Genomic DNA, 46,313 nt, shown 5'->3' with positions numbered 1-46,313 from the left:
TGTGGGAGATTCTATGTTGCAGGGAAACCCTGCAACCTTAAATTCGGCTGATATTCGCTCTGGTTTTTCATCAGCGCGAATGCCACCCGGCAGAGCTTGCGGGCGAGGATCACCAGGGCTTGGGTCTTTGCCAATCCTCGGGCCAGGTAGGACTCGTAATAGGGTTTCCAGGTCGGCGATCGGCTAGCGGCCATTGCTGCGTTGTGAGCAAGGCGCCGTAACTCCGAATCGCCCTTTTTACTCAGGTGCCGAGGACCGGCCTTCTTTCCGGAGTCTTTTGGTCTCAGATCCATCCCCAAGAAAGCGATGAATGCATCGCCACTGGCGAAATGGCCACGCATGAAGGCTGTCGCTAGACCCGTAGCCGTAAGATCACCAACCCCTTCAATGGCTTTGCAGCGCTTGATGTTTTCGGTGATGCCTGCCTCTTTGCTGACTTTGTGCAGCAACTTCTGAATGACCAGCTCAGCTTGTTTGAAGGACTTTAACTGCTGGGCCAATTCGTCCTTCAAAAGCGGTTCGCCCGACCAACTCAGCGTTAGGCTCACGCGCAAGTTGATAAGCTCTGCACGTCGGTGCAGTAAGCTTTTCAATAGCTTATAAGCCTGCGGAGGTGGGCTCCAGAGCCGCAGCCGTTCCTGCTCGCTGCTCAGGTAGCGCGCCAGCAAACGCGCATCGCAAGGGTCTGTTTTCGCCCGTTGGCCAATGCTTTCGCGGTAATGGCTCAACCGATAAGCGTCTACAACGTAAACCCGATGTCCCATTTCATGGGCGAGTTCAGCTGTGTCCAAGTGGTAAGTGCTGGTGGCTTCCAGGGCAATTGAGCTGTTGGCAGGTAGCGTTTTGAGCCAGCGGCCAAGAGCATCGCGGTCGTTGGTAATGGTTTGAATGGCTTTGAGGTCTTCGCGGTAGGCGACGACGTCGGCCTTGGCCACATCGATACCCAGAACCGTTGGTGAAGTAAGGATTGTCATAACAAATCCTCGGAGCTAGTGTTTAAGGGCTTGTCGGGGTCTACCCCAGCGCTGGCTTGCCTCTATCGTCGGTTTTCCCGATGAATTCCTTATCGGCGCTTGGGGTAGAAAGGGCGGGACGAGAAGTCTCCCACGGTCCGTACTGGCTAGAGTCGGAATCGGGCTTTTAGTCACCGCCCACCCCTTCAAGTTTAAACATACAAGCGGGCTTGCTCGCGAAAGCGGTGTATCAGTCTCTATTTCGCTAACTGATACACCGCTTTCGCGAGCAAGCCCGCTCCCACATTTGCTTGCGGCACACCATCATTATGTACACATAAACGTAACCATCCGTGCCATTTTTGTGTGCACTTTAATAATTACGCACCGAAAAGTTACACCCCTTCTCAGCCAACTTCCTACATAACCTATTCCTACATTCCCGCATAAAAATAAATACCTGTTCAAATGGTCAACTTATAACTGTTTAAATTCAGCCATTTATTAATCGAGTATGCAAAAACGAAATAAACCAAACTTTTGATAGATAAAAACCTGGCACACAAGTGGCTAAGAGAGTTGAAGTCTTTGTATACAACTTCAACAACAACCCTCATACACTTTGTGTCCGCATGCCAGGCGTCCGCGCCTGCTGCAGATGCCAGGAGCCTGCCGGAATGCGTACAAGTCTCTCCAACAACCTCGCACTGGATCTGCCCTCCTCCACGTCAATACCCACGGCCACCACGCCTGGCCCGCTGGTACTGAGCCCGCGCCTGCATAACAAGGACCTGGCACCCACCAAGGTCGAAGGCCGGCGCTGGGGCGGCTACAGCATCTTTGCCCTATGGACCAACGATGTGCACAACATCGCCAACTATTCCTTTGCCATCGGCTTGTACGCCCTGGGCCTGGGCGGCTGGCAGATTCTGTTGTCCCTGGGGATCGGCGCGGCGCTGGTGTATTTCTTCATGAACTTGTCGGGTTACATGGGCCAGAAAACCGGCGTGCCGTTTCCGGTAATCAGCCGGATAAGTTTCGGCATACATGGTGCGCAAATTCCCGCACTGATCAGGGCCGTGATCGCCATCGCCTGGTTCGGGATTCAAACCTACCTCGCATCAGTGGTATTCCGTGTGCTGTTGGTGGCGATTCATCCAGGATTTGCCGACTACGACCACAACGCGATCCTCGGCCTCTCAACCTTGGGCTGGGCGTGCTTTGTGATCATCTGGTTCGTGCAACTGGTGATCCTGGCCTACGGCATGGAAATGGTCCGCCGCTACGAAGGTTTTGCCGGCCCGGTGATTCTACTGACCGTTGCGGCGCTGGCCGGTTGGATGTACTTCCAGGCCAGCGGCAATATCGCCTGGTCAATCCGCGAACCTCTGAGCGGCGGCGAAATGTGGCGCAATATCTTTGCCGGCGGCGCCTTGTGGCTGGCGATCTACGGCACGCTGATCCTCAATTTCTGCGACTTCGCCCGCTCCTCGCCGTGCCGCAAGACCATCAAGGTCGGTAACTTCTGGGGCCTGCCGGTGAACATCCTGGTGTTCGCGATCATCACCGTGCTGCTGTGTGGCGGGCAGTTCCAACTCAATGGACAGGTAATCGAAAGCCCTACCCAGATCATCGCAGCCATCCCCAATACCTTCTTCCTGGTGCTCGGTTGCCTGGCGTTCCTGATCGTCACCGTGGCGGTGAACATCATGGCCAACTTCGTTGCCCCGGCCTTTGTGCTGAGCAACCTGGCGCCCAAGTACCTGAACTTCCGCCGCGCCGGGCTGATCAGCGCCTTCCTCGCGGTACTGATTCTGCCGTGGAACCTCTACAACAGCCCACTGGTGATCGTGTACTTCCTCTCCGGCCTGGGCGCGCTGCTGGGCCCGCTGTATGGCGTAATCATGGTGGACTACTGGCTGATCCGTAAGGGCCAGATCGACGTGCCGCAACTGTATAGCGAAGACCCCAATGGCGCTTATTACTACAGCCGCGGGGTCAACCTGCGAGCGGTGGCAGCGTTTGTCCCGGCGGCGGTGATCGCCATTGTGCTGGCGCTGCTGCCGGGGTTTGCCAGCGTCTCGCCATTCTCCTGGTTGTTTGGGGCCGGCATTGCCGGGGTGCTGTACCTGCTGATCGCCAAGCGCCAGCCGTTCTATGCCGACATCAGTGGCGAAGCCATCGCTGTCGACAATGTCAGCCATTGATCAAGGACATTCCATGCGCATTCTTGTCATCAACGTCAACACCACCGAATCCATCACCCAAGCCATCGCCCAGCAGGCCCGCAGCGTGGCGGCAGCGGGCACCGAAATTGTCGGGTTGACCCCGTTTTTTGGCGCCGAATCGGTGGAAGGCAATTTCGAAAGCTACCTGGCGGCCATTGCGGTGATGGACCGGGTAATGGCCTACGACCAGCCATTCGACGCCGTGATCCAGGCCGGTTATGGCGAGCATGGCCGTGAAGGTTTGCAGGAGTTGCTGAACGTGCCGGTGGTGGACATCACCGACGCTGCGGCCAGCACCGCGATGTTCCTTGGCCATGCTTACTCAGTGGTCACGACTCTGGACCGCACGGTGCCGCTGATCGAAGACCGACTCAAGCTCTCCGGGCTGTATGAGCGCTGCGCCTCGGTACGGGCCAGTGGCATGGCGGTGCTGGAGTTGGAAGAGCACCCGTTGCGGGCCATGGAAGCGATTGTGCGCCAGGCCGAACTGGCCATCAGCGAAGACAAGGCCGAAGTGATCTGCCTGGGTTGCGGCGGCATGGCCGGGCTAGATGAACAGATCCGTCAACGCACCGGCGTGCCGGTGGTGGATGGTGTGACCGCCGCCGTGACCCTGGCCGAATCACTGGTCAGGCTGGGCTTGTCGACCTCGAAGGTGCGGACCTATGCGACACCCCGGCCAAAGAAAGTCATCGGTTGGCCGGGGAAGTTCGGACGCTGAGTGACCGGTTTCGATCAGTTCAGCACATCGTTGAGCACTTCATAAATGATCCCGGTGGCGATCGTCACCAGGATCAGGTCGGTGCCCGCCTGCTGCCATTCGTAACCGTCGTAATGGGGCAGGCGCCCCAACAGGCGGCCATCGAGTTTCTTGGCAATCCCCGGTGGCAGGGGTTTGCCCCGGGCGAGGTTTTTCTGGATACCCGGCGGCAGGGACGAACCGCCGCGCCAGTAGTCGCGGTTATCACCAAGGATGACCCGCACGCCACCGATATCAATCTGCGGCGCACTGTAATTGCCGCCACCCCCGCCTTTCTTGCCGCCGCCCTGGCCCTGATTGCCCGAGCCGCCCTGCCCGCCTTTATTGCCATGGGCACTGCCTTTGTCCTTGCCATTGCCGGGATCGGCCAGCAGCGCCGGGGACCCTGCGATCAACGCCAGGCTGGTGAACACAATCAACACGCGTGATTTGGACATGATTGATCTCGACAGTCGCAAGCCCCATTGGCTCGTATCAGCTTAGAACAGATACCGCTCACAAGTTCCGCCCCTACACCGCGCGGAACCGCTGCGCCAGCTGTTGCTGGGCAAACTGTTCGATGATGAAGTCGACAAATACCCGAGTCTTGCCCGGTAGCAACTTATGCTCGGCGTAATACAGGGAGATGTTGCCGTCATCGACGTACCAGTCGGGCAGCACCCGTTGCAACTGTTTGCTTTCGAGGAACGGCACGGCCATCGGCATGCTCACCAGCGCAATGCCCAAGCCTTGGCTACAAGCGCAACATGCCGCTTCAGAGTCGCCCATGGTCATGCGCGGCTTGAGCATCAACGGCCGCTGCTCACGGGCGCGGTTGGTCAATTGCCAGGTGCGCACGCGCCCGGTTTGCGGCGAACGAATCAGGATGCCATTGCACAGCGCCAGGTCTTCAGGGGCCCGCACGGGCAGGCGTTGCGCCAGGTAATCGGCCGAAGCCACCAAAATCCGGTGGGCCGGGGTCAACTTGCGCGCAACCACTCCCTGGGGCAGTTCGAACCCGCCGCCAATGGCCGCATCGAAGCCTTGGCCGACCAGGTCGACCTGACGGTTATCAAAGTGCCAATCGGGGCTGATATCAGGAAATCGCCGCAAAAACTCCGCCAGCAAGGGCACCACGTAGCGATTGCCGAATACGGTGCCCATGCTCACCTTGAGCGTGCCCACCGGCCGGCCTTCGGCACTGGCCAGGTTTGCCACGGCATTCTGGATAGTCGTGAGGCTGGCGCCGACTTGCTCCAGGAACAACTGGCCGGCTTCGGTCAATGTCAGGCGCCGCGTACTGCGCTGAAACAGTCGCACGCCCAGGCGCGCCTCCAGCTTGGCGACGCTTTTGCCGACGGCCGCCGGGGTCAGGCTCAGGTGCCGGGCCGCCTCGGCAAAGCTGCCACCTTCGGCACTGCGCACAAAGCATTCGATACTGCCAAAGCTTTCCATCTCGCCACACTCTAAACTTTTGGTTTACACAGACTATAGCAATCACGGTCTACCGAGACCGGCCAACGAGGTCGATACTCAATTCCAACAACAAGGCAGCCTCGCCTTGAATGATCTGGAGATCGACATGACCACGCAAAACCTCAACGGTAAAGTTGCCTTGATCCAGGGCGGTTCCCGCGGCATCGGTGCCGCCATCGTCCAGCGCCTGGCGGCACAAGGTGCAGCCGTTGCCTTCACTTATGTCAGCTCCGCCGCCAAGGCCGAGGCCCTGCAGAACAGCGTTATCAGCGCTGGCGGCCAAGCCTTGGCGATTCACGCCGACAGCGCCGATGCGAACGCCATCCGCAATGCGGTGAACGCCACCGTCGAGGCGTTCGGGCGCCTGGATATCCTGGTGAACAATGCAGGTGTGCTGGCGGTCGGCCCGCTGGAAGATTTCACCCTGGAAGATTTTGACCAGACCCTGGCCATCAACGTACGCAGCGTATTTATCGCCACTCAGGAAGCCACCCGGCACATGGGCGAAGGCGGACGCATCATCAATATCGGCAGCACCAACGCTGAACGCATGCCATTCGCCGGCGGCGGCCCCTATGCCATGAGCAAGGCGGCACTGGTGGGCTTGACCAAAGGCCTGGCGCGCGACCTGGGGCCACGGGGCATCACCATCAACAACGTGCAACCGGGCCCGGTGGACACCGATATGAACCCGGCCAACAGTGAGTTTGCCGAGAGCCTGATCGGGTTTATGGCGGTTGGCCGTTATGGCCATGTCGAGGAAGTGGCCAGCTTTGTCGCTTATCTGGTGGGACCGGAAGCCGGCTACATCACCGGCGCCAGCTTGACCATTGATGGCGGTTTCAGCGCCTAAATACCTTCTGCCGTTCCTACAGATTCAGCGCAGGGGCGGCAGGCCGTAGGCAGCCAGGTCGAAGTCCGCGAGTTTGCGGATGATCTGGTCGGCATGCGCGTACTTGCTGTCGGCCATGGCTTCATCAGGCACAGCGATAGCGGTCATGTGCGCAGCCTTGGCCGCCGTCACGCCAAACGGTGAGTCTTCAAACACCAGGCAATCCTCGGGCGCAACGCCCAGGCGGCGGGCGGCGGTGAGGAAGATGTCCGGCGCCGGCTTGGCAGCACCGACCTCCGGGTCGTCGGCGGTGACGATAGTGCCGAACAGGCTAAACCACTCACGGTGCAGCGTGGTCTTGTGCTCGAACGAGTTACGCGACGAACTGGTGCCCACGGCTATCGGGATATTGTGCGCACTTAAATGCCGCACCAACACCTCGGCACCCGGCATGCCCAGCGCCTTGGGAAAGCGCTCGCTCATCAACGGCTCACGGATACGCAGGAACTCTTCAGGGCTGATCGGCAAATCCAGCGCCTTGACCACGTATTCAGCCAGGTCCTGAGCACCCCGGCCAATGATGTGCTGCTTGATGCCCCAGTCGTAGGTGCGGCCATAGCGCTCGGCGATGATCTGCGTGACTTCGGTGTAGATGCCTTCGGTATCCAGCAACAACCCGTCCATATCGAAAATCACGGCCTTGATCGGGCCGACAGCAGTACGCGATGCGCTCATCACAAAAGATCCGTGGCAAAGGACTAAAAGGATTCAGCACAATAACGGCCCTGTCGGCCTGCAAGCAACTGATTATCCCTTAGACTGGCCTCCCATCCGTTCAAGCGACCCCGACATGCTTTTGCGCATTGCTGCCGACAGCCTGGTGCTGTTTCACCTGTGTTTTATCCTGTTTGTACTGTTCGGTGGCCTGCTCGCCCTGCGCTGGCGCCGAGTCATCTGGCTGCACCTGCCCGCCGCAGCCTGGGGCATGGCGGTCGAATTCTTCCACCTGCCCTGCCCCCTGACCCGCTGGGAAAACCTGCTGCGCCAACTGGCCGGGCAGGAAGGGTATGGCGGGGGGTTTATCGAGCACTATGTACTGACACTGATTTACCCCGCCGGGCTGACGCCACAGATCCAGTTGGGCCTGGGCGCACTGGTGTTGCTGGTCAACCTGGCGGTGTACGGGTGGATCATCCGGCACTGGCAGCAGCGCTAGTGCTCGATCAAGCGTGCAGACGTGGTCTCTCCATCCACCAGGCGCGCAATCCCCAGCGGATTGGCATTTTTCAGCGGCGCCGGCAACAACGCGTCCGGGTAGTTCTGGTAACACACCGGGCGCAGGAAACGATCGATGGCCAACGTGCCCACCGAGGTACCCCGGGCATCGGAGGTTGCCGGATAAGGCCCGCCATGTACCATCGCATCGCACACTTCGACGCCGGTCGGGTAACCGTTAAGCAGCAAGCGGCCGGCCTTTTGCTCCAATTGCGAAATCAGCGGCGCGCACTGCCCCAGATCCGCTTCATCGGCGATCAGGGTGAAGGTCAACTGACCGTTCAAGGCACTGATGATGTGCTGCAGTTGCGCGTCATCCGCCGCCTCCACAACCACGGTCGCGGGACCGAACACTTCCTCTTGCAGCACCTTGTCGGCATCAAGCAGCAACTGCGCCGAGGCCTGGAACAACTGAGGCCATGCCTGATTCCCCTGCTGTGGTGCGCCCGCGATGTGGCGAACCCCCGAGTGTTCATGCAGGCGTTGCACTCCCTGCTCATAACTGCGCAACGTCCCGGCATTGAGCATGGACTGCGCTGGCAAGGCGGCCAGGCTGGTGCCGAGCTTTTCGACCAGCGCCGTAAAGTCGGCTGAGCGCACCCCCATCAACAATCCCGGTTTGGTGCAGAACTGGCCGCAACCCTGGGTCACCGACGCACTCAACTGCGCCGCCAATGCCTCACCACGAGACGCCAATGCCGCCGGCATCAGGAGCACCGGGTTGATGCTCGACATCTCGGCAAACACCGGGATTGGCTGCGCCCGTGCCGCGGCCATATCACACAGTGCCCGGCCGCCTTTCAACGACCCGGTAAACCCCACTGCCTGGATCGCCGGGTGCTTGACCAGCCATTCACCGACACCGCCGCCATAGATCAGATTGAACACGCCGTCAGGCATTGCGGTTTTCTCCACCGCCCGACCAATCGCGGCCGCCACCCAGGCGCTGGTGAGCATGTGCCCGCTGTGCGCTTTGAACACCACCGGGCAGCCGGCCGCCAGTGCCGCTGCGGTGTCGCCACCGGCAGTGGAAAACGCCAGGGGGAAATTGCTGGCACCAAACACGGCCACCGGCCCGACACCGATGCGGCACTGACGCAGGTCGGCCCGTGGCAAGGGTTGGCGCTGGGGCAAGGCGCGGTCGATTCGCGCGCCATAGAAGTCACCGCGACGCAGCACTTGGGCAAACAGGCGCAACTGGTTGCTGGTACGGCTGCGTTCACCTTCGATGCGTGCAGCGGGTAATGCGGTTTCGCGGCAAACGATGTCAATGAAGGTTCTGTCCAGAGCATCGAGTTCTGCGGCAATCGCCTCAAGAAACCCGGCACGGCGCGCCGCCGCCATACCGCGGTACGCCGGATACGCCGCGCTCGCCGCCAAGGCAGCAGCATCGACCTCTTCACGGGTCGCCTGGATGAACTGGCCGTCCAGCGCCGCCCCGGTCACCGCATCGAAGCTCTGAAGTACGGTATCGCCAGCCGCGCTGTAGGCGCCGCCGATGTAGTTATGACCACTGATTTGAGACATGGATGACTCCTGGAAAAACATGGGGTGGCTCACAACGCCTTGATCGCGCCAATCGCCAGTACGTCATCGGTCAGCCTGATGCCATTGCGCAGCGGCGCACCGAAGGCGTCGAGACTGACCTCGAAACGGTCCCCCGGCTGTACACGAATCCCGTCGGCAAACGACAGGGTGGCAGTGCCAAAAAAATGGATATGCACATCCCCCGGCCGCAGGAACTGGGCGTATTTGAAGTGGTGATATTCCAGGTTTGCCAGGCTGTGGCACATGTTGCTTTCACCCGACAGGAACGGCTTCTCCCACAGCACTTGGCCCTCACGGAAAATCCGGCTCATGCCACTCAGGTCTGCCGGCAACTCACCGACCCGCAGCTCCGGGCCGAAACAGCAGAAACGCAGTTTGGAGTGGGCCAGGTACAGATAATTACGGCGCTCCATCACATGGTCGGAGAACTCGTTGCCCAAGGCATAACCCAGGCGCCAGGGCTGCCCGTCATCGCCAATCACATACAGGCCGGTCAACTCCGGCTCCTCGCCGGCATCCTCGGCGAACGGCGGCACCGGGAAGTCCGCGCCGGGGCGTACCACAATGCTGCCGTCCCCCTTGTAGAACCACTCTGGCTGCGCACCAGGCTGGCCAGCCGGCGGTTTCCCACCTTCCAGGCCCCATTTGAAGATGCGCATGGTGTCGGTCATCGCCGCCGTACCCTGGTCCGCCTGCTGGTGCATCTGGTCACGGGTCGCGGCACTGCCCAGATGGGTCAGGCCGGTGCCGCTGACCAGGCAGTGGGCCGGGTCTTCATGGTCCAGTGGTGGCAGGACCCGTGCCGTATCCTGCAGCTCGGCATACAACGGCCCCGCGTCGGTGCCGCGCCTGGCCACCTCATCCCGCAGGCTGATGCCATTGCGGATCGCACTCAGTGCCAGTTCACGGGTAGAGCGGGTATCGCGCACCACCTGGATCTGCGCACCGTCGACACAGCCAACCTGCCGTTGCCCTTGCGGGTCTTCAAATTGAATCAATCGCATCGCCAGGCCCGCCTTATTCGATGATGTTGAAGTCGTGCAAATACTCATCGGAAATTTCCAGGCCCAGGCCCGGGGTGTGGTCATCCAGCTGGATATAGCCATTGACCGGTTGCGGTTCGCCCTTGAACACGTAGTAGAACAATTCGTTGCCCACTTCGACGTCAAACACCGGGAAGAACTCGGCCATCGGCGAGGCCGTGGTGGACATGGTCAGGTGGTAGTTGTGCATCTGCCCGGCATGGGGAATGACCGGCACCGACCAAGCCTCGGCCATGGCGTTGATCTTGCGCGCAGCGGTGATCCCGCCGACGCGGTTGGTGTCGTACTGGATCACGTCCACGGCACGGCGTTCCAGCAGGTCTTTGAAACCGTAGGAGGTGAACTCATGCTCGCCACCGGAGATGGGCATGATGCCCATCTTCTTCAGCTCGATATAACCTTCGATATCGTCAGCGATCACCGGCTCTTCCAGCCAGCGCGGTTCGAACTCGGCCAGCTTGGGCAACATCCGCCGCGCATACTCCAGGGTCCAGCCCATGTAGCACTCCAGCATGATGTCCACGTCCGGCCCGGCCAGCTCGCGCAGGGCCCGCACTTGTTCAATGTTCTTGCGCATGCCCGCCGGGCCATCCTTGGGACCGTAGCCAAAGCGCATCTTCAGCGCGGTGAAACCCTGGTTCAAATAACCCTGGGCCTCTTCCAGGAACAGGTCGAGGTTGTCATTGGCGTAAAGCTTGGACGCGTAGGTCCAGATCTTCTCCTTGGTACGCCCGCCCAGCAGCTTGAACACCGGCTTGTTGACGGCCTTGCCCATGATGTCCCAGATGGCGATGTCGATTGCCGAAATGGCCGCCATGCCAATGCCCTTGCGACCCCAGGCGTGGCTCTGGCGGTACATTTTCTGCCAGATGTATTCGTTGTCGAACGGGTCTTCGCCAATGGCAATCGGCGCCAGGTAGGTGTCGATGATTTCCTTGGCCACACGCGGCGCCAGTGCACAGTTGCCGATGCCCACCAGGCCGGTATCGGTTTCTACCTCTACCACCAGCCAGCCATGGAAACGGAACGAGCCCATGGCGTCACCGCGTTCGAACAGGATGTCGCTGGCATTGGTGCAAAAGTGCGCCTGGGGCGGCACGACCTTGCCCTTCCATTCGAAGACACGGGTACGGATGGATTTTATTTTCATTATTCAACTCCTTCGGGTGAGCAGAGCGCCGACACCGCAGCGCTTCAAGTCCGCAAACTCTAGCCACGGGGTCGGGTGCTGGATAATCACTTGTGTGCATCCAGTGATAGCCTGGGGTAATACGTTTTAAGAAAAAAATCAGGCTTGAGTTATCTCTAGTGGGAGAGCCGGCTTGAAAAAAACAGACCGGCTATCTGGCCACCAGAAGCGTTAAAACAGATTCAGGTTGTAGGCCACCACCAACCGGTTCTCGTCGTAATCCTCGCCATAGCTTTTGCGCACGCTGGAGTTGCGCCAACTCAGGTTGACGTCTTTGAACGGGCCGCTTTGCACCGTGTAGGCCAATTCGAAATCGCGCTCCCATGACGTGCCATCACGCACCAGGCCGACATTCGCATCAGAGCCGTGGATGTAGCGCACCAGGCTGGTCAAGCCGGGCAGGCCCAGGGCGACGAAGTTGAAGTCGTAACGCAGTTGCCAGGAGCGCTCATCGGAATTGGAGAAGTTGTTGTTGTAGGAATCGTTGGCCATGGTCTTGCCGCTGGTGCCGGCCAGGGCCAGCCAGCCGGTGCCCTCGCTGACCCGTTGCAACCCGACAAACATCGTGTGCGGCCCGGTGCTGGCGGAGAACAACCCGCCCCAGGCCTTGCTGTCGAGGTTGCCCGCCTTGGCACTGCCCTGCTCCTGATCGACGAAGTAGCCAAGCTTGGCCGCCAGGGTCCAGTCGCCAACAGGCTGGCGATGGGTCAGGTTGTAATAGCGCTGCTGGTAGATGTCTTTGAGCTGCGCCTGCCATACACCCACCTGGGTGCGCTCCTGGTTGAAGCGATACTCGGCCCCGACATAGTTGAAACGATCCGAGGTAACCCCCGGAAAACGGTTGGCCCACATGTCCTGGTCATCGGTGGAGTTGCGTTGCGCCACCTTGCGGATCTGCCCGCCGCTCAGGGTCAGGCCTTCAAATTCGCGGGAGGTCAGTGCCAGCCCCTCAAAGGTCTGCGGCAACAGGCGTCCGTCATCGGCGCGCAGCACCGGGATATCCGGGCGCAACTCACCGACCTTCAACTCGGTGGCCGACAGCTTGGCCTTGAACGTCACCCCCGCCCGTCCATAGCTGTCCGGCGCGCGACCATCATCGTGACGTGGCAGCAACTCGGTGCCCGTGCGATCCGGGCTGCTGTCGAGCTTGAAACCGCTCATGGCGCTGACATCCAGGCCAAATCCCACCAGCCCCTGGGTGTAGCCGGAACGGAAGTCGAGGATAAAACCCTGGGCCCATTCTTCGGCCTTGTTGCGGGTTGCGCTCGCCCCCTGGAAATCGCGGTTGAAGTAGTAATTGCGCATCAGCAGGTTGGCGCTCGAATCCTCAATAAAGCCGTGTTCCTGGGCCATCAACGGACTGATCGGTGTGACCAGTGCCAGCCCTATTGCCGTGGGTGTGATTACTGCAAGTTTCATGGCTGCTCTCTTTTCTTATAGGCACAAGGAAGCCTTCCAGGCCGACAAGACCCAGAGGCGGGGGGAACCGTCAGTGTTGGGTTAAAGGGCTATTCGGAAGGCGTCGGGAACGGGCCGAAACGCGCACGCTGATAACCTGTCGGGTCATCGGGAAAGTGTTCAGGAACGGCAAAACCCGCCGGGCGCCACGCGGGGTCCGGGTAGGCATCGCCCCGTTGCGGCGCATGCCGGCGAGGTAATTCGCTGTTGACGTAGGCGGCGATGTCATAGGCCTGTTCGACACTCAACAATGGTGTGTCGGCGGTGCTGCCCAACGGCATGTTGGCGTGAATGAATTGAGTCAGCAGCGGCACCATGTACATATGCCCACCGTCGTCGTAGGTATCGTCGCCCGCAATCGGCGGGAACACATAACCGCCGCCAGTGGCAAAGTCCGGCGCCTTCAGCCCCAGGCCCTGGGCGCCATGGCATTGCACACAGTATTGACCGAACAAGGCCTGGCCCCGACCAGGGTCGGCGGCTCGCTCAGGCAAGGTAATACGCGCCAGCCCCGTGCCTTGCATGCTCATCCCCGGCTGCGCCTCACTGCCCAGCCAGCTCAAGTAGGCCAGGATCGCCTTCATCTCGGGCGTGTCCGCGCCCATGCTCGCCTCGCCCTTGCCGAACATACCGGCGACCCGCTGTTCCAGGGTGATCACGCGCATGCTCTTGATATCGAGCCTGGGGTAGTCGTGGATCGCATTGACCAGTGCCAACCCATACGGTTTGCTGCCCGGCAGCCCCGACGGGCCGGCTTCGTGGCAATTGATGCAGTTGAGGTTGTTGCGCGAAAAACGCTTGCCGGGATCCGCCACCAAGGGGCCGGCCAGGCGCGTGGTGTTCTGCAGCAAGGCCATGCCCTGGCGGATCAGCACGGCGTTGGGCTGACGTTCGATATCAACTGCGTTTGGCACACGCCACGGCTGCACCGCACGGGCCTGCTGCGCCTGCAGCAACTGTGCGGCCTGCTGGCGGTCAAGCTCCGGCTCAGCAAGAACCGCGGTGGTGGTGAGCACCCCACACAGGAGCGCTCCGTGGATCAACCACGAAGGTAGGGTCATAAACATGTCTGGCTCGCTTATTGTTGTTATGGCGCGGCGTTGATGTTCAAGCGGCTGCGAATTGACAGCCCCGGGTGTTCAAGTCGATGGCATACAGCGATGTCGAGGCGCTGATAAACAAGCGCTCGCCACGCAGCCCGCCAAAGGTGCAATTGGAAATTTTCTCCGGTACATGGATCTTGCCCAGGCAGGTGCCGTCGGGCGCATATACCTGAATGCTGTCCAGGGAGCTGATGTACAACCAACCCTGATGATCGACCCGAAAGCCATCCGGCAGCCCCGGTTCGATCACCGCAAACACCCGGCCATTGACCAGCCTGCGGCCCGCCTCGACATCAAACACGCGCACGTGATGGCAGCCTGCTGGATCATGGGAGGCCGAGGTATCGGAGATGTACAGCAAGGATTCGTCCGGCGAAAACGCCAGGCCATTAGGCTTCTGGAAATCATCGGCGACCCGTTCCAGGACGTTGGCGAGCGGGTCGAAACGGTACACATGGCAGCCATCCTGTTCGCTGTCGGCCTTGTAGCCTTCGACGTCACTCATGATTCCGTAGGCCGGATCGCTGAACCAGAGGCTGCCATCGGACTTGACCACCAGGTCGTTGGGCGAGTTGAGCCGTCGTCCTTGATAACGGTCCACCAGCAGCCGCACCTCACCGTCCGACTCAGTACGGGAAATGCCCCGGCGACCGTGCTCGCAACTGACCAGCCGGCCCTCGCGATCCAGGCTGTTACCGTTGCTGAAATGCGACGGCTGGCGGAACACACTCACGCCCTGCCCTTCATGCCAACGCAGCATGCGGTTGTTGGGAATATCACTCCACACCAGGGCCTGTTCGGCGGGTAGCCATACCGGGCCTTCTCCCCAGATGGCGCCGCCGCCAAGGCGCTGCAACACGCTGCCAGGCTTGAGAATGTTGTGCAGCCGCGGGTCAAAAATCTCGATACCGGTCATGAGCCTCGCCCTCAGCGTTGCCAGATTTTGCGATAGGCCGCGGCATAACCGTTGTCCGGATCGAAGGTATTACGCGGGCCGCCGTCCACCTGGATATTGTTGGCCGTGATCAAGTGCACCGCCGTCACATAGTTGCTTGGCCCAACCCCGGCAAAGGCGCGGTTCAGTTCGTCGATCAACTGCCAGCCGTGCAAGGTCACCGGCTCCGGTACGGTGGCGGCCTGGTAGCTGGATTTGCGGATGCGCTGGTACGCCGATTCGCTGCCGTCACCCGCCGACAGGCTCAGCGGTGGCTGGTCGGGCTTGCGCCCCAGGCGACTGAGGGACGAACCGATAAAGTCGAAATACAGGTCATTGATGCCCAGGGTGTAGTTCCACTTGTCGCCAAACCGCTGCAACAACGATGTGGTCAACTGCGGCATGCGCGACGAGGTTTCAGCCAGCGGCGAATCTTCCAGCGCCAACAGGCTGCACCCGCTGCATTGCTTGATGACCTCGGCCATAGCGTCGGATTTGGCGGTGGCCACCGCGTACAGCGAATCGGTGAGGATCACCACGCCGGCCTTGCCGTCCGATTGCGCCACAGCGTAGTAGGCGGCGATTTTCGCCACATCACCGGGGTCGGTGGTGACATTGACGAACAAGCCTTCCTCGGCCATCGGCCCGGCGCTTGGTCCGGCGTGCCAGCCCACCACGGGGATCTTGGCCGCCTGGACTTTCTTCAGGGTGCTGAGCTGTTCCCGGGCGTCGAAGCCACCCAGAATGATCCCGTCCGGCTTGAGCACGATGCCTTGGTTCAACGCCGCCGTGCGCCCGGACACACTGCCCTGGCCATCAAGGATACGCAGCTTCCAGCCCATGACTTGCGCTGCGGCCTTGACCCCTTCACTGACCCCTAGCACACCGCTGTTGCGCAGGTCCGAGGCGATAAACAGCACCTGTTTGCCCGCTTGCGCCACGGGCCCGCTGTCCGGGCCTTGCCAAGTGGTCCAGGGCTGGGTGGCCGCCTCCACCCGTTGCCGGGCCTGTTCGACAAACTCGTCTGCCGCAGCCTGGGCAATACTGGCGAGCGAGATCAAGGCAACACACACGAGCAAGCGGGTACGACGAAACACTTCAAGGCTCATAAGGTTCTCCCAAAAAAATGATGGTTCAGGGTTTGGCCGGTGTATTGCGCACCCGCACCCGGCGCCGGCCCGCATAACCGGCAATGCCGATGGCCAGCAGCAAGGTCACACCGTTGAACAGTGGCTCGACAAAAAACGCCCCGCCCAGTTGCTGGATACCGGCGATGCCCACCGCCAATACCGCCACGCCAATCAGCGTGCCCCACACATTGACTCGGCCCGGCTTGATCGTGGTCGAACCGAGAAACGCCCCGACCAGGGCCGGCAACAGGAACTCAAGGCCCACGCTGGCCTGGCCGATCTGCAAACGCGAGGCCAATAACACCCCGGCAAACGCCGTCAACACGCCCGAGCCCATAAAGGCCCCGACCACATAACGCCGGCAGGGAATACCATTCAACTCGGCCGCTTTCGGGTTGGCACCAATCGCATAGAGAAAACGCCCGATCGGCAGATACTCGGTCACCACCCACAGCAACAGCGCCAGGCCCAGCACGTAGAACGCGGCGATCGGCAAACCGAACAGGCTGGCACCGTTAAGCAACAGAAAGCCTTCTGGCAAATCCCCAAACACCTGGCGGCCACCGCTGTGCCACAACGCCAGGGCGTAGACCACGGTGCCGGTGCCGAGGGTGGCGATAAACGAGTCGATCCTGGCCATTTCCACCAGCAAGCCGTTGATCAGGCCGAACAACAACCCGGCCGCCAGCACGATCAGCACCGAGGCTTGCCAGGAAAAGCCATAACGGGTCTGCAGGCTGATCGCCAGGATGTGCCACAGCACAATGCCGTAGCCCACGGTCAGGTCGATCTTGTTGGTGAGCATCGGCACCATCGCCGCCAGGGCCAGGATCGCGATGATCACCTTGTCGCCCAGGATCGAGTTGAGGTTGAGCAGCGTAGGGAACGAGTCCGGCAGCAGCACCGAGAAAAACACGATCAGCCCCAGCAACAAGACCGGCATGCCGTACACCGGCAGCAGGCGCGAAAAGTCGCGGGTCAGGATCCTCGGGCTAACCGCCGAGGCAGGATTATCAGCGTTCATGGCAGGCCTTCTTGTTATCGATAAAGTTCAATGGAATAGAGGGGTTCAGGCAGCATCGCTGGCCGAAGCGCGGTGTAACAGGCTGCTGAGCGACAGGTCCTCCTTGCCCAGGGTCGCCACCACAGTCGAGCGGCTGAACACCAGGGCACGGTGGGCGATGTTGGCCACCTCCTCGAAATCGGTGGAGATCAACAACACCGCCAGGCCGCGCTCCAAGGCGCGTTGCACCAGCCGGTAGATATCGGCCTTGGCTCCCACGTCGACACCGGCGGTGGGCTCTTCGAGGATCAGCAGGCGCCCGGTGATCTCCAACCAACGGGCCATCACCACTTTTTGCTGATTGCCACCGCTCAGGGTTTCCACCGCACATTCAGTGGCATTGGGCCGTACATCGAATTGCCGGACCAACGCCTCGGCCTGGCGCCGCTCAGCCTGCGGCGAGATCCAGCCCAGCAGCCCTTTGCCGCTGGCCAATGGGTTGAGAAACAGGTTCTCGCGCACCGACAACGGCATTGGCAGCGACTCACCACAACGGTCCCCCGCCACCAACCCCAAGCCTTGGCGCATGGCCTGGGCCGCCGAATGCGTGCGCAACCGCGCACCGTCGAGCAGCACCTCGCCAGCGTCTATCGCCAGCAAACCGAACAAGGCCCGGCCGACGCGCTCCTGCCCAGCGCCACGCAGCCCGGCCAGGGCCAGGATTTCCCCGGCGTGCAGGTCAAAGGACAGACCGCTGACCCCGCCGCACGCCATATCACGCACCTGCAACAGCAACGGGCCGTGACTGCAGGGTGCCGCCTGGTAGAGTTGTTCGGGTTCACGCCCGACAATCTGGCGCACCAGATCCTGGGGGTCGGTTTGGGCGATGGCCTTGCGGCACACCAGCCGACCATCGCGCATCACCGCCACCTGATCGGCCACCCGGAAAATCTCATCCAGGCGATGGGACACATAGATCATGCCCACGCCTTGCGCCTGCAAGCGCTTGAGCACCACAAACAGCCGCTCGGCGTCGTCGGCGGGCAGGCTCGCGGTGGGCTCATCCAGCACCAGCAGGCGCGCGTCCACCGCCAGCGCACGGGCAATGGCGACCAGGGATTTCTGGGTGCGCTCCAGCTCACCCACCGGGGTATCCGGGTCAATGCTGTCGTCAACCAGGGCCAGGGCTTCACGGGCCTTGCGCCGTACTTGCCGCCAGTCGATCAGGCCGCCGCGACGGGCAAAACCACAGGTAAAGGCAATGTTTTCGGCAGCACTCAGAGAGTCGATCAACCCCAAATCCTGATGGATAAAGGCGATGCCCTTGCGGTCGGCCTCGGTTTCGATGGGGTGGCCGTCAAATAGAATCCGCCCGCTGTCGAGACGATGCACACCGGCCAGGAGCTTGATCAATGTCGACTTGCCCGCGCCGTTTTCCCCCAGCAGCGCCAGCACGCTGCCGGCCTCGACTTCAAGGCTTACGTGATTGACGGCCAAGGTACCGCCAAAGCTTTTGCAGACATTTTCAAAGTGCAGCAACGGCACTGCGCCGCGCTGGCCAGGTTCGAGAGTATTCATGGATTGCACCGTCATTATTGTTATTCGGGACTACAGCGTGATGCGGTAGACCTGCTGCGCGTTGCGCCAGAAAAACCCTTCGCGCTGCACTGCGTCGTAGCCATCCAACAGGGCATCCATGGCCTGCACCAAAGCGTCATAACCAATGCGCAAACCAGCCACCGGGAAATTACTGGCGAACAGGCAGCGCTCAATACCAAACAGGGCCAGGGTTTCGCGAACCACTGCGCGGTTGCCTTCCATCGTCCAGGGTTGGTCGCGCAACCCCAGTTCGGAAACCTTTACCCAGACGTTGGGTTGGGCCGCCAATGCCTGCATCCCTCGCCGCCAACCGGCCAGGCCGCTCTCACTGCGGTCCCACGGGAAGCCCATGTGGTTGAGCACGATGGTCAATCCCGGAAACATCGCGGCCACCTGTGCCGCCTCTTCCAAATGCCAGTAAGGCACACGTAAATCCCAGGACAGCCCATGCCGCTCCAGCAGCGCCAGGCCTCTGAGCCACTGCTCGTCCTGCAGGCTGCCCGACAAGCCGCGCACAGTGTCCGCCTGGTGTAGCGTGGCAGCGGTGAGCGGCTTGCTGCGGATACCTCGCACCAGTGGAAACTCCAGGTGCTGTCCCAGAATGTCGGCGCAGTTATCAGCATGCAGCCAGGCATGGGCCACCACCGCATTCGGGAACCCGTAGCGGGCATATTGCTCATGCACCCAACGGGTCTCCCCCACTTGATCGCTGCGCTCGTGCTCGGCCTCGCAATGCACAGTGGCCAACACCCGGTGCGCAGCGCTGTCGGCCAGGTAATCCGGCGCCCGGTAATGCCGGCGCAAAGGCTGATAGTCACCAAGGAAAAACCCCGGGTCCGGCGCCCCTTGCAGCCACGGGTAACGACCGCAATCCAGGTCCCAGAGGTGATGGTGTGCGTCGATCAGGGTGATCGGTGCAGCCCCGTTCATCTCAAGGCCCAGGCGTTCGTGCAGGCAGAGGCTGCTCACCGCACGATGACCTGGGAGACATCCGGCTCCAGTAGGGTTTCGAAGTAACGCTCGAAGGTCCAGGTATTAAGGTCGAGCATGCCCACGCGCTGGTCCTTGAGGGTGACAAACGCCAGGTCTCGCGTGGGGTGCAGGCTCATGGCAATGGCAGTGCTGTCCAACTCGACACGGCGGATTTGCTCCAACTGCGGGCTGAATACCGAGAGCGATTGTTCGCCGTAATTGGTCACATAAAGCCGGTCCTGGCGGTCGCGGTAGATCCGAGTCGGGTCCGCACCGGTACGCCCACGATGGGTCACTTTCAGGGTCTCGACGTCGACCGCGACGATGCTGTTATCGCCACGCGTGGTCACGTACAACGTGCGCTCGTCACGGCTGAAGCAATTGCCTTCCGGCTGGCTGCCCGGCTGCATGGGCAGCGGCGCAATCGTCGGATCCTGGGGCTTGAGCCGGGTGATGGTGTTGCTCAACAGGTTGAGGGCAAACGCGGTCTCGCCATTGCGAGTCATAGCCACCAGGTGGCTCTTGTAGCCGCCGGAAGGAATCGCCCGGTCCGGTACATCACGCAAGTGGGGCTGATCGAAGATCAGCAAGGTCGAGTTGCCTTCGCTGAGCACGTAGAGGCGGTCCTGATCATCCATCGCCAGGCCATGGGGGCGGCGGAACGGCCAGATGCTCAGAGTGCGTACATGCTCGGCGCGCTCAAGGTCGATGACGAACACCGAGCAACCGCCCTCGCCTTCGTGGCTGGAAGTTTCGATGCCGTAATGGCCGACGTAGGCAAAGCGGTTTTTCGAGTCCACCACAAACTCGTGCGGGAACTCCGGCAACCGGATGTGCTTGAGCACCGCCCCCGTCTGCACGTCATAGAAACTGAAGGTGTGGGCGCATTTTTGCACCAGCAAGAGCACTTCCTGATTCATGGTTCGATTCCTCTTCAAGGTAAGTCTTAGGCCTGTTCGCACTTGCGTGGCAAGGTCATGGCGAGCACCGCCGCCAGCGCCACCGATAGGGCCAGGCTGTAGACGCCGATGCTTTGGGAGTATTGGCTGATCAGTACGCCGACGATGTACGGCCCGCAAAACCCGCCGAGGTTGCCCAGGGCATTGATCAGGCCACGAGCACCGCCAGCCGCTTCAGCGCTGAAAATTTTCGCCGGGATGGTCCAGAAAATCCCCGCTGCCGCTTGCAGGAAGAACCCGCAGCCCACCAGCGCGGCAAAAGACAGCCAGATCTGCTCACGCAGGATCACCGACAACGTCAGGCACAGCGCCAGGCCAGCCAGGGGCACGGCAATAAATGCCCGGCGCTTGCCGCTGCGATCCGACAGGTTGGAGAACATCAGCATGCCGAACATCGCAGCGATATAAGGCAGGGTCGCCAGCATGCCCACCTTGCCCATGCCGCTCTGGGTCAGTTCCTTGACGATGCTCGGCAGCCACAGGGTGTAGCCATAGATACCGGCCTGGTAGAAGAAGTTGAGGGCGATCAGATGCCATAGGGTCTTGTCAGCCATGACCTCGGACAACGAGGCGTTTTTCACGGCCTTGGCGGCAATGGCTTTCTGTTCTTCGGCCAGGGTGGTGATCAAGTAATCGCGCTCACGCTCACTGATCCACTTGGCCTCTTGCGGTCGGTCGCTGATGGTCAGCATCCACAACACCATCACCACCGCCGACAACAGGCCTTCGATGATGAACAGCATCCGCCAGTCCAGGGCCGCAATAATCCAGCCGGATAACGGCGCGGTGATGATGCCGGCCAATGGCACGAACATGATTACAATCGCGTTGGCCCGCCCGCGCTCCTTGTCGGGGAACCAGTTGCTGATCATGGTCAACACCACCGGCAACATACCGCCCTCGGCCACCCCCAGGGCAAAACGCAGGAACAGCAATTGATAGTGGTTGGTGACAAAGCCCGTGAGGATCGAAATCACCGCCCAGGCCAGCAGCGACCAGCCGATGAAGCGTTTGCCACTGCCATGTACCGCCAACTTGCCGCCGGGCACTTGCAGGAACAGGTAGCCGACAAAAAAGATACCGCCCGCCAGGCCCACCATACTGGCAGAAACACCCAGTTCGTCAGCCATGCCACCGGGCATGGCGAAGGCGATATTGATACGGTCCATGTAAGACATGATGCAGGTGATGACAATCGGTGGAATCACCCGTAGCCAACGAAGATCGACAACGGGCGGACTCTGGGTAGTCGCCGGGGAGCTGGTTTGCATATCTTGATTCCCACTTATTATTTTTTTTGTGGAAGCGCTTGAGTACTTGGGTTGCTAGCGCCGGTTGAGGCCCATGCGGCAAGCGATTTCGAAGGCCTGGCGCATCGCGCCGACGTTGGCCTTGCCCTGCCCAGCGATATCAAACGCGGTACCGTGGGCCGGCGTGGTGATCGGGATCGGCAGGCCGCCCTGCACCGTGACGCCACGGGAAAAGCCCATCAACTTGATCGCGATCTGGCCCTGGTCGTGGTACATGGTGACCACCGCATCGAAGGCATTGGCATCACCCTGGACCTTGAGGAAGATCGTGTCGGCCGGGTACGGGCCATCGGCATCGATCCCCAGGACCTGGGCGGACTTGACTGCCGGGCCGATGATGTCCAACTCCTCACGACCAAAACTGCCGTTGTCACCGTTGTGCGGGTTGAGCCCGCAGACGCCGATGCGCGGCTGCGGCAAACCGCTGCGCTTGAGTGCCGTGTCGATCAACTGGATGGCCTGCACCACCCGTTCCTGGCTCAGCAAGCCTGGCACCTGGGCCAGCGCCACGTGAGATGTCACCCGGGAAGTCCAGAGGTTGTCGAGTACGTTGAATTCGCAGAACGGCCCGTCAAAATCCAACAGCTCGGCAAACCAGTGCAACTCGTCGCTATGCTCCATCCCGGCCATGTGCAGGGAGGTTTTGTTCAGCGGACCAAACAGCAGGGCATCGGTGGTGCCTTGCTGGGTCAGGCGCAGGCCTGTTTGCAGGGTGTCGAGGCTGTAGCGGCCACCGTTGGCGCTGGCCTGGGCATAGACAAAGTCACGACTGGCATCGCCTCGGAAGGGGTAGAACAGCGGCGTATCGTCGCTGAACACCAGGTCATCCAGAGAGTCGATGGTGCGGTAGGGAAACGACAGGCCGGCGATCGCCATGCCACGCAGCATTTGCGCTTCATCGGCAATCAACAGCACATTGGCCTGGGCGCGGACAACAGGGTCAGCCAGCAACCGGGCCACCAGCTCGGGGCCGATACCGGCGGGGTCGCCCAGGACCATGGCAATGCGGGGTGCGGTCATGCGGGATTCCTCTTAAAACGGCGTGCATTGTTGTTCTTGTATAGGGGCGCAGTTACAAAAGATATCGCCCGTTGGATGGCATGAACTATCAACGCTACGAGTGATAACCGTCCAATCAAAGGTGATGATAGGGCGATACACTGAGGTTATCGCCAGACGCCCCCACTTCCCCCTTGGCAAGCCTGCACAATTCTTGTAACTCTGGGTGCTCTCCTCCTGACCCGAGTCTTGTCCATGAGCCGAATTCCCGAAGCGCACCTGATCCACAGCCGCCTGCGCCTGAGGCAATTGCGCTTGATGCTGGCTCTGGATGAATTGGGCTCATTGCGCAGGGCCGCCGATGAAATCGGCATGACCCAACCCGCCGCCACCAAGATGCTGCACGAGGCCGAAAACCTGCTGGGGGTCGAGTTGTTCGAGCGCATGTCCCGTGGGATGCGGGCCACGCCGTTTGGCGAAACGGTGATTTACTACGCCAGGATGGTGTTCGCCGAGCTGTCAGGCATGCGTGAAGAACTGGCCGCGCTGGAGTCCGGCAACCTGGGCCGGGTGACCATCGGCGCGATTCCGGCACTGGCGTCCGGGTTGCTGACCCGCACTATTGCCACCCTCAAACAGAGTCATCCTCGCCTCTCGATGAGCATCCAGGTAGACACCAGCGACGTGCTGGTCCAGGCCCTGTTGCAGGACCAGTTGGACGTGGTTTTGGGGCGTATCCCGCCTGGCGCCCGCGCCGATGAACTGCTCTTCGACAGCCTCGGCGAGGAAGCCCTGTGCGTGATCGTCGGCGCCCAACACCCGTTGGCCAGCGCCACGGCCCAGGACCTGAGCTGGGGCCAACTGCAAGGCATGACCTGGGTCTTGCAGCAACACCCCAGCCCGATGCGCTCGATCATCAACCAGGCGTTCTACAACGCTCAACTCGACATCCCGAGCAGCATCGTCGAAACCACCTCGATCATGACCCTGCTGTCACTGATCCAGCAGACCGACATGTTGGGCGTCACACCGTTGTCGGTGGTCAATGAATACCCCGGCAAACACCTGCTGGCCGTACTGCCGATCGAGTTTGAACCGCGCCTGCCGCCGTATGGCTTGATTACCCGGCGGCATCGGATCAAGTCGTCAGCCATGCAGGCATTTATGGGGTCGGTGAGGACTGTGTATGAGCAACAGGTTCAGGAGACGGATTGACTTGCCCCAGAAACTCGACGATCAGGGAGGCCGTCTGCTGCTGGATCACCTCACGCGGTCGCGCGCCGTCGCCATCCCGGCAGATCATGCCGTCGCCTGGCGAGCTCTCTTCGATCAGCGCCTCGCCGCCTGACTTGCAGATCGCCATGAAGCTGAAGTGAGTCGCGTCGCTGATCTCGACATAACGCGTCGATGCCGGGGGCAGGCGCTTGGCCAAGTCAGCCGACTCCAACTCGGCGGGAAGCTCCGTTGAAGGCACGCCCGCAGCAATCACCAGCGTCGGCACCGGCAACGCCGCGAGGCTGGCAGCGGTAAACCCACGGGACAGGCCCAGGTCCAGTGACACAATGGCGCTGACGCGCTGATCACTCAAGTCTGCCGCCAACTGCGCCTGCGCAGCCGCAGTACTGGCGGGGTTCATCTGCTGGTAGACCGCGCAAGGGGCCAACTGCGAGTGAACCTTGCAGTCCTGGGCGTAACGCTCTGGGTCGAAACGTGCGCCGGCGACTTCCAGCGCCGCCCAACCGCCGAGTGAATGACCTACCACCGCAATTCGATGATCAGCGACTGCCCCAAACTGTTTGGGCTGCGCGATCACCCCATCAATCGCCCGACGGATATCGACCGGCCGCTGCCACAACTGCGCGGCCGCCTCCGGCCGACGGTCCTTGCTGGTCGTACCAGGATGATTGACCGCCGCCACGATAAAACCCTGATGCGCCAGGGCACTGGCCAGCCACACCTGGTTGCCCCAATTACCGCCGAAGCCATGGGAAAGCACCACCAATGGATGCTTGCCGATAGACGGCGGCGCATTGCGCACGGCTGGGGCGCCGATGAATACGGCGTTATCGGCGATCAATTCGGGCGTGGCGGTGGTGGCGCTGGGGTACCAGACGACCATCTCCAATGGGCGCTCGTTGCTTGGGTCTGCCAGGGTGGAAGTCTGGAAGCCAATGGCGTTATTACTGGCAAGTGCGGGGGTGGTTACACAGATCAGAAGCAGAGCGCCGAGGGATGCTTTCAATGGATCTTCCTTGATTGGACCAACTGAGTGAGCGTTGGAATATAACGGAACAGATTCACTGCGTATTCCCATATCACGTGCTTGCAGGCGCCGAAAAATCAAAAACCACCGATTTTATCTAGCCGAATCATGGGGTTGTGTTGTAAAAAATCCTCGACTCAGACCCGATTCAAACAACAAGACCCTATAAAAATGAAAATACTGTTCATCGCTTCGCTGGGATTGCTATCGCTCATTCAACCTTCACTGTCCGTTGCGGATAATGCCAATGGAAAAAACCTCTATTTGCAAAGATGCGCCATGTGCCACGGAACAGATATCAAAGGAACCGGGCCATTGGCGAATAAAAGCAATCCCCCTACGCCAAACCTTACAACAACCGCCTTCAAGAAACGGCTGGGTGATTATCCGGGCGTTATTGTCTCATCGATAATACTTCGTCCAAATGGAGACTTGATTCCAAGAACCCTACGAGAGAATGGTGTGAAGTTGTCGCCACATTCTTGGAGCATTCAGGATCTACGCGACTTGAATCAATACATGAGTCGTGTGATTTCAAAAAGCTGATGAGGTTTAGAAAAGAGCAGCCTCTAAAAGGCTGCGTACCGGGATTCAAGGTTTATATAAGCGGCGATCAACATTGCTCTGAAAAGAGGGCAGATTTATGTTCTGTACTCTAAACGCCCGCCATTGATCGAGCGTAGACACACCGGCTGGCGCGGCGGAGGTATTTTCGCAGACACCAAAAACCACAAACCCCCGGATTTCTCTAGGAAAACCGGGGGTTTGTGTTTGTAGAATGTGGCGGTGAAGGAGAGATTCGAACTCTCGATACAGTTTCCTGTATACACACTTTCCAGGCGTGCTCCTTAAGCCACTCGGACACTTCACCGTATCTCGTCAAACTGATTCAGTCTGTCGAGGCGCGCTAATGTAGTCGAAAGCTTTTCTGATGGCAAAGGTTTTTTTCAGAATTTTCATGCGCTTAGCCAATTATCTCGACGTGCGTCGCTCTGGCACGGCGTGGAGGGCGGCGATTCTGCCATTCTCAAGGCGCGATGGCACGGGTCGATGGCAGCCGCCATGCCCTGCTGTAGCCTGCTTCAGGCCGGGTGTAGGGGAAAAGTCTGACCGCCCAGTCAGTCACGGCGCTTTACCGGGGCGGCCATGCTGGGTAACGTCTGCGGCCTGCCCTTCTATTAAACGTATTACAAGGAATCGCGTCATGAGTGAGTTGATTGCCTACCACCTCGAAGACGGTATCGCGACCCTGACCTTGAGCAACGGTAAGGTCAATGCCATTTCCCCTGCCGTGGTCAGTGCGTTTAATGAAGCGCTGGACCAGGCCGAGAAGGATCGGGCGGTGGTGATTATCACCGGTACGCCGGGAATTCTGTCCGGTGGTTATGATTTGAAAGTGATGACGGCCGGCCCTAAAGAGGCAGTCAGCCTGGTGACGTCGGGCTCGACCCTGGCGCGCCGTCTGTTGTCGCACCCGTTCCCGGTGATTGTGGCGTGCCCTGGGCATGCGGTGGCCAAGGGGGCGTTCCTGCTGTTGTCGGCCGATTACCGGATTGGTGTCGAGGGGCCGTTCAGTATTGGCCTGAATGAAGTGATGATCGGCATGACCATGCACCATGCCGGGATCGAGTTGGCGCGTGATCGCCTGCGCAAGTCGGCGTTTCATCGTTCGGTGATCAACGCCGAGATGTTCACCCCACAAGATGCCTTGAGTGCCGGTTTCCTCGACAAGGTGGTGGCACCTGAAGCGTTGCAGGCGGCGGCCCTGGAAGCGGCGCGGCAGTTGAAGAAGATCAATATGAACGCCCATAAGCACACCAAGCTGAAGGTGCGCAAAGCACTGCTGGAGCTGCTGGATAACGCGATCATCCAGGATCAGGAGCACTTGGGTTAACCACCCACGCCCCGCTCAATAAAAAAGCCCGACCTCGCGTCGGGCTTTTTCTTACACGGCATTTTGAATGGCCTTGCAGCCGCTCTAGATAGCATCTGTCGCCATCTGTTGAAACATGCACTTAAACATCGGCCATCTCCTACCTCTACTGGGGTAATTGCCGAATACAGTGCACGTCCGTACACTGCGCCACCTTTTGTCCCGATGGTCCGTGTCGATGCTTTATTTATTACGCATGTTATTGATGGGCCTGCATTTTCTGATCGCCGGTGTGCTCGGGGTGTTACTGGGCGTGTGCCGGCCCTTCAACCCGGACAACAGCCGCCTGTGCGCACGCCTGTATGCACTGCCGGCCATGTGGATCCTACGGCTGCGGGTCAAGGCGCAAGTGGACTCGCTGCGCAACAAGTCGAGCAGTTGCGTGATCATTGCCAACCACCAGTCCAACTATGATTTGTTCGTGTTCGGCAACGTGGTGCCCTATCGCACCGTATGTATCGGCAAGAAGAGCCTGAAGTGGGTGCCGCTGTTCGGGCAACTGTTCTGGCTGGCGGGCAATGTGCTGATTGATCGGGGCAATGCACAGAAGGCACGGCGGTCGATGCTGACCACCACCCATACCCTGCAACACGAAGACACCTCGATCTGGGTGTTTGTGGAAGGCACCCGCAACCTGGGTGAAGCCTTGCTGCCGTTCAAGAAGGGCGCGTTCCAGATGGCGATTGCCGCCGGGGTGCCGATTGTGCCGGTGTGCGTCAGTACTTATGTGAAGCAGATGAAGCTCAATCGCTGGGACAGTGGTGATATTTTGATCCGATCCTTGGCGCCGATTCCGACGGCTGGTTTGACGATGGATGACATGCCCGGGCTGATCGAGAAATGCCGCGGGCAGATGATCGAATGTATTGAAGCGATGGATCAAGAACTGCAAAAAACCTGAATGACAGGCGATGGCGATCTTGAGGACGCCATCGCCGGCAAGCCAGCTCCTACAATGTAGCGTTTCAGGCTAAGCTGGCCGGTTACTGCCACTTGTGAAGAAGCGATCAGCATTATGGGTAGAGTTGTTGCAGCAGCCGTCTACAGCGCCGGGAAAAAAGTCAGGGATATCACCCTCGATGAAGGCGCCGCCTGGGCGGCCAAGCCCGGTCACTTTGTGTGGATCGGCCTGGAAGAGCCCGACGCCCAGGAGTTGGCCAACCTGCAACGCCAGTTCAACCTGCATGAACTGGCCATCGAAGACGCCCTGGAAAAACACAGCCGGCCCAAGCTGGAAACCTTTGGCGACGCGCTGTTTATCGTGACCTATTCGCCGGTGCGCCATGAGGGCAAGCTGGAGTTTATCGAGACCCATATCTTCGCCGGTAACGGCTATATCATCACCGCCCGCAATGGCCACTCGGCGTCCTACGGGTATGTGCGCCAACGTTGTGAGGCGCGGCCACTGCTGCTGGAACACGGGGAAGATTTCGTACTCTATGCGCTGCTGGATTTTGTCACCGAAAACTACCAGCCGGTGAGCGAGGCGATTCATGCCGAGATCGATGCGCTGGAGCGCAGCGTGCTGTGCGACGCCCTCAATGAGCGGGATATCCAGAACCTGCATGGCCTGCGCCGCGATGTGCTGAGGCTGCGCCGGCATGTGGCGCCGATGGTGGAGATCAGCGAGGAATTGCAGAAGCTGAGCTTCCCGTTCATCGACAAGAACATGCGCCCGTATTTTCGCGATGTGCAGATCCATGTCACGCGGCAGATGGAAGACCTTTCCACCCTGCGCGACATCGCCAGCCAGACCATCGAGATCGGTGTGCTGCTGGAGGCCTCGCGCCAGAGCGTGGTGCAACGCAAGTTTGCCGCCTGGGCGGCGATCCTCGCGTTCCCCACGGCGGTGGCCGGGATCTACGGGATGAACTTCCAGAACATGCCGGAGCTGCAATGGCACTACGGCTATTTTGCGGTGTTGGGGTTTATCGCGGTGGGGTGCACGGGGTTGTGGGCCAGCTTCAAGCGCTCGGGGTGGCTATAGCCGGCCCAACTGATCAGGCCACCTGCGGCTTGTGCGCCACGAACCGCATCATCCATTCCGCCACAGTCACGCCGTGGTGGTCGTGCGCCAGGCTGGCGACGCCACTTTGGTAGATCTGCTCGCCCAGGTTCTGCTGGCGAATGTCCAACAGTGCCCGCGAGTAATCGTGGATAAACTCGGGATGCCCCTGGAAGCACAGCACCTGGTCATTGATGTGATAAGCGGCAAACGGGCAGAAGTCGCTGGAGGCAATCACCGTGGCGTTTTGCGGCAAGGCCGTGACCTGATCCTGATGGCTGATCAACAGGGTCAGTTCTTCCACCACCGGGCTCATCCACGGCGCCTTGGCGGCCAGTTGGTAGTTGTGGATGCCCACGCCCCAGCCCTGGCTCGCCCGCTCGCTCTTGCCGCCCAGCAGCAGCGCCAGCAGTTGATGGCCGAAACAGATACCGAGCAACTTGTCTCCCCGCTCGTAGCGGTTCAGCAGGTAGGCCCTGAGGGTTTCGATCCACGGGTCGGTGGCAAAGGAGTCCGCTTTGCTGCCCGTTACCAGGTAGGCATCGAAGACTTCGCTGTCAGCCGGGTAGTCACCTTGCATCACGTTGTAGACGATGAACTCGGCGGCAATCGGCTGCTGTGAAAACAGGCGCTGGAACATCTGCCCGTAACCTTGATATTGATCGACCAGTTCCGGACGCAGGATATCGGTTTCCAGAATGCAGACGCGTAGCGACATAAAAAATACCTGACACGGTGATGGGAATAACGCACACCCGCCAGCCTGCCCTGAAATACCCTTTCAAGGCAAGCCCCAGCCGTGTCCGGTCGGGTGGCTAGAACGTAGCACCCTGGGCGGCCTTTTCCAGCAGCAAGGCTGGCGGGTTGAACCGCTCGCCGTACTGCTCGGCCAGGTAACGCGCCCGCGCCACGAAGTCGTTGAGCCCGTACTGGTTGATAAATTGCAGCGCCCCGCCGGTCCAGGCCGCAAAACCGATACCGAAGATCGAACCCACGTTGGCATCGGCGGTGGACATCAATACGCCCTCCTCCACACAGCGCACAGTCTCGATGGCCTGGATAAACAGCAGGCGGTCGCGCACATCCTGCGCCGAGATCCGCTGCCCGGGCCTTTCAAAGCGCGCCTTGAGCTCAGGCCACAAATGCTTCTGCCCACCGCTGGGGTACTCGTAGAAACCACCGCCCGCCGCCTTGCCGGGACGCTTGTATTCATTGAGCAGCAGGTCGATCACCGCAAACGCCGGGTGTTCCGGCAGTGTTTTACCTTCGGCTTGTAGGTCCTTGGCGGTCTGCTGACGGATATGGCTCATCAGGCTGAGGGAAACTTCGTCAGAGATCGCCAGCGGGCCAATCGGCATCCCGGCCTTGCGCGCCTCGGTCTCGATCATCGGCGCGGCCACGCCTTCGCCGAGCAGGGTGATGCCTTCGTTGGTGAAGGTGCCGAACACCCGCGAGGTAAAGAAGCCGCGACTGTCATTCACCACAATCGGGGTTTTCTTGATTTGCAGTACGAAATCAAAACCGCGAGCCAGGGTTTCGTCGCTGGTGTTGGCGCCCTTGATGATTTCCACCAGGGGCATTTTTTCCACCGGGCTAAAGAAGTGCAAGCCGATGAATTTACCTTGATCGGGCACCGCGCTCGCCAGGCCGCTGATAGGCAAGGTGGACGTATTGGAAGCAATCACCGCCTCAGCCCCTACTACACGCTGGGCCGCAGCCGAGACCTTGGCCTTGAGGTCGCGGTCTTCGAAGACGGCTTCGATGATCAGGTCGCAACCGGCCAGGTCGGCGTCGCTGTCTGTAGGACGGATCCGCGCCAGGGTACTGTCGCGCTGCTCGACCGTCAGTTGCCCACGGCTGACCTTCTTGTCCAGCAGCGCTGCCGAGTGGGCCTTGCCCTTCTCTGCCGCCGCCAGCGTGACGTCCTTGAGCACCACGTCCACTCCCGCCGATGCGCTGGCGTAGGCAATCCCCGCCCCCATCATGCCAGCCCCAAGGATGCCGACCTTGCGCGTGACATACGGCGCAAACCCTGTAGGACGTGAGCCACCGGCGTTGATTTCGTTGAGCTGGAACCAGAAGGTGCCGATCATGTTCTTCGCCACCTGGCCGGTGGTGAGCTCGGTGAAGTAGCGAGTCTCGATCAGGTGTGCGGTGTCGAAGTCCACCTGGGCGCCTTCCACGGCAGCACAGAGAATTTTCTCCGGCGCGGGGAAGCAACCATTGGTTTTGCTGCGCAGGATCGATGGCGCAATGGCGAGCATTTGCGCGACTTTCGGGTTGGACGGTGTGCCGCCAGGAATCTGGTGACCCTTGATATCCCAAGGCTGTTTAGCCGCAGGATTGGCCAGGATCCAGGCCCGGGACTTGGCCAGCAGCTCATCGCGATCCGCCGCCAATTCGTCGATCAAACCGGCCTGCAAGGCCTTTTGCGCGCTGACCTTCTTGCCTTCCAGCAGGTACGGCAAGGCCTTCTCCAGGCCCAGCATGCGCACCATCCGCACCACCCCGCCGCCGCCCGGCAAGAGGCCGAGGGTGACTTCCGGCAAGCCGATCTGCACCGAGGGATGATCCAGCGCCACACGGTGCTGGCACGCCAGGCACAGCTCCCAGCCACCGCCGAGCGCCGCGCCGTTGATCGCCGCCACCACCGGCTTGCCGAGGGTTTCCAGGCTGCGCAGTTGCGCCTTCAGGCCCAGGACCATGTCGTAGAACGCCTTGGCGTGGGGCTTGTCGACTTTGATCAGTTCATTGAGGTCGCCGCCGGCAAAGAAGGTTTTTTTCGCCGAAGTGATAATGACCCCGGCAATCTCATCCTTTTCCGCGTCCAGGCGCGCGACAGTGGTGGCCATGGCCTCGCGGTAGGCCGCGTTCATGGTGTTGGCACTCTGGCCGGGCATGTCGAGGGTCAGCACCACGATCTGGTCCTGGCCTTTTTCGTAACGAATGGCGTCGGTCATGACAAATTCCTTAGGCTCAGAGGCGTTCGATAATGGTGGCGATACCCATGCCGCCGCCCACACAGAGCGTGGCCAGGCCGTAGCGCTGCTGGCGCACTTCCAGTTCGTCGAGCAAGGTGCCGAGGATCGCGCACCCCGTGGCCCCCAGCGGGTGGCCCATGGCAATCGAACCCCCATTGACGTTGACCCGGGCGGCATCGATGCCCATGTCCTTGATGAACTTGAGTACCACCGAGGCAAAGGCTTCGTTGACCTCGAACAGGTCGATGTCCTCGACCCGCAGGCCGGCCTTGGCCAAGGCCTTGCGGGTGGCAGGCGCGGGGCCGGTGAGCATGATCGTCGGGTCGGTGCTAGTCACAGCCGTGGCGACAATGCGCGCGCGCGGCTGCAGGCCCAGTTCACGGCCCCGAGCTTCGGAGCCGATCAACATCAAGGCCGCGCCATCGACGATCCCGGAGCTGTTACCCGGTGTATGGACATGGTGAATGCGCTCGACATGGCTATAGACCCGCAAGGCCGTGGCATCGAAGCCCATCTGGCCCATCATTTCGAAGCTGGGTTTGAGTTTGCCCAGGCCTTCAAGCGTCGAGTCGCCACGGATGAATTCGTCGTGATCGAGCAGCACGATACCGTTCTGGTCCTGCACCGGGATCAGCGATTTCTTGAAGGAACCATCTGATCTGGCCCGTGCCGCTTTCTGCTGGGAGTGCAAGGCAAAAGCATCGACATCGTCGCGACTGAAACCTTCCAGGGTGGCGATCAGGTCGGCGCCAATCCCCTGGGGCGTGAAGTGGCTATGCATATTGGTTTGCGGGTCCAGCACCCAGGCCCCGCCGTCGCTGCCCATGGGCACGCGGGACATGGACTCGACACCGCCGACCACCACCAGATCCTCGAAGCCGGAGCGCACTTTCATCGCACCGAGATTGACCGCTTCCAGGCCCGACGCACAGAAGCGATTGACCTGCACGCCGGCGACGCTGACGTCCCAGTCGGCCACCAGCGCGGCGGTCTTGGCGATATCCGCGCCCTGGTCCCCGACCGGGGTGACGCAGCCGAGCACGATGTCATCGACCAGGCGCGTATCCAGGTCGCTGCGCTGCTGCAGGGCGGTGAGCAAGCCGGCCAACAGGTTCACCGGCTTGACGCTGTGCAACGCGCCATCAGCCTTGCCTTTGCCCCGGGGCGTACGTATCGCATCAAAGATCAAAGCTTGGGTCATGACGTCCTCGAACCACTGTGCAATGGAGCTCTCAAGGGGAGAGCCGACCGTGCCCTTACCTTAAGCGCCACGAGGGCAGATTCAATGACCGATACGCTCATTGACCTTGACGACCACGCTCAGACGAACGGTAAGAGGCTACCGGAAACCCCTGATTAATCGTTTTAGCTGTCTAGCCAAGGGGCTGGCGCGAAGATGGCCACATGCCTCATACCTTTTTAAACAGATTTCAATCTAACTTGATATGAAAGCGATCTAAGCCGCGCCCGACAGGGGCTCTAAGGTTGAATCAGTAAGAAGTGTATGAAGCTGCTGCCGGGTCTTGCTGGAGCAGCTGTAAGAAAAATGCCATCTAGCCGGCTTAACGTAGGAAATGATGGTGCTGGTATCGGCGCATTTGACGCTCAGGAATAACAACAAAAGGCAGTCAGCCATGTTCAAACAATCGAAAGTTCGCCAGGCGGGGCTTATTCTCTTCGCCACCACACTGATTCTGATTCTGCCCAACCTGACCAAGATCATTGGTTGAACGGGCCGATCACAGCGAAACATTGCAGTCTTTGACAGCACCGCCCGGGAAACCGCGTACCGCGTTCCCGTGGCCGGGGCTGTCTTTTTGCCTACAGTCTAGTGGCCGTTTTCCGGTATCGTGGGCCCGCATCGTCACTGCGAAATGGGCTTCTCCTTGAAACAGATTATCGTCCTGCTGATGCTGATCCTGGCCTACCCCGTCAGCGCGGCCCAGTTGACCATCGAGCTGGATCACAACCGCACGACCTGGCAAACCGCCGACCTGCTCCAGCATCCGGCGGCGCAGGTAGTACAGATCGTCGATGATGTTTCCTACAAGCGCAATATGACGTATCGCGCAGTCCCAATGGCCGCACTCCTACCGGGTCTGGTAGCGCAGAACCATGTGCAGGCGGTGGCACTCGATGGTTTCGCCGCCGAACTGGCCGTCGCGCCGCTGCTTGCGCAAAGCGGCGCACAGGCGTGGCTGGCGGTGGAGGATCCGGCTCATCCGTGGCCCCCGCTGGCCGCTGGCAAACCCAGTGCCGGCCCGTTCTATCTGGTGTGGACCCAGCCCCAGGCAAGCGGGATCAGCCCGGAACAGTGGCCATTCCAGGTCTCTAAGATCAGACAGCTGAAAACCGTCGCCGAACGCTTCCCGGCGCTGCTGCCGGACCCTGCGCTGGCGGTGGATGATCCGGTCAACCTGGGGTTCGCCCTGTTCCAGAAGAACTGCCTGGCCTGCCATCGCCTCAACGGCGCGGGTGACGCACAGGTAGGGCCGGACCTGAATGTGCCCTACAGCCCGACCGAGTATTTTGGCGGCGACTTCCTCAAGCGTTATATCCGTGATCCCCAAAGCCTGAGGCACTGGCCACAGGCAAAGATGCCGGCGTTTGCCACCAGCGTGCTGCCTGATGCCGACCTGGACCTGCTGGTGGGGTATTTGAAGCATATGGCCGCTCGCAAAACCGACGCGGCCTTGTAGGAACCAGCTTGGCGGCGATGGCGATCTTTCGGGCCTTATCGCCGGCAGGTGTGATGGGTTATTGCTGCTGCACCAGAATCACCGGGGTCGGCGCCACGAACACCCGGGCATGCATCTGCTCATGCCCACCGCCACGGCGCATGCCGCGCACCGGGCACGCGTCCAGGTAATCCAGGCCCACCGCCAGTTTCAAATGCCGCTCCGGGCGGGCCAGTTGGTTAGTCACATCGAAGCTGTACCAGGCGTCATCCAGCCAGGCTTCGGCCCAGGCGTGACTGGCCAGGTGTTCGCTGTCCTCGCTGTACAAATACCCCGACACATACCGCGTCGCGATCCCCAGGCTGCGCGCGCAGGCCAGGAAGGCGTGGGCGTGATCCTGGCAAACGCCGGCACGCCCGGCGAACGCCTCGGCCGCACAGGTCTCCACCTGCGTGGCACCCGGCACGTACTCGATATGCTGGTTGAGCGCGTGCATCAGGTCGATCAGGGCATTGCGATCCCGACGCTTGCCGCAGTGCTGCTGTGCAAAGGCGCGCAGGGCCTCGTCCGGTTCGGTCAGGCGCGTGCAACGCTGGAAGGGAAATGGTGACTGGCTGTCATGTTCAGCCTCCCGCCACTCGTCAATGTCCACCTGGCCACGGGCACCGATGATGATCGATTCATGGGGTTCATCCATGGTCAGCACATGCAGGATATTGCCGAACGGGTCCAACTGGGCCCGTACCGGACGCGGTAAATCCAGCTGCCAACTGAGCACATGCTGGCGTTCGCTGTCGTGGGGAGTCAGGCGCAGGTACTGGATGCTGGCGCGCACCTGGTCTTCATAGCGGTAGGTGGTTTCGTGGCTGATGGAAAGTCTCATGCCGCCTCCAGGTAGGAATGGTGAATAGCGTTACCCAACTGGCGGACCAGCGGGATGAAGTCGGTCAGCCAGGCGTGCAGGCCTTCTTCAAGGATTTCGTCAATGGCGGTAAAGCGCAGGCGCGCATCCATCTCGGCGGCCAGGCGCTGCGCCGGGCGGCCGTTGATGCCGGGCAGGCTGGCGAGGATCTGGTCGATTTCTTCGCTGCATGCCCGTAAGGAGCGCGGCACATCGGCGCGCAGCAGCAACAGTTCGGCCACCTGGCGCGCGCCGGGCGCATCACGATAGATCTCGGTATAGGCCTCGAAAGACGACAGCGCCCGCAGCAGCGCACTCCACTGGTAATAGGCGTGGGCGGTGCCATCAATCACGACTTCGGCCTGGTCACCGGCCATCTCGTAGCGGGCATCCAACAGGCGCAGGGTGTTGTCGGCCCTTTCGATGAAGGTGCCCAGGCGAATAAAACGAAAGGCGTCATTGCGCATGATGGTGCCGTAAGTGGCACCGCGAAACAGGTGGGAGCGTTCCTTGACCCACTCGCAGAAGCGGCTCATGCCATAACGGCTCAAGCCTTCCTGGGCGATGACACGAATATCCAGCCAAGTGGCGTTGATGTTTTCCCACATGTCTGCAGTAATTCGCCCACGCACGGCATGGGCACTGGCGCGGGCGGCGCCCAGGCAGCTGTAGATGCTTGCCGGGTTGGCCGCGTCCAGGGCGAAGAAGTGCAACAGGCGCTCGGCATGCAGCTCGCCATGGCGCTCATGGTAGTCATCCAGGGTGCCGGTGATCAGCAGCGGCATGGCCAGTTCGTGCAGGCCATCGCCGCGCCCATCCTGGGGCATCAGCGACAGTGAATAGCTGACATCGAGCATGCGCGCGAGGTTTTCCGCGCGCTCCAGGTAGCGCGACATCCAATACAAATCCGAGGCAGTTCTACTCAACATGGTTTCACTCCTCGACCACCCAGGTGTCTTTAGTGCCGCCGCCCTGTGATGAGTTGACCACCAACGAGCCTTCGCGCAACGCCACACGGGTCAACCCGCCCGGCACTACACGGGTTTCCTTGCCGGACAGGACAAACGGCCGCAGGTCGATATGCCGGGGCGCAATGCCGTTTTCGACAAAGGTCGGGCACGTCGACAGACACAAGGTCGGTTGGGCAATGTAGGCATGGGGCTTGGCCTTGATCCGCGCACGAAAGGCTTCGATCTCGGCGGCCGTGGCTGCCGGACCGACCAGCATGCCGTAGCCACCGGAACCCTGGGTCTCCTTGACCACCAGCTCCGGCAGATTCGCCAGCACATGGGACAGCTCGTCAGGCTTGCGGCACTGGAACGTCGGAACGTTCTTCAGGATTGGCTCTTCATCCAGGTAAAAACGGATCATGTCAGTGACGAAGGGATACACCGACTTATCATCCGCCACCCCGGTGCCGATGGCATTGGCCAGCACCACGTTGCCCGACCGATAGGCGGCCAACAGGCCCGGCACGCCGAGCATCGACTCCGGGTTGAAGGCCAACGGGTCGAGGTAGGCATCGTCGAGGCGACGGTAGATCACGTCCACCGCCTTCGGCCCATCGGTGGTGCGCATGAATACGCGGTCGTCACGCACGAACAGATCGGCACCCTCCACCAGCTCCACGCCCATTTCCCGGGCAAGGAACGCATGCTCGAAAAACGCGCTGTTGAAGCGCCCGGGTGTCAGCACCACCACGCTGGGGTTGTCCAGCGGGCTGGAGCTTTTCAGGGTGTCGAGCAACAGGTTGGGGTAATGATCGATCGGTGCGATGCGCTGGGCAGCGAACAGTTCGGGGAACAGGCGCATCATCATCTTGCGGTCTTCGAGCATGTAGCTCACACCGCTGGGAGTGCGCAGGTTGTCTTCCAGCACGTAGTACGTACCGTCGCCATCGCGTACGAGGTCCACACCCGAGACGTGGGAATAGATATCCCGGTGCAGGTCCAGGCCCTGCATCGCAAGCTGGTATTGCTCGTTGGCCAGCACTTGCTCGGCTGGAATAATCCCGGCCTTGATAATGCGCTGGTCGTGATACAGGTCGGCAAGGAACAGGTTCAACGCCTTGACCCGCTGAATACAGCCACGCTCCACAACGCGCCATTCACTGGCGGGAATGCTGCGCGGAATGGTGTCGAAGGGAATCAGGCGCTCGGTGCCCTGCTCGTCGCCGTACAGGGTGAAGGTGATACCGGCGCGGTGAAACAGCAAATCGGCTTCACGCCGACGCTGAGCCAGCAGCTCGGCAGGGGTTTGATCCAGCCAGCGGGCAAACTCGCGATAGTGAGGCCGGACCTGGCCGGCCTCATCGTACATTTCATCGTAATAAGTGCGGATCATGCCGAACTCCTTGTCACCCGGACGCAACGGACAGTCGCAAGGCCCGTGCCAGCGGCATAAACACTTAAGTATCAACCAGTTAGATATAGTAAAAGGCCGAATCGCACCGTCCTGGTGCAGCAAACGCCCCTGCCTCGGCACACAAGCCTCAAAGAGACGCAGGCATTGCCTATCACCAGCATAGTCAGAGTTGATTTCACTGCCTGGCAAAGCCTGCGGATAATCGCACTCATCCGCTGAACAGGATTCGTCCTACAGCATCGCCCCATCACCGCCGGTAACTTGTTGGTGCAAGTACCGACCGGTTCCCCTTCTTTCCGGTCTTCCCTTTTGGCCACCCTGCTCGGGTGGCCTTTTTTTTGTGGAGGATTTTTCGCAATAAGTTCCAAGTACTTTGCCGCGCCACAAACAAAATCGGCCGACCCAAGGGTCAGCCGATACGCTGCTTTATTGATCATGTGTCTACATGGGTAACCCACGAACCTCGTGCTTGACGCCCCATCCCTCGATAATCCCGCCCAAGGGCTCGACTACCGCCTCAAAGTCCTGCTCAAAATCACCGATGCCATCATAGGTGGCGAACATCACCTTGCTCAGTTCCAGAAACCAGGCGCCGTCATCCCTTGCGCTGATCTGGGCATTGATGGATTCCCCACGAAACCGACCCGCAGCCCGACGCGCACGTTCCTCATCCGGGAAAATGGCGTAGAACTCGATGGGGTGAAAACGTGAGAAGTCGAAGCCGCCCTCTTTCATGCGGCGTAACACGTGGGTGCTGATGTCTTCTTGATAGGCTGTGCTCATGAAACGTCCTCCTCAAACCGATGGATAGACTTTCCGTGCTTCCCAAGGCCCACGCCTGAAAGGCGCAGCTATACGGCAATGACATCGCCGCAGGAAAACAAGCATGTAGCTGACAAGACCAGACCTTAGCGATTCATTCGCTGATCTCCCTTGCAGAGTAGCGCGAAGCTATCACCTCCACCAGCGGCGCTTTAAAGGCAGACAGGGAATATTCAGGCGGCAGGAGAAATATCGAGAATTTGAATGCTGTTCTGATCCTTCAGGCTTTTGACCGTGGGTTCGGCGATGCGCCCGTCCAGGTCATTGAGGTCCAGTTCGGCGGGGATGGGCAGCAATTTGGCGCGAATCATTTGCGCAGCGTCTTCAAGGCTAGGCTTTTGCGCGCAAGTGAACAGCTCTACGGACTGCTCGCCGTGATCATCAACGAAGGTAACTTGCCACTTTTGCATCAGTGCCTCCTCGATAAAGCCCATGGATGGGCTTACCTCTATCTGGACCTTGAAGGATCGGTGATCGTTCCACTCAAGACTGGAGGCACTGCTCGGCTGCGCTTAAGGCTTCTCGGCGAGATCTTTCAAGGCTTTCAAGGTGTTGAAGGGCGCTTCAACCACAAACTTGTTGGCCAACCAGGACGGCACGCTGCCACCTGGCTCGGTGTGGACCTGATAAGTCACTTCGGTCTGGTCGGCGCCTTTGGGCACCAGTTTCCAGAAGCCTTCGACCTGGGCCACACGCACATAGCCTTTCTCTTCCGGCAGATAGGTCGGCACTTCCAGCAGCTTGCGGGTCACGCTACCGTCGGCGGCCTGGGTGGTGGTGATTTCCAGGATCGAGTCCCGATCGGTCACTGGGAACGGGGCCTTGAACTGGGTGTAGGTCCAGCTCTTGTCACCTTCCTTCTTCAGCAGTTTCTGCGACTTGCATTCGTGAATCCACTTGCAAGCACCGACGACATCGTCCTGCAATGCCTGGACCTTGGCCAATGGCGCCTTGATCACGGTAACGCCGCGATAAGCCTTGTATTTGGAGCCTGCCACTTCACTCAAGGCGACCTTGATACCTTCCTCGTCCTTGGCGACCTGCCATTCTTCTGCCTGTGCAGCAGCTGCAAACAACACCGTAAAACCGCACAACACAGCCATTCGTTTCAGCGAACCCATTGTTGTATTCCTTATTGTTGAAGTTCAGACATTAAAGCCCACTAAGCCGCCGTCATCTGTTCCCACCAGCCGATCAGCCTGATCGCTTCTTCCTGGCTGCTGCCACAGACTTCGATATCCGCCTCGAAGGCACCACACACCGCTGGCCGTTCCGGTTGGCCAAACAATTGGCACAATTGTTCGACCGACAGGTGCAGGCAGCGTTCGCCCGCGGGCTTGCCATTGGGCATACCGGGCAACGGCGAACTGATGGAAGGCGCGATACAGCAGGCGCCACAGCCTTCACGGCATTTCATGACCAGCAGGTCCTCGACGACAAAGTGTTGATGGCCGGGCTAGAGTACGCCCTAAAACAGCCGTTTTAAAATGGTCTAACAGGGGTTTTTCGCAGAAAACAAAAGTGACCGACCAGTCTGCGACAGAAGGTCAGTGGTTCAGGTCACTTTGGCAGCAACGATTAATTTTTGAATTCAAAATCCAGGGCTGCGCCTTCAACATCGCGCCGCTCTTCATTGCGCATCTGCAACTGCATTTCGTTGCTCAGCAGGCGCCCGTTGATCTGGAATGCACTGTTATCAACCGGCTTTTCTTCAAACATCGGCGGCAATAACGGTACGTTCTTGGGCTGCGGCATGGTGCCGAGGGGTTGCAGGTGCCGGACCATTTCCTGGGGCAGGCTGAGATCCAGTCGCGCCGGCGCCAGCTTGGTCTGCGCCACTTCGCTGGCCGATTTGGATTTGCTGGCGATCGGTGCGCGCTTCTTGACCTTCGTGGCTTTTTTGGCCGGTGCAGCTTTTTTCGCCGGGACCGTTTTTTTAGCCTGTGCCGGCTTTTGTGCGGCGGCGGCCAGCACGACTGGCGCACTGGCAGGCGCTGCCAGCACAGAAGTGGCATTGCACAGGCTCGCCAGACAGATCAACAGCGCGGCAGGAAAAATAGAGGTCATATCGCCAACAGCATTAACGGCAGAAGGCCATATGCTCGCCTGTTGAGCGCGGCATGACAAGCGCGGTGATTAGCCAGCTACCGTTCATGCCCCATTTTGGCGCTTCAAAACCCGCCTGCGGCCTCCAGGCACAACTGATTGGCCAGCATGCCAAGGGTCATCAAGGCTCGCTCGGCCTCGCGATTCCACGGCGTGCCGCAATTGAGCCGAATACAGTGGTTGAACTGTTCCGTATTGCTGAAGATCAGCCCCGGCGCAATGCTGATGCCCTGCTGCAAGGCGCGCACGTGCAACTCCTGAGTATTGACCCGGCCCGGCAGGCTGACCCACAGGATAAAGCCGCCAGTCGGCCGGCTCATCTGCGTCCCCTCGGGGAAATACTGCTGCACCGCCAACTGAAAGGCGCTGAGGTTCTTGCGATACTCCTGGCGAATGTAGCGCAGGTGCCGGTCGTAACCGCCGTTCTCCAGGTACGCCGCCACGCCCATCTGCGTGACGCTGCACGCCGAATGGGTGCTGAACATCTGCAGGCGCTGGATCTCCTGCTGGTATTTGCCGGCAATCATCCAGCCGATACGCACCCCCGGGGACAGGGTCTTGGAAAAACTGGAGCAGTAGATCACCCGATCCAGGCGGTCATAGGCCTTCAGGGCCTTGGTGCGGCCCAGTTCGAACATCAACTCGCCGTAGATGTCGTCTTCAACGATCTGGATATCGAAATCCGAGGCCAGGCGCAGCAATTGTTTCTGCCGCTCTTCGGGCATGGTGCCGCCCAGGGGATTGCTCAGGCGCGTGGTCAGGACCAGGGCCTTGATCGACCATTGGTTGGCCGCCAACTGCAGGGCCTCAAGACTCATGCCGGTGGCCGGGTCGCTGGGGATCTCGATGACTTTGAGGCCAAGCAGGTCGGCCAGTTGCAGCAGCCCGTAATAGGTGGGTGATTCGGCGGCGATCAGATCGCCGGGACGGGTCAGCACCCGCAAGGACATCTGCAAGGCATCGACACAGCCGTGGGTGATCACCACTTCGGACGGGTCGACCACCACCCCGGCATCACGCATGCGAATCGCGACCTGGCGCCGCAGCGGCTCGAAGCCCGGGCTGAACATATAGCTGAACGCCCGCGGGCTCTGGAAGCGCGTGACCTTGGCCAGTTGCTGGTGCAGCGCCCGCACTGGCAGATAGTCGACGCTGGGCACGGCGGCCCCCAGCGGGAACACCCCTTCGCGACGGGACTCGACCAATACCTGTTGAATGATGCTGCTGCGGGTGACCAGGCCTGGGCGCTCGACCCGGGCGATATCCGGCGTCGGAGCAGTCAGGGCCGGCGTCTGGTGCACGTAATACCCGGACTGCGGCCGCGCGCGGATCAAACCCTGGTCTTCAAGGTTGGCGTAGGCCTGCAACACTGTGGCATGACTGACATTGAGCTGGGAGCTCATCTTGCGCACCGAAGGCACGCGCTCACCCGGTTGATAGACACCGCGCCGGATATCCTCAGCCAATTGCTGGGCGATACGTTGGTAAAGCAAGAGATTGGTCATGACGCAGCACTCGATTTCACGGGTATTTTATTTTTGTGTGAAACGTACCAGCACAGTTTAGAAGTGTACGGGGACAGTTGCCACAATAGTCGAGGACGCGCGGCAGTGATAGAAAAAACTGTGTGGGTTGAGCACTGAATCGCAGGCATGAAAAACCCGATCAAAGATCGGGTTCCATAGCGGGTGCGCCACATACCCTGTGGGAGCTGGCTTGCCTGCGATGCTGGCGATGTGAGTTTTCAGATGTACCGCGCCGATGCTATCGCAGGCAAGCCATAATGCCAGTCAGTTAAGCGGTCATCGCCTTCTGTAGGAGCGAGCTTGTCTCCGGGTGGCGTTCCGACGAAAAACGTCAACGATAACGCGTGCTTACTGAATGAATGCGGCGCCTGTCAGTTTTTCGCGAGCAAGCTCGCTCCTACAACGACCGCGTGCGCACTGCGGTTCAGCGCGCGGCGCCGAGCTGGCCCTTGTCATCGGAGAAGACGATTTCCACCCGCCGGTTCTGCGCACGACCACGCTCGGACGCATTCACTTCCACCGGGTACTGGTCGCCGTAGCCTTCGACTTGAATGCGTTTGTCATCAATGCCCAGGTCGACCAGTACGTCCGCCACGGCCTGTGCACGGTCGCGGGACAGTTTGAGGTTTTCCTGCTCGCCGCCGGTACTGTCGGTGTAGCCCTCGATCCGCACCACCCGCTTGGGGTTCAGTTGCAGGAACTGCACGATCTTGAGCACTGTACGGTTGGCGGAATTTTTCAGCTCTGCCTGGCCGGTGTCGAACAGTACGTCGCCCAGGGTCATCACCAGGCCGCGATCGGTCTGGGTGGTGGTCAGGCTGGCAATCTGCTCTTCCAGCCACTTGCCCTGTTGCTGCACGCTCAACAGCTTGGCCTCGCGCAGCGCCAGTTGCAGGCGCTGACGCTCCAGTTCGAGTTTGGCCGCACGTTCTTCGTTGAGTACCAGTTCCGTATGTTCCCGGGCGATGGCGCTGTAGCGCTGGCTCAGGTAGGCGTAATGCACCACGTCGCCACCGCTGCCCCAGTAGCTGGAGAGACGGTCGGCGCGGGCCAGGGACTCGCCGGCGCGGATCACGTCCTTGGGCGCGATGCGCAGCACATTGGAATCTTCCTTGACCTTCTGGAAGTCGCTACTCGCCTGCTGCAACGCAGTGTCGCTATTGGGATGGCTGGCACAGCCTGCAAGCACCAAACTGCTCAATAGCAGCCCATATGTCAGGCGGCTCATTGGGCATCTCCCAGCTGTTTGCGCAGGCGGGTGATACGGGTGTTGAGGACATTCAACTGTTCCTGACTCTTTTGCGTCAGCACCCGCGCCTCGGCCAGGCGGGCATCCAGTTCGGCCTGTTCAGCCTGCATGCGGGCATCCTTGTAGGACTCATCAGCCATGTCGGCCTTGGCCTGGGCCAGTTTTGTCTCGGCGAGTTTCAACTCAGGCACGTCATCAGCAACGGCCCCCACGGCGGCGGCTTGTTCCAAGGCTTGCTGGGTCAGGCGCATTTGCTCATTCGGCGCAGGATCTGCGGCACAGCCCGCCAGCGTTACAACGGCGAGGGCGGCGAAAAGAGGTCGAATAGTCACTAAAAATCCCTACTTTGTTGGGGTACCGACAGGTTGCTGCAACTGCGTCTTCCAGCGTTCGATATTGCGCTGCAACGCGGCTTCCGTCAGACCGGACGCGGCCAATTCTGTCATCTTTTTGGCGAGCTGTCCGCGCAACCACGGATCATTGCAAGCCGAGTTGTGGGAAATCGCCAGGAACAGGCCCGGCTGATCGATCGGCAGTTCACGGGCCAGCAAGTCTTTGCTCATACCCAGGGTCTGGGCCATGGCCATGCCGGAGTAACGTCCGGCCAGCACGTAGTCCACTTCACCAAGCAGCAGTTTCTGCAAGGCCGGAGTCACGGTTGGCACACGTTCCAGGGTCAGGTGTTCGCTGGCAAAGGCTTCAAACTCAGGGGACAGGCGCGCCCGCTCCGAGACCGAGCCCTTGTGGCCATGCAGGTCGGCTGCGCTGGTATAGACCAGAGGCGAGTCGACACGGGTCCACACCCGGTAATCGGCCTGCATCAGTGCCGGGTGGATGTAGTCCAGAGCCTCCAGCTCGTTGATATTCAACGGTGCGTCGGCCAACAGGTCCATACGCCCGCTGCGGACTTCCTCCAGGGCCAGGGAACGCTTGCCACCGTACAGCAGGTCGATTTTCAGCCCCAGTTCCTTGGCCACTTGTTGCAACACGTCGGCATTGGCACCGATCAGGCGGGTCGGGTCCTGCGGATCACGCCACAGATAGGGCGGCGCATCCGGGCTGCCGGTCACCACCAGGCGCTCGCATTTGCCGGCAGCAACAGACAAGGTCGGCAGCAGTGACAGGCCCAGCAGTACAGTCCAGCGACGCAGTTCCATGGCGTGGTTTCCCGATCAAGAGTGGCGTGCAAAAAAAAGCCCGGTCATAAGACCGGGCTCTTTATAAGTGAAGCGGCTGGTTTAGACCAGCTTCTCAAACTCAGGTACCGCCTCGAACAAGTCCGCCACCAGGCCGTAATCAGCCACCTGGAAGATCGGCGCTTCTTCGTCCTTGTTGATCGCAACGATCACTTTGGAGTCTTTCATACCGGCCAAATGCTGGATCGCGCCGGAGATACCGACCGCGATGTACAGCTGTGGCGCAACGATCTTGCCGGTCTGGCCGACCTGCATGTCGTTGGGTACGAAGCCTGCGTCGACCGCCGCGCGCGAAGCGCCGACCGCCGCGCCCAGCTTGTCGGCCAGGGCGTACAGGTGCTTGAAGTTGTCACCGTTCTGCATGCCACGACCGCCGGAAACGACGATCTTGGCAGCGGTCAGCTCAGGGCGGTCCGACTTGGCCAGTTCTTCGCCAACAAAGCTGGAAGTGCCAGCATTGTGCACAGCCGCAACGGCTTCAACGGCAGCCGAACCCCCTTCCGCGACAACCGGGTCGAAGCCGGTGGCGCGTACGGTGATGACTTTGACGGCAGCTGTCGATTGCACGGTGGCAATGGCGTTACCGGCGTAGATCGGGCGCTTGAAGGTGTCGGCGCTTTCCACCGAAACGATCTCGGAGATCTGGTCGACGTCCAGCTGCGCGGCAACGCGTGGCAGGATGTTTTTGCCGTTGGAGGTAGCGGCAGCCAGGATGTGGCTGTAGGAAGCGCCAAGCTCTGCAACCAGAGGCGCGACGTTTTCCGGCAGTTGGTGCGCGTAGGCAGCGTTGTCAGCCAGCAGTACTTTGCTCACGCCAGCTACTTTTGCTGCGGCTTCAGCCACGGCGCCAGCGCCTTGACCGGCGACCAGTACGTGGATGTCGCCACCGATTTTGGCGGCGGCAGCAACGGTGTTCAGGGTGGCCGGGGCCAGCACCTTGTTATCGTGTTCGGCGATTACGAGGATAGTCATGATCAGATCACCTTCGCTTCGTTTTTCAGTTTCTCGACCAGTTCAGCCACCGACTTGACCTTGATCCCCGCGCTGCGTGCAGCTGGCGCTTCGACTTTGACGGTCTTGTTGGTGGAGGCGGTGGAAACGCCCAAAGCATCAGGAGTCAGCACTTCAAGAGGCTTTTTCTTGGCTTTCATGATGTTTGGCAGGGACGCATAACGCGGCTCGTTCAAACGCAGGTCGGTGGTGACGATGGCCGGCAGTTTCAGGGAAACCGTCTGTGCGCCGCCGTCGATTTCGCGGGTCACGGCAACGCTGTCGCCGCTGACTTCGACTTTCGAGGCGAAGGTGCCCTGGCCATAACCGGTCAGTGCAGCCAGCATCTGGCCAGTCTGGTTGTTGTCGCTGTCGATCGCCTGTTTACCGAGGATCACCAGTTGTGGCTGCTCCTTGTCGACAACGGCTTTGAGCAGCTTGGCAACGGCCAGCGAGGTCAGTTCTTCAGCGGATTCGACGAGCACCGCGCGGTCGGCACCCAGCGCCAGAGCGGTACGCAGCTGCTCTTGAGCAGTGGATGGCCCTACG

At 60.3% G+C, this 46,313-nt stretch carries 45 protein-coding genes and 1 tRNA gene; 10 read left to right on the top strand and 36 right to left on the bottom strand.

Annotated features, from left to right (window positions below):
- Positions 1 to 11: 11 nt before the first annotated feature.
- Complete coding sequence (locus BFQ03_RS16795; protein ID WP_065942825.1) at positions 12 to 974, bottom strand: IS110 family transposase; 963 nt, start codon at positions 972 to 974, stop codon at positions 12 to 14.
- A 656-nt stretch (positions 975 to 1,630) separates the two neighbouring features.
- Between BFQ03_RS16795 and BFQ03_RS16790 the strand changes: the two genes are divergently transcribed.
- Both BFQ03_RS16790 and BFQ03_RS16785 read left to right on the top strand, forming a co-directional pair.
- Positions 1,631 to 3,160, top strand: a complete 1,530-nt coding sequence (locus BFQ03_RS16790) for an NCS1 family nucleobase:cation symporter-1 (RefSeq protein ID WP_032863407.1) — start codon at positions 1,631 to 1,633, stop codon at positions 3,158 to 3,160.
- A gap of 13 nt (positions 3,161 to 3,173) precedes the next feature.
- Entirely contained in the window at positions 3,174 to 3,902 is a 729-nt protein-coding gene (locus tag BFQ03_RS16785) for an aspartate/glutamate racemase family protein (protein ID WP_032863408.1), read from the top strand.
- A 14-nt stretch (positions 3,903 to 3,916) separates the two neighbouring features.
- On the opposite strand, the gene BFQ03_RS16780 is transcribed toward BFQ03_RS16785, so the two are convergent.
- Both BFQ03_RS16780 and BFQ03_RS16775 read right to left on the bottom strand, forming a co-directional pair.
- Positions 3,917 to 4,378 carry an anti-virulence regulator CigR family protein gene (locus BFQ03_RS16780; RefSeq protein ID WP_065943595.1) on the bottom strand — a complete coding sequence of 154 codons (462 nt, stop codon included), beginning with the start codon at positions 4,376 to 4,378 and terminating at the stop codon, positions 3,917 to 3,919.
- A 73-nt stretch (positions 4,379 to 4,451) separates the two neighbouring features.
- A complete protein-coding gene (locus tag BFQ03_RS16775; protein WP_032863410.1) occupies positions 4,452 to 5,375 on the bottom strand; it encodes a LysR family transcriptional regulator in 924 nt (307 codons plus the stop codon).
- 127 nt (positions 5,376 to 5,502) lie between these two features.
- Here BFQ03_RS16775 and BFQ03_RS16770 point away from each other — a divergent pair, with 127 nt between their 5' ends.
- Positions 5,503 to 6,249, top strand: coding sequence for a 3-oxoacyl-ACP reductase family protein (locus BFQ03_RS16770; RefSeq protein WP_065943594.1), 747 nt, complete (start codon positions 5,503 to 5,505; stop codon positions 6,247 to 6,249).
- A gap of 24 nt (positions 6,250 to 6,273) precedes the next feature.
- Here the strand turns inward: BFQ03_RS16770 and BFQ03_RS16765 are convergent, their stop codons facing one another.
- Entirely contained in the window at positions 6,274 to 6,963 is a 690-nt protein-coding gene (locus tag BFQ03_RS16765; protein ID WP_032863412.1) for an HAD-IA family hydrolase, read from the bottom strand.
- 115 nt (positions 6,964 to 7,078) lie between these two features.
- On the opposite strand from BFQ03_RS16765, the gene BFQ03_RS16760 reads away from it, so the two are divergent.
- A complete protein-coding gene (locus tag BFQ03_RS16760) occupies positions 7,079 to 7,444 on the top strand; it encodes a DUF2784 domain-containing protein (RefSeq protein ID WP_032863413.1) in 366 nt (121 codons plus the stop codon).
- Here the strand turns inward: BFQ03_RS16760 and BFQ03_RS16755 are convergent.
- The 13 genes from BFQ03_RS16755 to BFQ03_RS16695 all read right to left on the bottom strand — a co-directional run bounded on the left by BFQ03_RS16755 (position 7,441) and on the right by BFQ03_RS16695 (position 22,771).
- Positions 7,441 to 9,030 carry an aldehyde dehydrogenase (NADP(+)) gene (locus BFQ03_RS16755; protein WP_032863414.1) on the bottom strand — a complete coding sequence of 530 codons (1,590 nt, stop codon included), beginning with the start codon at positions 9,028 to 9,030 and terminating at the stop codon, positions 7,441 to 7,443. The genes BFQ03_RS16760 and BFQ03_RS16755 overlap by 4 nt on opposite strands.
- Before the next feature lie 29 nt (positions 9,031 to 9,059).
- Positions 9,060 to 10,055, bottom strand: coding sequence for an AraD1 family protein (araD1, locus tag BFQ03_RS16750; protein ID WP_032863415.1), 996 nt, complete (start codon positions 10,053 to 10,055; stop codon positions 9,060 to 9,062).
- A gap of 13 nt (positions 10,056 to 10,068) precedes the next feature.
- The gene (locus BFQ03_RS16745; RefSeq protein ID WP_032863416.1) at positions 10,069 to 11,244 is read right to left on the bottom strand and encodes an L-rhamnonate dehydratase; all 1,176 of its coding nucleotides are present in this window, start codon (positions 11,242 to 11,244) and stop codon (positions 10,069 to 10,071) included.
- Between the two features lie 210 nt (positions 11,245 to 11,454).
- Positions 11,455 to 12,702, bottom strand: coding sequence for an OprD family porin (locus tag BFQ03_RS16740; protein WP_032863417.1), 1,248 nt, complete (start codon positions 12,700 to 12,702; stop codon positions 11,455 to 11,457).
- 89 nt (positions 12,703 to 12,791) lie between these two features.
- Positions 12,792 to 13,808, bottom strand: coding sequence for a c-type cytochrome (locus BFQ03_RS16735; protein ID WP_065943593.1), 1,017 nt, complete (start codon positions 13,806 to 13,808; stop codon positions 12,792 to 12,794).
- A gap of 40 nt (positions 13,809 to 13,848) precedes the next feature.
- Positions 13,849 to 14,760, bottom strand: a complete 912-nt coding sequence (locus tag BFQ03_RS16730; protein WP_065943592.1) for an SMP-30/gluconolactonase/LRE family protein — start codon at positions 14,758 to 14,760, stop codon at positions 13,849 to 13,851.
- A gap of 11 nt (positions 14,761 to 14,771) precedes the next feature.
- Positions 14,772 to 15,887, bottom strand: coding sequence for an ABC transporter substrate-binding protein (locus BFQ03_RS16725; RefSeq protein ID WP_032863420.1), 1,116 nt, complete (start codon positions 15,885 to 15,887; stop codon positions 14,772 to 14,774).
- 25 nt (positions 15,888 to 15,912) lie between these two features.
- A complete protein-coding gene (locus BFQ03_RS16720) occupies positions 15,913 to 16,932 on the bottom strand; it encodes an ABC transporter permease (protein ID WP_032863421.1) in 1,020 nt (339 codons plus the stop codon).
- Positions 16,933 to 16,977: 45 nt separating this feature from the next.
- Positions 16,978 to 18,489, bottom strand: a complete 1,512-nt coding sequence (locus BFQ03_RS16715; protein ID WP_065943591.1) for a sugar ABC transporter ATP-binding protein — start codon at positions 18,487 to 18,489, stop codon at positions 16,978 to 16,980.
- 30 nt (positions 18,490 to 18,519) lie between these two features.
- Positions 18,520 to 19,479 carry an amidohydrolase family protein gene (locus BFQ03_RS16710; protein WP_239695252.1) on the bottom strand — a complete coding sequence of 320 codons (960 nt, stop codon included), beginning with the start codon at positions 19,477 to 19,479 and terminating at the stop codon, positions 18,520 to 18,522.
- Entirely contained in the window at positions 19,476 to 20,402 is a 927-nt protein-coding gene (locus BFQ03_RS16705; protein WP_032863422.1) for a YncE family protein, read from the bottom strand. Before BFQ03_RS16705 ends, BFQ03_RS16710 begins: the two co-directional genes overlap by 4 nt.
- A gap of 26 nt (positions 20,403 to 20,428) precedes the next feature.
- Positions 20,429 to 21,712: an MFS transporter gene (locus tag BFQ03_RS16700; protein WP_032863423.1), complete on the bottom strand. Its 1,284-nt coding sequence runs from the start codon at positions 21,710 to 21,712 to the stop codon at positions 20,429 to 20,431.
- A gap of 54 nt (positions 21,713 to 21,766) precedes the next feature.
- A complete protein-coding gene (locus BFQ03_RS16695) occupies positions 21,767 to 22,771 on the bottom strand; it encodes a 4-hydroxythreonine-4-phosphate dehydrogenase PdxA (RefSeq protein WP_065943590.1) in 1,005 nt (334 codons plus the stop codon).
- 234 nt (positions 22,772 to 23,005) lie between these two features.
- On the opposite strand from BFQ03_RS16695, the gene BFQ03_RS16690 reads away from it, so the two are divergent.
- The gene (locus tag BFQ03_RS16690; RefSeq protein WP_032863425.1) at positions 23,006 to 23,965 is read left to right on the top strand and encodes a LysR family transcriptional regulator; all 960 of its coding nucleotides are present in this window, start codon (positions 23,006 to 23,008) and stop codon (positions 23,963 to 23,965) included.
- Here BFQ03_RS16690 and BFQ03_RS16685 read toward each other — a convergent pair.
- Positions 23,913 to 24,992 (bottom strand): alpha/beta hydrolase family protein, encoded by a 1,080-nt coding sequence (locus BFQ03_RS16685; protein WP_065943589.1) that lies wholly within the window; start codon positions 24,990 to 24,992, stop codon positions 23,913 to 23,915. The two genes, BFQ03_RS16690 and BFQ03_RS16685, sit on opposite strands and share 53 nt — an antisense overlap.
- A gap of 192 nt (positions 24,993 to 25,184) precedes the next feature.
- Here BFQ03_RS16685 and BFQ03_RS29135 point away from each other — a divergent pair, with 192 nt between their 5' ends.
- On the top strand, positions 25,185 to 25,559 hold the full coding sequence (locus BFQ03_RS29135; RefSeq protein ID WP_082445674.1) for a c-type cytochrome: 375 nt from the start codon (positions 25,185 to 25,187) through the stop codon (positions 25,557 to 25,559).
- Between the two features lie 235 nt (positions 25,560 to 25,794).
- On the opposite strand, the gene BFQ03_RS16680 is transcribed toward BFQ03_RS29135, so the two are convergent.
- Positions 25,795 to 25,884, bottom strand: a tRNA-Ser gene (locus BFQ03_RS16680).
- Between the two features lie 333 nt (positions 25,885 to 26,217).
- Between BFQ03_RS16680 and BFQ03_RS16675 the strand changes: the two genes are divergently transcribed.
- The 3 genes from BFQ03_RS16675 (at position 26,218) to BFQ03_RS16665 (ending at position 28,933) form a co-directional block, all read left to right on the top strand.
- Complete coding sequence (locus BFQ03_RS16675) at positions 26,218 to 26,907, top strand: crotonase/enoyl-CoA hydratase family protein (RefSeq protein WP_032863624.1); 690 nt, start codon at positions 26,218 to 26,220, stop codon at positions 26,905 to 26,907.
- A 217-nt stretch (positions 26,908 to 27,124) separates the two neighbouring features.
- Positions 27,125 to 27,847, top strand: coding sequence for a lysophospholipid acyltransferase family protein (locus tag BFQ03_RS16670; RefSeq protein WP_032863622.1), 723 nt, complete (start codon positions 27,125 to 27,127; stop codon positions 27,845 to 27,847).
- A gap of 114 nt (positions 27,848 to 27,961) precedes the next feature.
- Complete coding sequence (locus BFQ03_RS16665; RefSeq protein ID WP_032863620.1) at positions 27,962 to 28,933, top strand: magnesium and cobalt transport protein CorA; 972 nt, start codon at positions 27,962 to 27,964, stop codon at positions 28,931 to 28,933.
- A 13-nt stretch (positions 28,934 to 28,946) separates the two neighbouring features.
- On the opposite strand, the gene BFQ03_RS16660 is transcribed toward BFQ03_RS16665, so the two are convergent.
- The 3 genes from BFQ03_RS16660 to BFQ03_RS16650 all read right to left on the bottom strand — a co-directional run bounded on the left by BFQ03_RS16660 (position 28,947) and on the right by BFQ03_RS16650 (position 33,133).
- Entirely contained in the window at positions 28,947 to 29,669 is a 723-nt protein-coding gene (locus tag BFQ03_RS16660) for an amidotransferase (protein WP_032863618.1), read from the bottom strand.
- Between the two features lie 97 nt (positions 29,670 to 29,766).
- Positions 29,767 to 31,911: a 3-hydroxyacyl-CoA dehydrogenase NAD-binding domain-containing protein gene (locus BFQ03_RS16655; protein WP_065943588.1), complete on the bottom strand. Its 2,145-nt coding sequence runs from the start codon at positions 31,909 to 31,911 to the stop codon at positions 29,767 to 29,769.
- A gap of 16 nt (positions 31,912 to 31,927) precedes the next feature.
- Complete coding sequence (locus tag BFQ03_RS16650; protein ID WP_065943587.1) at positions 31,928 to 33,133, bottom strand: acetyl-CoA C-acetyltransferase; 1,206 nt, start codon at positions 33,131 to 33,133, stop codon at positions 31,928 to 31,930.
- 685 nt (positions 33,134 to 33,818) lie between these two features.
- Here BFQ03_RS16650 and BFQ03_RS16645 point away from each other — a divergent pair.
- Complete coding sequence (locus BFQ03_RS16645) at positions 33,819 to 34,631, top strand: cytochrome c (protein WP_065943596.1); 813 nt, start codon at positions 33,819 to 33,821, stop codon at positions 34,629 to 34,631.
- A gap of 58 nt (positions 34,632 to 34,689) precedes the next feature.
- Here BFQ03_RS16645 and BFQ03_RS16640 read toward each other — a convergent pair whose 3' ends face one another.
- The 14 genes from BFQ03_RS16640 to BFQ03_RS16575 all read right to left on the bottom strand — a co-directional run.
- Entirely contained in the window at positions 34,690 to 35,493 is an 804-nt protein-coding gene (locus tag BFQ03_RS16640) for a transglutaminase family protein (protein ID WP_032863613.1), read from the bottom strand.
- Complete coding sequence (locus BFQ03_RS16635; protein ID WP_032863611.1) at positions 35,490 to 36,440, bottom strand: alpha-E domain-containing protein; 951 nt, start codon at positions 36,438 to 36,440, stop codon at positions 35,490 to 35,492. The genes BFQ03_RS16640 and BFQ03_RS16635 overlap by 4 nt, the downstream gene beginning before the upstream one ends.
- A gap of 4 nt (positions 36,441 to 36,444) precedes the next feature.
- Positions 36,445 to 37,854, bottom strand: coding sequence for a circularly permuted type 2 ATP-grasp protein (locus BFQ03_RS16630; protein ID WP_032863609.1), 1,410 nt, complete (start codon positions 37,852 to 37,854; stop codon positions 36,445 to 36,447).
- Positions 37,855 to 38,316: 462 nt separating this feature from the next.
- Positions 38,317 to 38,658 carry a ribonuclease E inhibitor RraB gene (locus tag BFQ03_RS16625; RefSeq protein WP_032863607.1) on the bottom strand — a complete coding sequence of 114 codons (342 nt, stop codon included), beginning with the start codon at positions 38,656 to 38,658 and terminating at the stop codon, positions 38,317 to 38,319.
- A gap of 212 nt (positions 38,659 to 38,870) precedes the next feature.
- Entirely contained in the window at positions 38,871 to 39,107 is a 237-nt protein-coding gene (locus BFQ03_RS16620; protein WP_082445681.1) for a hypothetical protein, read from the bottom strand.
- 102 nt (positions 39,108 to 39,209) lie between these two features.
- Positions 39,210 to 39,818 carry an START domain-containing protein gene (locus BFQ03_RS16615; RefSeq protein ID WP_032863603.1) on the bottom strand — a complete coding sequence of 203 codons (609 nt, stop codon included), beginning with the start codon at positions 39,816 to 39,818 and terminating at the stop codon, positions 39,210 to 39,212.
- Between the two features lie 41 nt (positions 39,819 to 39,859).
- Positions 39,860 to 40,114, bottom strand: coding sequence for a YkgJ family cysteine cluster protein (locus tag BFQ03_RS16610; RefSeq protein ID WP_065943586.1), 255 nt, complete (start codon positions 40,112 to 40,114; stop codon positions 39,860 to 39,862).
- A 161-nt stretch (positions 40,115 to 40,275) separates the two neighbouring features.
- Positions 40,276 to 40,764, bottom strand: a complete 489-nt coding sequence (locus tag BFQ03_RS16605) for a hypothetical protein (protein ID WP_032863599.1) — start codon at positions 40,762 to 40,764, stop codon at positions 40,276 to 40,278.
- Between the two features lie 104 nt (positions 40,765 to 40,868).
- Positions 40,869 to 42,308, bottom strand: a complete 1,440-nt coding sequence (locus tag BFQ03_RS16600) for an aminotransferase-like domain-containing protein (protein WP_065943585.1) — start codon at positions 42,306 to 42,308, stop codon at positions 40,869 to 40,871.
- A gap of 445 nt (positions 42,309 to 42,753) precedes the next feature.
- On the bottom strand, positions 42,754 to 43,557 hold the full coding sequence (locus tag BFQ03_RS16595; RefSeq protein ID WP_065943584.1) for an OmpA family protein: 804 nt from the start codon (positions 43,555 to 43,557) through the stop codon (positions 42,754 to 42,756).
- The gene (locus tag BFQ03_RS16590; protein ID WP_029299652.1) at positions 43,554 to 43,910 is read right to left on the bottom strand and encodes a DUF4398 domain-containing protein; all 357 of its coding nucleotides are present in this window, start codon (positions 43,908 to 43,910) and stop codon (positions 43,554 to 43,556) included. The genes BFQ03_RS16595 and BFQ03_RS16590 overlap by 4 nt, the downstream gene beginning before the upstream one ends.
- A 9-nt stretch (positions 43,911 to 43,919) precedes the next feature.
- Positions 43,920 to 44,735 (bottom strand): substrate-binding periplasmic protein, encoded by an 816-nt coding sequence (locus tag BFQ03_RS16585; protein WP_032863593.1) that lies wholly within the window; start codon positions 44,733 to 44,735, stop codon positions 43,920 to 43,922.
- A gap of 81 nt (positions 44,736 to 44,816) precedes the next feature.
- A complete protein-coding gene (locus BFQ03_RS16580; RefSeq protein WP_065943583.1) occupies positions 44,817 to 45,746 on the bottom strand; it encodes an electron transfer flavoprotein subunit alpha/FixB family protein in 930 nt (309 codons plus the stop codon).
- A 2-nt stretch (positions 45,747 to 45,748) separates the two neighbouring features.
- Positions 45,749 to 46,313, bottom strand: a 565-nt coding sequence (locus tag BFQ03_RS16575) for an electron transfer flavoprotein subunit beta/FixA family protein (RefSeq protein WP_065943492.1), incomplete at its 5' end; no start/stop codon positions are given.

It is taken from the genome of Pseudomonas sp. 25 R 14 (assembly GCF_900004755.1).
GTDB lineage: Bacteria > Pseudomonadota > Gammaproteobacteria > Pseudomonadales > Pseudomonadaceae > Aquipseudomonas > Aquipseudomonas brenneri.
Note: the sequence above shows the minus strand (reverse complement) of the source record. Positions and strands in the feature narration are given on the sequence as shown.

Coding starts and splice junctions, on each gene's coding strand:
- BFQ03_RS16790 (WP_032863407.1), top strand. CDS start 1,631: ATGCGTACAAGTCTCTCCAACAACCTCGCACTGGATCTGCCCTCCTCC.
- BFQ03_RS16785 (WP_032863408.1), top strand. CDS start 3,174: ATGCGCATTCTTGTCATCAACGTCAACACCACCGAATCCATCACCCAA.
- BFQ03_RS16720 (WP_032863421.1), bottom strand. CDS start 16,932: ATGAACGCTGATAATCCTGCCTCGGCGGTTAGCCCGAGGATCCTGACC.
- BFQ03_RS16665 (WP_032863620.1), top strand. CDS start 27,962: ATGGGTAGAGTTGTTGCAGCAGCCGTCTACAGCGCCGGGAAAAAAGTC.
- BFQ03_RS16615 (WP_032863603.1), bottom strand. CDS start 39,818: ATGGGTTCGCTGAAACGAATGGCTGTGTTGTGCGGTTTTACGGTGTTG.
- BFQ03_RS16725 (WP_032863420.1), bottom strand. CDS start 15,887: ATGAGCCTTGAAGTGTTTCGTCGTACCCGCTTGCTCGTGTGTGTTGCC.
- BFQ03_RS16770 (WP_065943594.1), top strand. CDS start 5,503: ATGACCACGCAAAACCTCAACGGTAAAGTTGCCTTGATCCAGGGCGGT.
- BFQ03_RS16705 (WP_032863422.1), bottom strand. CDS start 20,402: ATGAATCAGGAAGTGCTCTTGCTGGTGCAAAAATGCGCCCACACCTTC.
- BFQ03_RS29135 (WP_082445674.1), top strand. CDS start 25,185: ATGAAAATACTGTTCATCGCTTCGCTGGGATTGCTATCGCTCATTCAA.
- BFQ03_RS16780 (WP_065943595.1), bottom strand. CDS start 4,378: ATGTCCAAATCACGCGTGTTGATTGTGTTCACCAGCCTGGCGTTGATC.
- BFQ03_RS16650 (WP_065943587.1), bottom strand. CDS start 33,133: ATGACCCAAGCTTTGATCTTTGATGCGATACGTACGCCCCGGGGCAAA.
- BFQ03_RS16755 (WP_032863414.1), bottom strand. CDS start 9,030: ATGTCTCAAATCAGTGGTCATAACTACATCGGCGGCGCCTACAGCGCG.
- BFQ03_RS16595 (WP_065943584.1), bottom strand. CDS start 43,557: ATGAGCCGCCTGACATATGGGCTGCTATTGAGCAGTTTGGTGCTTGCA.
- BFQ03_RS16695 (WP_065943590.1), bottom strand. CDS start 22,771: ATGACCGCACCCCGCATTGCCATGGTCCTGGGCGACCCCGCCGGTATC.
- BFQ03_RS16740 (WP_032863417.1), bottom strand. CDS start 12,702: ATGAAACTTGCAGTAATCACACCCACGGCAATAGGGCTGGCACTGGTC.
- BFQ03_RS16585 (WP_032863593.1), bottom strand. CDS start 44,735: ATGGAACTGCGTCGCTGGACTGTACTGCTGGGCCTGTCACTGCTGCCG.
- BFQ03_RS16625 (WP_032863607.1), bottom strand. CDS start 38,658: ATGAGCACAGCCTATCAAGAAGACATCAGCACCCACGTGTTACGCCGC.
- BFQ03_RS16775 (WP_032863410.1), bottom strand. CDS start 5,375: ATGGAAAGCTTTGGCAGTATCGAATGCTTTGTGCGCAGTGCCGAAGGT.
- BFQ03_RS16795 (WP_065942825.1), bottom strand. CDS start 974: ATGACAATCCTTACTTCACCAACGGTTCTGGGTATCGATGTGGCCAAG.
- BFQ03_RS16640 (WP_032863613.1), bottom strand. CDS start 35,493: ATGAGACTTTCCATCAGCCACGAAACCACCTACCGCTATGAAGACCAG.
- BFQ03_RS16620 (WP_082445681.1), bottom strand. CDS start 39,107: ATGCAAAAGTGGCAAGTTACCTTCGTTGATGATCACGGCGAGCAGTCC.
- BFQ03_RS16675 (WP_032863624.1), top strand. CDS start 26,218: ATGAGTGAGTTGATTGCCTACCACCTCGAAGACGGTATCGCGACCCTG.
- BFQ03_RS16670 (WP_032863622.1), top strand. CDS start 27,125: ATGCTTTATTTATTACGCATGTTATTGATGGGCCTGCATTTTCTGATC.
- BFQ03_RS16630 (WP_032863609.1), bottom strand. CDS start 37,854: ATGATCCGCACTTATTACGATGAAATGTACGATGAGGCCGGCCAGGTC.
- BFQ03_RS16700 (WP_032863423.1), bottom strand. CDS start 21,712: ATGCAAACCAGCTCCCCGGCGACTACCCAGAGTCCGCCCGTTGTCGAT.
- BFQ03_RS16635 (WP_032863611.1), bottom strand. CDS start 36,440: ATGTTGAGTAGAACTGCCTCGGATTTGTATTGGATGTCGCGCTACCTG.
- BFQ03_RS16610 (WP_065943586.1), bottom strand. CDS start 40,114: ATGAAATGCCGTGAAGGCTGTGGCGCCTGCTGTATCGCGCCTTCCATC.
- BFQ03_RS16730 (WP_065943592.1), bottom strand. CDS start 14,760: ATGACCGGTATCGAGATTTTTGACCCGCGGCTGCACAACATTCTCAAG.
- BFQ03_RS16605 (WP_032863599.1), bottom strand. CDS start 40,764: ATGACCTCTATTTTTCCTGCCGCGCTGTTGATCTGTCTGGCGAGCCTG.
- BFQ03_RS16715 (WP_065943591.1), bottom strand. CDS start 18,489: ATGAATACTCTCGAACCTGGCCAGCGCGGCGCAGTGCCGTTGCTGCAC.
- BFQ03_RS16745 (WP_032863416.1), bottom strand. CDS start 11,244: ATGAAAATAAAATCCATCCGTACCCGTGTCTTCGAATGGAAGGGCAAG.
- BFQ03_RS16580 (WP_065943583.1), bottom strand. CDS start 45,746: ATGACTATCCTCGTAATCGCCGAACACGATAACAAGGTGCTGGCCCCG.
- araD1 (WP_032863415.1), bottom strand. CDS start 10,055: ATGCGATTGATTCAATTTGAAGACCCGCAAGGGCAACGGCAGGTTGGC.
- BFQ03_RS16765 (WP_032863412.1), bottom strand. CDS start 6,963: ATGAGCGCATCGCGTACTGCTGTCGGCCCGATCAAGGCCGTGATTTTC.
- BFQ03_RS16600 (WP_065943585.1), bottom strand. CDS start 42,308: ATGACCAATCTCTTGCTTTACCAACGTATCGCCCAGCAATTGGCTGAG.
- BFQ03_RS16760 (WP_032863413.1), top strand. CDS start 7,079: ATGCTTTTGCGCATTGCTGCCGACAGCCTGGTGCTGTTTCACCTGTGT.
- BFQ03_RS16660 (WP_032863618.1), bottom strand. CDS start 29,669: ATGTCGCTACGCGTCTGCATTCTGGAAACCGATATCCTGCGTCCGGAA.
- BFQ03_RS16735 (WP_065943593.1), bottom strand. CDS start 13,808: ATGTTTATGACCCTACCTTCGTGGTTGATCCACGGAGCGCTCCTGTGT.
- BFQ03_RS16655 (WP_065943588.1), bottom strand. CDS start 31,911: ATGACCGACGCCATTCGTTACGAAAAAGGCCAGGACCAGATCGTGGTG.
- BFQ03_RS16690 (WP_032863425.1), top strand. CDS start 23,006: ATGAGCCGAATTCCCGAAGCGCACCTGATCCACAGCCGCCTGCGCCTG.